Source organism: Massilia sp. SYSU DXS3249 (assembly GCF_053668055.1).
On sequence record NZ_JBSIPX010000017.1, the window covers coordinates 1 to 56,080 of the forward strand.

Genomic DNA, 56,080 nt, shown 5'->3' on the forward strand with positions numbered 1-56,080 from the left:
GGCGGCGGTGGTGGGGGCAAGCGCGTGGCTGGGGCTGCGGGGGGTGGGCCACCCCGCGCAACCTCCCCCGGCCGCGGCCGCGCCGGCGCCCGCCAATCCGGCACCGGCCATGAATTCGGCGCGCGCCGCCATCAACGCCGCGCTCGAGGCGGCACGCGCCGCCTCCGGCCAGCGTGTGGCGCCGAAGCGTCCGGGCGCCGATGCGCCGCCGGCAGCTCCGGCGCCGTCCGCGCCCCCGGCTTCCGGCCCGGCGGCACCCGCACGCCCGATCAACGTCGGCCCCGGCGCGACGCCAGGTCCCGGGGCCCGCATGGCGCCGCCGCCTGCGCCTTCGGCACCGGCCGCCGGCCCGCGCCAGGGCGGCACGCCGCCATGGGAACAGCCCGGCGCCCAGGCCCAGGCACGCCAGCAGCCGCAGTCGCAGTCGCAGTCGAACGCCAACGCGAACAGCATGGCCGATGACGAGCCGCCGTCCTGGGTCACCGATTTTTCCGACGATACCGCCGTCGCCGCCGAAACGAACACCGTCGCCGCACCCGTGAACGTGCCGGCGCCGGCGCGCGCCCCGGCCGCGCCGCCGCACGCCTATGTCGTCACGCCGGTTCCCGGCCTCGACTGGGACGGCAACTGGCCGGCGCTGGCCGCCACGCTGCCGCTGCGCGGCGTGTCGCAGCAGCTCGCCTTGCAGACCGAACTGGTCGATTGCCACGCCGAAGGCGCCGCCGCCGTGTTCCGCCTGCGCGTCCCGGTCGACACCCTGCGCGCCAGCGGCAACAGCGAAAAGCTGCAGGCGGCCCTGCAGGACTGCTTCCCGGGCAAGCGCATCACGGTCGAAACCGAAATCGGCCCGGTCTGGTACACGGCGGGCGCCGAGGCGAAAGCCGCGCGCGAAGAGCGCCAGCGCCAGGCCGAAGCCCTGGTGGCCGGCGACCCCTTTGTGCAGGAAATGGAACGCACCCTGGGCGCCTTCGTCGTGCCCGGCTCGGTGAAGCCGCCTGCCGCCTGAACGAATACCCTTCTAACGAATCAACGGAGAACCGCATCATGATGAAAAACCAGCTCGCAGGCCTGATGAAACAGGCGCAAGCCATGCAGGACAACATGAAGAAGGCGCAGGAGCAGCTGGCCCTGATCGAAGTCGAAGGCCAGTCCGGCGCCGGCATGGTGAAAGTCACGATGACCTGCAAGAACGACGTCAAGCGCGTCCAGATCGACCCGTCGCTGCTGGCCGACGACAAGGACATGCTGGAAGACCTGGTCGCCGCCGCCTTCAACGACGCCGTGCGCAAGGCCGAAGCCACCTCCGCCGAAAAGATGAGCGGCCTGACCGCCGGCATGCCTGGCCTGCCGCCCGGCTTCAAGATGCCGTTCTGATGCCTGCCGTACTGCAGCAGGGCCGCGCCTGATGTCCAAGTCCCTCGACTTCCTGACCGAAGCCCTGCGCCGCCTGCCGGGCATCGGCCCGAAGTCCGCGCAGCGCATGGCCTTCCACCTGCTGCAGCACGACCGCGAGGGCGCAGCGATGCTGTCGCGCGCGCTCTACCAGGCGGTCGACACGGTGCACCACTGCGCCATGTGCAATACCTTCGCCGACACCGAGGTCTGCGAGATGTGCGCCGACGAGGCGCGCGAGCGCAGCCTGCTGTGCATCGTCGAAACCCCGGCCGACCAGATGATGATCGAGCAGACCCTGACCTACAAGGGCCTGTACTTCGTGCTGATGGGGCGGCTCTCGCCGCTGGACGGCATCGGTCCGAAAGACCTCCACCTCGACAAGCTGATCGGCCGCGCGGCCGATGGCGTCGTCAGCGAGGTCGTGCTTGCGACCAATTTCACCAACGAGGGCGAAGCGACCGCCCACTACATCAGCGAAATGCTCAAGGCCCGTGGCCTGAAGGTGAGCCGGCTGGCGCGCGGCGTGCCCGTCGGCGGCGAGCTGGAGTATGTCGACGCCGGCACCATAGCGCGCGCCATGCTCGACCGCCGCAGCGCATAATCGCTTTGACAAGACCCGGTAGTACGGTCCTCGACTAAAACACATCCGCTTTTTGGCTGCCATACCGGCGCGCTGCGGCCTTGCTTGCCGCTTGCAGTGCCTGCACTGCGGCGTGGCGGTTGCCCCGCATCGCATTCCGGCCTGCCTGCCAAAAGTTCCGATTTATTTTTAGCCGGGTACTCCGTCGCGGCGGTTCGCCGTTTGCGTGCGCGCAATCAGTGCGACCGGTCCGCTGCTATCGTGGCCACACTTCAAGCGGACCTGCGAATGCACCTAGTCGACATCACGATGTTCTACGCCGCCGAAGGCAATGGCGTGAGCACCTACCTGAATGCCAAGGCACGCTGGCTGGCGCGGCATAGCCGCGTGCGGCACACCATCCTCAGCCCCAACGTCGACAGCGGCGGCGAGGCACCCGCCCTGGTGCGCGTGCCGGCGTTCGCGCTGCCCGGCATCAACGGCTTTCGCATGCCGATGTCGGTGCGCGCCCCCGCACGCCTGCTGCGCCAGGCGCGCCCGGACCTCATCGAGGTCGGCGACGCCGGCCACAGCGCCTGGGCTGCCCTGCAGCTGCGCCGGCGCCTGGGCGTGCCGGCGATCGCCTTCTACCATTCCGACCTGCCTAGCCTGGTGCGGCCGCGCTTCGGCCAGACGGCCGAGGGCGTCACCTGCAAATACCTGGCCCACCTGTACCGCCAGTTCGACCTCGTGCTGGCGCCGAGCCGGGTGATGGTCGAGCAGCTCCACGAGATCGGCGTGCACGACGCGCGCCACCAGCCGCTCGGCATCGATTCCAGCGTGTTCCACCCCTCGCGCCGGGTCGAAACCCTGCGCGCCCACCTGCGCCTGCCCGAGAACGCGCGGCTGCTGGTGTACGCCGGGCGCTTCACGGCCGAGAAGAAGCTGCCGCTGCTGATCGAGGCGGTGCGCAAACTCGGCCGTCCCTATCACCTGGTGATGGTCGGCGGCGGTCTCGACCTGCCGCGCTATCCGCAGATCACTTACCTGCCGTTCCGGCACAACCAGCGCCAGCTGGCGCGCCTGCTGGCCAGCTGCGACGTGCTGGTGCATCCCGGCGACTGCGAAACCTTCGGCCTGATCGTGCTCGAGGCCATGGCCTGCGGCCGCCCCGTCGTGGCCACGGCCGGCGGCGGCGTGGCCGAGCTGGTCGACGAGCAGACCGGCATCCTCGCCGAACCGAACAGCGTGGACAGCCTGGCCGCCGCCATCGAAGCCATCTACGAGCGCAACCTGGCCCAGCTGGGCGAGCACGCGCGCCGCAGGGCGGCCGATTGCTACGACTGGAACGAAATCCTGCCGCAGGTGATGCGCCGCTATCACGCCGTGCTCGGCACGCGCGAGCAGGACGAGCCGGGGTCCAGGGGGATCTGTGTCACCGACTGAACTTCCTGGCCACGGGCGAGGGCGGCCGCCGATGCTGTGCGTGTCGATCCACGACGTCGCGCCGGCGACCTGGGGCGAGTGCGAACGGCTCGCGCAGGCCCTGCGCAGCGTCGCCGACATTCCCCTGAGCTGGCTGGTGGTGCCGCATTATCACGAGCACGGGCACGATCGCGACGACAGCATCATGCGCGCAGGCCTCGATGCCGCCGTGGCGCGCGGCGACGAACTGGTGCTGCACGGTTACACCCACCTCGATACCGGACGCCAGGCCGGCGGCCTGCGCGAGCGTTTCCTGCGCGGCGTGTACACGCGCAGCGAGGGCGAGTTTTCCGCATTGGGCGCCGACGAGGCGCGGCGCCGCATCGAGCAGGGGCTGGCGTGGTTCCGGGCGCGCGGCTGGCAAGCCAGCGGTTTCGTGGCGCCGGCCTGGCTGCTGGGACCGGGCGCGTGGGAAGCGCTGCCGGCTTTCGGGTTCAGCTACACGACCACCTTCACCCGCTTCCACCTGCTGCGAGCAGGCGGCTCGGTGTTCGCGCCTTCGCTGGTCTACACGGCGCGCAACCGCAGCGGGCGGATGCTGTCGCCGCTGGCCGCCAGCCTCGCCGCGCCCCTGCTGGCGCGGGCACCGCTCATGCGGCTGAGCCTGCATCCGCCGGACGTGCGCTATCCGCGCCTGGTGGCGCACGCGCAGAAGCTGGTCGAACGCATGCTGGCTTCGCACACGGCCGTCACCAAGGCGGCGTGCGCGCAGGTGCTGCAAACGGGAGGCGCGGCGGAGGCGACGCCGCGGCCGGGTGGCAAGCCGTATCGGTCGTAAGCCGGTGAGCTTAATGCTGGTCAATAAAGTGGGTTTGGTGAGCCACGCAGTACAGCTGTGCAAGGGGGCCAAAACGCGTGGAGTCAGGACTCCACCCTACATATGGCGCGATTTGTAGGGTGGAGTCCCGACTCCACGCGGTTGTGCGCGGCGGAACTCGTAAACGGAAACATCACGCGATATTTCCGGCTGTGATCCCGCGAGCCCATGAGCGATGAAGCTCATGAGCCGTGAGCCCACGAAGCTGCAAGCAGCACAAGCCAGTACTCGCTTACCAGCGTCCCCAGTAGCCGCCGCCCCAGTACCTCGGCCCCCAGCCGCCGTAGTAACCCGGATGGTTGCCGTAGCGCTGCACCTCGTCCTTCGTGCTCAGGCTGAGGATGCAGTTTCGCCATTGGTCGGATTGCTGCGCATAGCCGAGCCGGTCGCAGGCCGGGCCATAGACCGCGATCATTTCCGCCATTTCCGCTTGCTTGCGCGCCGCCCGTTCCTGCGGGGTGGCGCAGGCGCCCAGCAAGAGCACCGCCGATAGAACAATCAAGTGACGCATCGCCGACTCCTTCTCGGTTAGCTTTCGTTGGTTTCGAGCTTAGCGCAAGAATCAGAACACTGCTCGATTCGCACCAATCGGACGGGGCCACACGGTCCGCCCGTCCGCCGTGTTGCGCTTTCGCCGGCGTGGCTTTTCTGGCAAGATATTTAGATTCAAAAAGAACAAAAGGGAGAAGAAATATGCAACGACGCCGCTGGCGGTCCTGGATCTTGCGCATCCTGGCGCTGCTCGCGGCACTGGTGCTGCTGGCGCTGCTCGGCGCCTGGCTGACCCTGCGCGCCAGCCTGGCGCAGCTCGACGGCCGGGTCGCAGCAAGCGGACTGGCGGCGCCGGTGACGGTCGCGCGCGACGAGGCCGGGGTGCCGCTGATCCGCGGCGCCAACCGCTTCGACCTCGCTTACGCCACCGGTTTCGTGCATGCGCAGGAGCGCTTCTTCCAGATGGACCTGCTGCGCCGCACGGCCGCGGGCGAGCTGGCCGAGCTGTTCGGCCCGCGCGCGCTGCCGCTCGACCGCGCACGCCGCCTGCACCGCTTCCGCGCCCGCGCCGCGGGGGCACTGGCGGCGCTGTCGCCGCCCGAACGCGCCTTTCTCGAGCGCTATGTCGCCGGCGTCAATGCCGGCCTGGGGCAACTCGGCGCGCGTCCCTTCGAATACCTGCTGACCGGCAGCGCGCCCATCCCCTGGCGCGCCGAGGATACCCTGCTCGTGGTGTGGGCCATGTACATCGACCTGCAGGGGAACCAGGAGCCGCGCGAGCTGGCGCGCGGCTGGCTGCGGGAGCACAGCGACGCCGGGCAGCTGGCCTTCCTGCTGCCCGAGGCCAGCATCTGGGACGCGCCGCTCGACGGCCTGGCCGCACCCGCGCCAGCGCCCATCCCGGCGGCGGCCCCCGGCTGGTGGGGCAAGCCGCGCGCGGCGCCCGTGCAGCTGGCGGCGCTCGATACGGAGAACCTGGTCGGCAGCAACAACTATGCGATTGCCGGCAGCCGCAGCACGACCGGGGCGGCCATCGTCGCCGACGACATGCACCTCGGCCTGCAACTGCCGAACATCTGGTACCGGCTGGCGCTGGCCTATCCCGACGGGCAGGGCGGCGAGCGCCGCCTGGTCGGGGTGACCCTGCCCGGGGCGCCGCCGCTCGTCATCGCGGGCAGCAACGGCAAGGTCGCCTGGGGCTTCACCAATAGCTATGGCGACTACCTCGACCTGGTCGAACTCGGGGTCGACGCTGCGCATCCGGGCCAGGTGCGCACGCCGGGCGGCTGGGAGCGGCCGGCCGAACAGGTCGAAACGATCCTGGTCAAGGGTGGTCTGGCCGAGCGCCTGGCCGTGCGCGAGACCGCCTTCGGGCCGATCCGCACCGTAGGGGGCAAGCACTATGCGCTGCATTGGGTGGCGCATGCGCCCGGTGCCGTCAACCTGGACCACCTGCGCCTGGAAGCCGCGACGACGGTCGACGCAGCCCTGGCGATCGCCGCGAGCGACGGTATCCCGGCCCAGAACTTCGTCGCCGGCGACGCCCAGGGCAACATCGGCTGGACCGTCGCCGGCCGCCTGCCGCGGCGGACCGTGGGCGGCATCGCCACCAGCTTTCCGCTGGCGCCAGGCGGAACGCCGACCTGGAACGGCCTGCTCGATCTCGAGGACTATCCTCGCATCGTCAACCCGGCGAGCGGCCAGCTGGCGACGGCCAACAGTCGCCAGCTGATGGGGCCGGAGGCGGGGCTGCTGGGCGACGGTGGCTTCGACCTCGGCGCGCGCACACGCCAGCTGGACGAGCGCCTGCGCCAGCTGGGCGGCCGCACCGACGTGTCCCGCGCCTTCGCGGCGGCCCTCGACGACCGTGCCCTGTTCATCGCCGGCTGGCGCGAGCGCGCTCTGCGCGTGCTCGACCCGGAGGCGACCGGCGGCCACCCGCGCCGCGCCGCCTTCCGGCGCCTGCTCGAGACCAGCTGGAACGGCCACGCCAGCGTCGATTCGAGCGGCTACCGGCTGGCGCGCAACTTCATGTGGGCGCTGCACGACCTGCTGTTCGCCGGCGCCGCCGAGCCGATGACGGCGCTGGACCCGAAGGCGACCATGGCGGCCGCCAACCCGCGCTGGCCGGCGGTGGTGGCGCGCCTGCTCGACGAGGGCCCGCCCGGCTGGCTGCCGCCGGGCATGCGCGACTGGCGCGCGGTGCAGCTGGCGGCCATCGACCGCGTCATCGCCGACTTCGAGCGGGAAGGGGTGCCGCTGGAGAAGGCCACCTGGGGCGCGCGCAACACGGCGGCCTTCGCGCATCCGATCGCGCTGGCCGTGCCGGCGCTCGCTCCGCTGCTCGGCGTGCCGCCCGACCAACTGGCGGGCGACGCGCACATGCCGCGCGTGGCCGGGCCGAAGTTCGGCCAGTCGGAGCGGATGACGGTGTCGCCGGGGCGCGAGGAAGAAGGGCTCTACAACATGCCGGGCGGGCAGAGCGGCCATCCCTTGTCGCCCTTTTTCCTGAAGGGACATGCGGAGTGGGTGCGCGCGACGCCGGTGCCGCTGCTGCCGGGGGCGGCGCGGACGACGCTGACGCTGGTGCCGGGGCGATGAGCGGGCGCGTGCGAGGCGTGGAGTCGCGAGTACATCTCAGGTTCGCAGACGCGTGGAGTCGGGACTCCACCCTACATACAGCGGCGCGCATCGTTTTCGAGCGCGCCGCGCGCCGGAGTTGGTTGGTTTACTTCGAAGGCAGCGCGGCCTGCACGGTTCCCAGCATCAGCGTGATCGCCTCGGCGCTCGACGGGTGGCCCAGGAAGTAGCCCTGCACCATGTCGCAGCCGTACTGCTCGAGCAGCAGCAGCTGCTCGTCGGTCTCGACGCCTTCGGCCACCACGGCCATCTTGAGGCCGTGGGCCATGGCGATGATGGCGCGCGTGATGGCCGCGTTTTCCGAGTCCTGGGGCAGGCCGGAAATGAAGCTGCGGTCGATTTTGAGCGCACGCACGTCGAAGCGCTTCAGGTAGTTCATCGACGAGTAGCCGGTGCCGAAGTCGTCGATCGACAGGTAGACGCCGATGCCGCGCAGGCGTTCGAGGGTGGCCAGGGTCGCCATCGCATCGTCCATCAGCGTGCCCTCGGTCAGCTCCAGTTCGAGCAGCTTGGGGTCGAGGCCGGTCTCGTCCAGCGCCGAGAGCACGATCTGCGACAGGTTCTCGTCCTTGAACTGCTTGGCCGACAGGTTGACCGCCATGCGCACCGGCCGGCGCGGCAGCGACTGCCACATGCGGGCCTGGTTGCAGGCCGTGCGCAGCACCCATTCGCCGATCGGGACGATCAGGCCGGTCTCCTCGGCCAGCGGAATGAATTCGGTCGGCGAAATGATGCCGCGCTCGGGATGCCGCCAGCGCACCAGGGCCTCGACGCCGACGATCTCGGACGAACGCACTTCGAGCTGCGGCTGGTACAGCAGGTACAGTTCGTCGTTCTGCAAGGCCTTGCGCAGGCCGACCTCGAGCTTCACGTGGCTCATGATCTGCATGGTCAGCGAAGAGCTGTACAGCTTGGCGTTGTTCTTGCCGCAGTTCTTCGCGTGGTACATGGCCGTGTCGGCGTACTTGAGCAGCGAATTGCAGTCGTCGCCGTCTTCCGGGAACAGCGAGATGCCGATGCTGGCGGTGACGAAGATCTCGTGGCCCTCGATCAGGAAGGGGCGGCGCATGGCTTCCTTAACGCGGTGGGCGACATTGAGTGCATGCTCGACCCGTTCCAGGTCGGGGATCAGGATCGTGAACTCGTCGCCGCCCAGGCGCGCCAGCGAGGACGATTCCGATGCGCCCATCGTCGCATCGCCCGGCAGCGCTTCGCTGCGCGACACCAGGTCGCTCGGGCGGATCGTCTCGCGCAGGCGCTCCGAGACGATCTTCAGGAGGTGATCGCCGACGTTGTGGCCGAGGGTGTCGTTGATGCGCTTGAAGGCGTCGAGGTCCATGAACAGCACGGCGAATTTCTTGTTGCCGATCTTCGAGCGCTGCAGTTCCCGCTCCAGGGTCTCGAGGAAGGCCTGGCGGTTCGGGATGCCGGTCAGGCTGTCGCAGTAGGCCAGGCGGCGGATCTGTTCCTCGGTGCGCTTGCGCTCGCTGATGTCGCGCACCAGGCCGAGCACCTCGGAGGGGCCGGTGGCGACCAGGCGCGCTTCGAAATGCTGGGTTTCGCCGAAGCGCACCAGTTCGTATTCGACCGAGCGCACCTGCTCGGTGCGCAGCACCTCCTTGAGCTGGGCCATCACGCGCGCGGCGATCTCCTTCGGCAGCACTTCGGTGATGTGGCGGCCGACGCAGCGCTCGCTGGTGAACGGCACCGCCTCCTCGATGGCGCCGTCGCGGCGCCCCTGGCGCGCCCGGCCCTGCAGGGCGCCGTGCATCCGGCCGCGGCCCGGCTCGTAGTCGAGGTAGAACCCGTCGCAGTTCATGCGGAAGAAAGTGTCCGGGATCGCCGCCAGCACCGCGCGGTTCTGGGCGTCGGCGATGCGCAGGCGGGCGATGGCGTCGCTCGCGCGCAGCACGTACAGCACCCGGTGGCCGAGGATGGGCCAGTTGATCGGCTTGGAGACGAAATCGGTGGCGCCGGCCTCGTAGGCGCTGGTCACGGCTTCGACGTCGTCGCCGCCGGTGACCATCACGATCGGCACCGAGGCGCCGGGGCCCTCGGCGCGGCGGATCGCGCGGCAGGCGGCGAAGCCGTCGAGGTGCGGCATCTCCACGTCCATCAGGATCAGGTCGGGCCGGCGCGCCGCGGCGAGTTCCACGGCCTGGCGTCCGTCCTCGGCTTCGATCCCGTCCAGGCCGACCTGCTGCAGCATCTCCAGCATCAGGAGACGCATGACCGGATCGTCGTCGGCGACCAGCACAATTCCACGGATACCGCGTTGTTGGGAAGGGGAGGCTGGCATCATGTTTCCTTCTCTAGCATGGCATTGAGCGAGTGCTGGACCGCCTGGAATTCCTGTTCCATGTCGGACAGCAGGCCGGCCGCGCCAACGACGCTGGCACTCCGGCCGAGGTGTTCGAGGTCCTTGCACAGGCGCGCGAGCGTGTCGGCGCCGACGTTGGCGCTGGCCGACTTCAGGCTGTGCGCGACGCGGCGCACGGTGTCCGGATCCTGTCCCTCGACCGCCTGGTGCAGGGCCTTCAACTGGCGCGGCGTGTCGCCGACGTAGGCGGCAATCACCTTCTGCACCAGCGCGTCGCCGCCCGCCTGGCTGAGGGCGCGGATCTTCCCGAGCGCGGCGGCGTTGATGACGTCGCGCTGGATCACTTCGCGGGTCTCGGGCGGCAGGGTCGGCGCCGCATCGTCGTGGTGGCGGCTGGCCGAGAGCGGCAGCGCCATCCAGCGCCCGATCACGGCGGCCAGTTCGGCCTGGGTGAAAGGCTTGGACAGGTAGTCGTCCATGCCGGCCGCCAGGCAGGCTTCGCGGTCGCCCTGCAGGGCGTTGGCCGTGATGGCGATCACCGGCAGGGTGCGCGGACGCCCGGCGTCGGTTTCCTCGCGCCGGATCGCGGCGGTGGCGGCAAAGCCGTCCATCACCGGCATCTGGCAATCCATCAGCACCACCTCGAAACCGCCGGCGCGCACCGCCTCCAGCGCCTCGAGCCCGTTGCGCGCGATGTGCGCCTGCAGGCCCAAGCTTTCCAGCATGGCCTTGGCCACTTCGACGTTGACCGGGTTGTCCTCGGCCAGCAGGACGCGCCGCACGCGCGGCTTGCCGCTGCCTTGCCCAACGCCCCGCTCGTCGCGCGCATTGCCGGACGGTGGCGGCGGCAGGAACTGCGCCGCCGGCGCGGTGATGCCGCGCGGCCGGGTGCCGAGGCAGGCGAAGAGGTCGGCCGCGCGCGCCGGCTCGATCAGCTGGTAGGCCACGCCCGCCTCGCGCCGCTGCACCGGATCGGCCGCCAGCCGCTCGGGGCTGAGCAGGATCAGGCGCGTCGGCCGGGTCAGCGGGTCGGCCTTGATCGTGGTGGCCAGCAGCAGGCCGCTCGAGTGGGTCAGTTCCATGTCGATGACGGCGGCGTCGAAGGGCTTGGGCGTGGCGGCCGCCGCGCGCAGGCGGGTGACCGCTTCCTGGGCGCCGGCCGCGCCCTCGCAGGCGACATTCCAGGCCGCCAGGTGGCGCTCCAGGCCGACGCGGCTGGTCTCGTTCTCGTCGACCACCAGCACGCGCAGGCCGGCCAGGCTGTGCTGCGTCTTGTGCTCCGCATCGTCGGGGGCGTCGGGGTCGACCCGGCGCTTGTCGAAACTGACCGTGAACCAGAACACGGAGCCCTGGCGCACGCCGTTGTTGTCGACGCCGATCGCGCCGCCCATCAGTTCCACCAGCTGCTTCGAAATGGCCAGCCCGAGGCCGGTGCCGCCGAACTTGCGGGTGGTCGAATCGTCGGCCTGGGAGAAGGCTTCGAACAGGCGCGAACGCGCCTCGCGCGAAATGCCGATGCCGGTGTCGATCACCTCGAAGCGCAGCATCACGGCCTGGCTGTCCTCGCTGGCCACGCGCACGCGGGCTTCGATCCGGCCCTGCTCGGTGAACTTGATGGCGTTGCCGAGCAAATTGGCCATGATCTGGCGCAGCCGGTTCGGGTCGCCGCAGATGGCGACCGGGATGTCGTTGGCGATGTCGAAGTCGAGGGCGATGCCCTTGTTCTGGGCTTGCGGGGTGTAGACGGTGTGGATGTCTTCGAGCAGGTCCCAGAGGTTGAAGTTGATGTACTCGATGGTGAGCTTGCCGGCCTCGATCTTGGAAAAATCGAGGATGTCGTTGATGATCACCAGCAGGTGCTCGCCCGAGCGCTTCACCAGGCGCGTGTAGTTGCGCTGGACTTCGCTGAGCTGGGTCCCGAGCAGCATCTCGGTCATGCCGAGCACGCCGTTCATCGGGGTGCGGATCTCGTGGCTCATGGTGGCCAGGAAAGCGCTCTTCGCGCGGCTGGCGGCCTCGGCGGCGTTCTTGGCGCGCTCGAGCTGCTCGGTGCGCACCGATACCTGGCGTTCGAGCTCGTCGCGGTGCAGGGTGAGGGCGGCGCCGCGCCCTTCGATCTGGGCCAGCATGTCGTTGAAGCTGTCGATCAGCATGCCCAGTTCGTCGCTGCGCTGGTGGCCGACGCGCAGCGTGTAGTTCTGGCTCTCCGACACCTTCTTCGCGGTCTGGATCAGTTTCGTGACCGGCTCGGCGATGCTGCGCGTGAAACGCCGCGCCAGCACCAGCGCCACCAGCAGCGACACGCACATCGCCGCGCCGGCCACGCCGACGCTGTCGAGGATGTCGCGCCACATCGGCAGCAGGTCCGCTTCGATCACAAGTACGCCGACCTGCGCGCCGACCTGGGACTGGGCGCCCATCACGGGGCGGTACAGGCGCATGCGCGGCGACCACAGGCGGCTGCCGGCAAGGTTGGCCTCGTCCAGCGCCGCCGGTTCGGAGATCGCCAGCGTCGGCTGCGGCTTGCCGCCTTCGTGCGCCGGGGAGCTGTAGGCGGCAAACAGGCGGCCGCGGCTGTCGTAGAGCGCGGCCAGCGAGATGTCGTCCTTGGTCTTGAGCGCGGCCAGCAGGTTGCCGGCCAGGCTGCGGTCGTTGAACACGATGGCGTCGGCGCTGTTGACCGCCACCACGCCCGCCAGCGAGGACAGCTGGCTGCCGGCTTCGTCGCGGTGGTTGAGCACCGAGCTCACGGCAAAGGCGACGAAGACGAACAGCAAGGCCGTGCCCGTCGAGAGCAGCGACATCAACGTCAGTTTGCGGTTCAGGCTGGAGCGTGCTGGATTCGGCATCGAGGCAATGTGCAGGAGCTGCATGGCGATGCGGGCCGGCGCCACCGGGTGCGCACATGCCCTCCTTGCAGAAATGCAAATTCCTGCAAGAAAAAATATTACGTGGGAGGGGAGGAGACGGCCTTGCGATGGCGCAAAGCGGTTGGTGCGAGGAAATTAAGGAAGGACAGCGTTGGTAGGGTGGACGCCTCCGCCGTCCACGCGTTCAACGAACGGCTGACATCGTGATCGGTGTGATCTTGCTGTGTTTGAACGCGTGGACGGCAAAGCCGTCCACCCTACGGTGACCTGGCCGGCGGCGTCACCCGCCGGCCCCGGGATACATCAGCAACACCCCCCGCTACGCCCCGAGCCATAGCGCGCTTCCTGGCGCTCGCGGAAAAACTCCTCGTAGCTCATCGCGGGTTTATCCGGATGCTCGCGCTCCATGTGCGCGAGGTAGGTGTCGTATTCCGGCAGGCCGACCATCAGGCGCATGCTTTGCCCGAGGTACTTGCCGGCCTGCGCGAGGGTGGCGAACATCACTGCACCTGTGGCTTGATGCCGGCGACGAAGGGCGATTCCTTGGTCGTCGGGTTGCCGCTCTTGCGCGCTTCGATCACGGTGCGGATGCCGTAGTACAGCACCGCCAGCACGACCACCATGAAGAAGCCGGCCAGCGCCGCGTCGAGGTAGTCGTTGAAGATGATGCGCTCCATCTCGCCGATCGACTTCGCCGGCGCCAGCACCTGGCCCTGATCGAGCGCCGCCTGGAACTTCTGGGCGTGGGCGACGAAGCCGATCTTCACGTTCTCATGGAAGATCTTCTGCCAGCCGGCGGTCAGCGTGCAGATCAGCAGCCAGATGGTCGGCACGATGGTGACCCAGGCGTATTTGCCGCGCTTCATCTTGAACAGCACGACGGTGCCCAGCATCAGGGCGATACCGGCCAGCATCTGGTTGGCGATGCCGAACAACGGCCACAGGGTGTTGATGCCGCCCAGCGGGTCGACCACGCCCTGGTACAGGAAGTAGCCCCAGGCCGCCACGCACAGGCCGGTGGCCAGCAAGTTGGCCGGCAGCGATTCGGTACGCTTCAGGGCCGGGGCGAAGGCGCCCAGCAGGTCTTGCAGCATGAAGCGGCCGGCGCGGGTGCCGGCGTCCACCGCCGTCAGGATGAAGAGCGCCTCGAACAGGATCGCGAAGTGGTACCAGAAGGCCATCATGGCCGGTCCGCCGACCACGTTCGACAGGATGTTGGCCATGCCGACCGCCAGCGTCGGCGCACCGCCGGCGCGCGAGATGATGGTGTGCTCGCCGACGTCCTTGGCCATCTGCGTCAGCGCGTCAGGCGTGACCACGAAGCCCCAGTTCGATACCGCCGCGGCGGCCGACTCGGCGGTGGTGCCCAGCAGCGCCGCCGGCGCGTTCATCGCGAAATAGATGCCGGGGTCGATGGTCGATGCGGCGACGAGCGCCATGATCGCGACGAAGGACTCCATCAGCATCGCGCCGTAGCCGATGAAGCGGGCGTGGGTCTCGTTCTCGATCATCTTCGGCGTGGTGCCCGAGGAGATCAGCGCGTGGAAGCCCGACACCGCGCCGCAGGCGATGGTGATGAACAGGAAGGGGAACAGGTTGCCGGACCAGACCGGGCCGGTGCCGTCGATGAAGCGGGTCACGGCCGGCATCTGCATTTGCGGCGCGACGATCAGGATGCCGATCGCCAGCGCGACGATGGTGCCGATCTTCAGGAAAGTAGACAGGTAGTCGCGCGGGGCCAGCAGCAGCCAGACGGGAATGACGGAAGCGACGAAGCCGTAGCCGATCAGCATCCAGGTCAGTTGCGGGCCGGTGAAGGTGAACATCGGGCCGAGCGTCGGCGAATCGTGCACCCACTGGCCGCCGATGATGGCCAGCATCAGGAGGATGAAGCCGATGAAGGAGATTTCGCCGATGCGTCCGACGCGGAAGTAGCGCGAGTACACGCCCATGAACAGCGCGATCGGAATCGTCGCCATCACGGTGAAGGAGCCCCATGGCGAGCCGGTCAGCGCCTTGACGACGATCAGCGCCAGCACCGCAAGGATGATGACCATGATCATGAAGGTGCCGAAGAGGGCGATGATGCCCGGGATTTCTCCCATTTCGGACTTGATCAGGTCGCCCAGCGAGCGGCCGTCGCGGCGCATCGACATGAACAGGACAATGAAATCCTGCACCGCCCCGGCGAAGACGACGCCGGCCAGGATCCACATCATGCCCGGCAGGTAACCCATCTGCGCCGCAAGGACCGGTCCCACCAGGGGACCCGCGCCCGCGATCGCCGCGAAGTGGTGGCCGAACAGCACGTACTGGTTCGTGGGTACGTAGTCGAGGCCGTCGTTGTATTTGTAGGCGGGGGTCTGGCGGCCGGCATCGAGGCCCATCACCTTGGTGGCGATGTAGAGGCTGTAGAAGCGGTAGGCGATGAGATAAACGCAGACGGCCGCCGCGACCACCCACACGGCATTGATGGACTCGCCACGGCGCAAGGCGACGTAGGCAAGCGCACCGGCGCCGAGAAGTGATAGCGCCGCCCAGCCGAGTTTGTTTCCGAGGCTTTTCATGGTGACTCCTTAGGTTTTTCTTGAGAGGTGCGGCGCCCTCGCCATCGTGCCCGGCACAGCGATGGCGCGACGGCGGCGTGACGAAAGGCCGACCCGGTTCTTGGACTTATCTTGCACTATTACTTAAAAGGCAAGCGCATGATTCTAACCCGCAAGCGATGCCGTCTTGCCTACGTAGAATCACGTAGCGCCTATGCATCATGTGCATACAAGATGTATCCTTGTGGAAACATTTTCTGTTGCTTTTAGTTAAATCCTCGACTAAGATGGTTCGACTGACCACTTGGAAGAAGCCGATGGCCGTGCCGGACTCGAACCCATTTCCGCCCGTGTGCCTGCACCCTGTCGCCAACCGGCAGAACGGGTGGGTGGCGCTGCTTGTCGAGCCCGCGGCCGGCGCGGAAGATGGTTCGCCCGCGCAGCCGATTACCTCCGACACCCTGGCCACGCTCTTCGGCAGCGCCGACCTGCTGGCAGCCATCGCTCCCCTGGATTGCGTACTGCGCCTGGCCACCCCAGGCATCCTGACCCCGAACCTGCTGGCGCTGCTGCCGCCGAACCGCGTGGTGCTGGCCTTCGACGCCGCCGCGCTGGCGGAGGAGGGCGTACAGCATCGCATCGCCGCCCTGTACGAACGCGGCTACCGCCTCATGCTCGACGGCGCGCTGCCGCCTGGCGCGCTGCGGCCGGCCGCCGCCCGCGCCGTGGCGCTCGACTGCTACGACGGCGCGCCGCCCGCCGGCAGCCTGCTGCCCGCGTTCGGCCCGCACCTGGCGCGCCGGGTCGACAGCGCCGCGCGCCTGGCCGAATGCGGCAAAGCCGGCTTCGACTGGTTCAGCGGCGCCTACTCCTTCGATGCGGCCGGTGCGCAGGGCCAGGACGGGCCCTCGCGCCGCCGCATCCTCGGCCTGCTGGCGCTGCTCGCCCGCGACGCCGATGCGCGCGAACTCGAACTTCTGCTCAGGCAGGATCCGGTGCTGTCCTTCCACCTGCTGCGGCTGGTGAACTCGGCGGCCTTTGCCCTGAACACCCCGATCACCGGCTGCGCCCAGGCCATCGCCGTGCTCGGCCGGCGCCAGCTGCAGCGCTGGCTGCAATTGCTGCTGTATGCGGGCGGCGCCGCCGACGGCCTGCCGAACCTGCTGCTGCCGCTGGCGGCGTTGCGCGCGGCCCAGCTCGAGGTGCTGTGCAAGATGGAGGGCGGCGACCGCGACGCGCAGGACCTGGCTTTCATGACCGGCGCCTTCTCGTTGCTCGACCGCCTGCTCGGCATGCCGATGCGCGAGATCGTCGGCGACCTGCATTTGCCCGATCACGTAGAGGCTGCACTGCTCGAACGCCGCGGCGCGCTGGGCGAGCGCCTGCGCATGGCCGAGCAGGGGGCGGACGCCCGCGCGCTGCGGGCAGCCGGCATCGAGGGCGCGGCCTGGTGGGCCGGCCTGCTGCATGCCCATCACTGGGCGATCCAGGTGGCACGCAATGTCTGAGGGGCTGGTCGTGGAAAATCGCGACTTCGTCGCCTGCAGCGCCGCCCTGAGCGCGGCCGTCATGCGCCTGCGCGGCGAGCTGCTCTCCAACGAACTGGGCCGCATCGCGCGCCTGCTGCTGGACAGCCCCCAAGGACGCTTCCTGGCGGCCGACCCGCTGGCGCCCGCGCCCGAACCCTGCCTGGCCCCGCCCGGCATGCTGGTGCACGAGATCCATCTCGACGGCAGCTACTATGGCTGCTACGAGGTGGGCGGGCGCGCCGGCTACGACGCCCACGACCGGCGCCAGCTGGCCGGCCTGGCCGCGCTCACCGGCACCCTGCTGCAGGTGCACTCGCTGGCGCAGCGCGCGACCCACGCCTATGCCCAGGTCGAGGGCCAGCTGGCGCACCAGTCGCAAATCCTCGACCAGATCCACGAATCGGTGCTGACGCTCGACCTGATGGGTTACATCACGAGCTGGAACGGCGGCGCCGAGCGCCTGTTCGGCTATTCGGCGCTGGAAGCGGTGGGCCGCAACATCCTGTTCCTGTATGCCGACGAGGACGGGGCCGACGACGCGAGCCTGCCCGACCCGTTTGCCGAAGGGGGCGGGCGCATGATGGAGGTCAGGCGCCGCAAGAAGTCGGGCGAAGTCTTCTGGGCCAGCCTGTCGCTCACGCCGCTGCGCGACCTCGACGAGCGCCCGGTCGGGCTGATCGCCTACCTCACCGACATCACGGAGCGCAAGCTGGCCGAGGAGCGCCTGCACCACCTGGCCTACTACAACGAACTGACCGGGCTGCCCAACCGCACCCTGTTCGCGCGCCTGGTCGACCAGGCGCTGATGGTCGCCCAGCGCAACGACGCCGCCGGCTGCGTACTCTTCCTCGACCTGAACCGTTTTAAACTGATCAACGACACCCTCGGCCGCCGCGTCGGCGACGCCTTGCTGCGCCAGGTCGCGGCCCGCCTGCGCGGCACCCTGCGCGAAGAGGACGTGGTGGCCCACCTGGCCGGCGACGAATTCGCGGTCGGCCTGTTCGACATCCGCCAGCATTTCGAGGGCACCACGGTGGCGCGCAAGCTGCAGGCCGCCCTCGACGCGCCTTTCCTGATCGACGGCCACGACCTGCGCATCGGCGCCAGCGTCGGCATCAGCGTCTACCCCCAGGACGGGACGGACGCCGACACGCTGCTGCGCACCGCCGACATCGCCATGGCGCGCGCCAAGGAAGGGGACGCGAACCCGGACCACAGCGTCGCCTTCTACAGCTTCGAGATGAACCAGGGCATGCACGAGCGCATGCGCCTCGAATCGGGCCTGCGCCATGCGCTCGGCAACGGCGAGCTGCTGCTGCACTACCAGCCGAAATTCGAGATCGGCAGCGACAGGATCGTCGGCGCGGAGGCGCTGGTGCGCTGGGCCCATCCCGAGCGCGGCCTGGTGCCACCGAGCGACTTCATCCCGCTGGCCGAAACCACGGGCCTGATCGTGCAGGTCGGTGAGTGGGTGCTGGAGCAGGCCTGCGCCCAGGCCGCCGAATGGCAGCGCGCCGGCCTGCCGCCGCTGCGCCTGGCGGTGAACGTCTCGGCGCGCGAGTTCACGGCCGCGCTGCCGGAACGCGTGGCGGCCACGCTGGCGCGCTACGAACTCGACCCCTGCTGGCTCGAGCTCGAAATCACCGAGAGCACGCTGATGCACGACATCGACCGCGTGATCGGCATCATGGACCGCATCAATGCGCTGGGCGTCGCCCTGTCGCTGGACGACTTCGGCACCGGCTACTCGAGCCTCTCCTACCTGAAGCGCTTCCCGATCCATACGCTGAAGATCGACCGCTCGTTCACCACCGGAATCCCGGTCGACGCCAGCGACTGCGCGATCGCCAGCACCATCATCAGCATCGGCCGCCAGCTCGGCCATCGCGTGATCGCCGAGGGCGTGGAGACGCTCGAGCAGCTGGCTTTCCTGCGCGACTCCGGCTGCGACGAAGTGCAGGGCTACCTGTATGCCGCGCCCCTGCCGGCCGGCCGCTTCGAGCAGGGGCTGAGGGAGAACTGGCTGCTGGTGTAGCGGAGAGCGCGGGATTCACTGCCGTCGGCAGAGTGATTTATGTATAATGCCGTTCTTCACAGGAAGCGTGGCCGAGTGGTTGAAGGCAGCAGTCTTGAAAACTGCCGACGGGGGAACCCGTTCGTGAGTTCGAATCTCACCGCTTCCGCCAGATATGCTGAACAAGAGCCCCACACGTTGGGGCTTTTTTTCGTCTCGTCGTCGTCGACTTGTTAAAAGCCGGTATTCGCCGGCGAGCCAGAAAAAGTTCTTTATTCATGCACGATGAATGCAATTTGGCCCCGTGAATTGATTTCGTTTCGCCGCAATAAAAGCGCCGGGCTATTACAAGGTCCGACTTTCGGAAATTTATAATAAGTTGGAGAAACTTTTATTTTCTAAATGCTTCAATTAATGCATGGCTAATATAGTGCTCGTACGCTATGAGCCAGCAGCAGTGGCGGCTTGCAAGCTAGCTAATGACGCTCATCAACGCATTACGGCTAATCCGCTCGTTAATCAATGCGGCGCAGATAAAAAGTGTTTCATCCATACCACGAAACAATTTGATATAAACTCCGCTTGCCATTTTTATATTTCCGTATTTACACTAGCTCGGCCGTTATCGCGGCTGAAAACGTTTCACAAAAACGTGCATGCGACCAGAGAGATCGCGGCATTTTTATAAATGCTATTACGGAGAATTGAATGACCAAGCAATTTGCAAAGACCTTTGGCAAGTGCGCACTTGCCGCCGCCGCCAGCATCCTGTGCGGCGCAGCAAGCGCTTCGACCGCGGACACGGCCCGTGTCATCGTGTCGTTCGTGCCCGGTGCCAAGGCTGCGGCAATGAAGTCGGTGATCGCCGCCGCCAACGGATCGGTGAAGAAGGAAATCTTCGGCACCAATGCCGTTGCGATCGAAGTGCCGCGCGCTGCCCTGGCGGGTCTGGAGAACAACCCGAACGTCGAATACGTCGAGGAAGACCTGAAGCGCTACCCGATCGCGCTGACGACGCCTTCGACCGGCACGCCCTATGCCTCGGGCCAGGCAGTGCCTTACGGGATCAAGCAGGTCCAGGCCGACCTGCTGAGCGATGCCAACGCCGGCAACCGCAAGATCTGCATCATCGATTCCGGTATCGACTACTACCATGAAGACCTGAACGGCAATGTGCTCACCGGTACCAACGATGCGGGCACCGGCAACTGGTACACCGACGAAAACAGCCACGGCACCCACGTGGCCGGCACCATCGCCGCCATCAACAACAGCGGCGTGGGCGTGGTCGGCGTGAATGCCAACCGCCGCGTCAAGCTGCACATCGTGAAGGTGTTCAGCGCCAGCGGCTGGGCTTATTCCTCGGACCTGGCAAGCGCCGCCAACGTGTGCCGCAGCAACGGCGCGAACATCATCAGCATGTCGCTCGGCGGCTCGGGCTCGAGCACGACCGAATCGAACGCCTTCGCGACCATCGCCAACGCCGGCATCCTGAACATCGCTGCGGCGGGCAACGCCGGCAATACCTCGATGTCCTACCCGGCCGGCTACAGCAGCGTGGTGTCGGTGGGTGCGATCGACGAGTACAAGCAGTGGGCGACCTTCTCGCAATACAACAGCAAGGTCGAACTGGCCGGCCCTGGCGTGTCGGTGTACTCGACCGTGCCGACCAGCAAAGGCAAGTACGGCTACAAGAGCGGCACCTCGATGGCGACGCCGCACGTGGCCGCCGTCGCTGCGCTGGTCTGGAGCTACTACCCAACCTGTACCGCCGCGCAGATCCGCAGCACCCTGGGCAAGAGTGCGCAGGATCTGGGCACCGCCGGCCGCGACACCAAATACGGCTTTGGCCTGGTGCAGGCAAAGGCTGCGCGCGACCGTATCGCGTCGCTGGGCTGCGGTAACTGATCCATACCCCGCTGCCGGAAGGACGCTTCGGCGTCCTTTTTTTTTGTCCGGTCGGGCCGCAAGCCGCAGGTCGGGGCATGGTTCGGGAAGATCCGCTCAACAATTTACGCGAATTAATTGGCCACACTGACGAGCGACGCATTTTTTGACCTGCAACAAGGCGTCAACAGCCCGCGTAAGCCCGCCGTAAGAAATCCGTAAGGAAACAAGCCCATTCTGCGGATGGTCGTGCCAAATATGCATTCAAGGAGGTTGCCCCCAATTCACAAGCTGTGCGTGTGTCGATTCAGTCGTTTATCAGTCGCTTATACATATAACTAGACAGGAGACGTACCATGAAGAAGGTTGACAAGGATCCAAAGCAGTCCGTATCGAACCGCCGTAAATTCCTGGGGACCGCAGCCGCGAGCAGCACGCTGGCCGTCCCGATGATCGCCACCGCACAGACCACCCGGCAGATGCGCTTCCAGAGCACCTGGCCGAGCAAGGACATCTTCCACGAGTACGCGCTCGACTTCGCCAAAAAGGTCAACGACATGACCGGCGGCGAACTGAAGATCGACGTGCTGCCGGCCGGCGCCGTGGTGCCTGCCTTCGGCCTGCTCGACGCCGTCTCGAAGGGCACGCTCGACGGCGGCCATGGCGTGATGGGCTACAACTACGGCAAGCAGAGCGCGATTGCGTTGTGGACCTCGGGCCCGGCCTACGGCATGGACGCCAACATGGTCCTCGCCTGGCACAAGTACGGCGGCGGCAAGGAGCTGCTGGCCGAGCTGTACAACGGCATCGGCGCGAACGTCGTCTCCTTCCTGACCGGGCCGATGCCGACCCAGCCGTTGGGCTGGTTCAAGAAGCCGATCAGCAAGGTCGAAGACCTGAAGGGCACCAAGTTCCGCACCAACGGCCTGGCGATCGACCTGTTCACGGCCATGGGCGCGGCGGTCAACGCGCTGCCTGCCGGCGAGATCGTGCCCGCCATGGACCGCGGCCTGCTCGACGGCGCCGAGTTCAACAACGCCAGCTCCGACCGCCTGCTCGGCTTCCCCGACGTATCGAAGGTCTGCATGCTGCAGAGCTTCCACCAGAGCTCGGAAACCTTCGAGATCTCCTTCAACAAGACCAAGTACAACGCGCTGCCGGCCAAGCTGAAGGCGATCATCGAGAACGCGGTCGAAGCCTCCTCGTCCGACATGGCCTGGAAAGCGGTCGACCGCTACTCGACGGACTACCGCGAGATGCAGGCCAAGCAGGGCGTTAAGTTCTACAAAACGCCGGACTCGGTGCTGCAGGCGCAGCTGGCGGTCTGGGACCAGGTGGTGGCCAAGAAGGGCGCCGACAACCCGCTGTTCAAGAAGGTCGAGGCCTCCATGCGCGCGTTCGCCGAGCGCGCCATGAAGTGGGACATGGACACCAACAACCCGCGCCGCATGGCCTACAACCACTACTTCGGCCGCAAGGCGCCGGCGCCGAAAAAGGCGTAAGCGGGCAGCCGCGGCAGTAGTGCACGAGTAGTCTTGATGCGCCACCCCGCATCCCCGGGGTGGCGCTCCTTCGCGTCCGGGAGCAGTTTCATGCAGAACGTATTGTTTTTTGTCGACCGGGTCAGCAGCTGGGTCGGCCAGGCCTTTTCCTGGCTGATCGTGGTGCTCACCTTCCTCATCAGCTGGGAAGTGTTTGCGCGCTACGCCCTGAACTCGCCCAATCCCTGGGCCTTCGACCTGATGATCATGATGTACGGCGCCGCCTTCATGATGGCCGGCGCCTACACGCTGGCCAAGAACGGCCATGTGCGCGGCGATGTGCTGTACAGCTTCTTTCCGCCGCGCCTGCAGGCCGGCCTCGACCTGCTGCTCTACATCGTCTTCTTCATCCCCGGCGTGGTCGCCCTGGTCTGGGCCGGCTACACCTATGCCGCCGAGTCCTTCGCCATCCGCGAGCACTCGACGCTCACCGCCAACGGGCCGCCGCTGTATCCATTCAAGATGGTCATTCCCTTCGCCGGCATCCTGCTCCTGCTGCAGGGCTTCGTCGAAATCGTGCGTTGCGTGATTTGCCTGCGCAGGGGCGAATGGCCCGCGCGCGAGGCCGACGTCGAGGAAGTCGACGTCGACAAGCTCAAGGCGATGGTGCACGTGGACGACGCAAGCGAGACAACCGGGGCAAGAGGGACGGGATCGAAATGAGAAAAGAAATATGGTTCGGCCTGTCGATCCTGATTGCGATCGTCATCGGCCTGTTTGCACTGATGCCGGCACCCGCCGACATGACCAATGGCCACCTCGGCCTCCTGATGCTCGCGCTGGTGGTGGTCGCCATCATGCTGGGTTTCCCGACGGCGTTCACGCTGATGGGGATGGGTATGATGTTCGCCTGGTTCGCCTTCCACAGCCAAGACCCCAACCAGGCAGTCGCGCTCACGCTCGAGCTGATGGTGCAGCGCGCCTATTCGGTCATGGCCAACGACGTGCTGATCTCGATCCCGCTGTTCATCTTCATGGGCTACCTGGTCGAGCGCGCCAACCTGATCGAGCGCCTGTTCAAGAGCCTGCACCTGGCGATGGCGCGCGTGCCCGGCTCGCTGGCCGTGGCCACCATCGTCACCTGCGCCATCTTCGCCACCGCCACCGGCATCGTCGGCGCCGTGGTCACGCTGATGGGCCTGCTCGCGATGCCGGCCATGCTCAAGGCCGGCTACAGCACCCAGCTGTCGGCCGGCGCCATCACGGCCGGCGGTTGCCTCGGTATCCTGATCCCGCCTTCGGTGCTGCTGATCGTGTACGGCGCCACCGCCGGGGTATCGGTGGTCCAGTTGTACGCGGGGGCCTTGTTCCCCGGGATCATGCTGGCTGGCCTGTATATCGGATATGTGCTGCTGGTGGCCAAGCTGAAGCCGTCCTCCGCGCCGCCGCTGCCGGCCGAGGAGCGCATCGTCGCGCTGCCGCCCTTCGCGCAGGCGATCCCGAATGCCTATAACAAGAGCGCTGTCTCCGGCCTGATGGGGGCGATCAAGGGGCCGCGCGCCGCGCATGTGCCGAGCTCGACCCTGCTGAAGAACCTGTTCGTGGCTCTCCTGCCGGCACTCGTCTTCGCCGCCGCCATGGGCATTGGCTACCGGGTCGTCACCGCGCCTGAAGCGGCCCCGACCGAGCTCGTCGAAATGGGTGCCGAGCAGAGCTTCGACTCGGCCTCGAGCGACGACAGCGGCGGCCTGCAGGAGCCGCCCGCCGACGGCGGCCTGGCCGAGCCGCCGGTGGAAGGCGGGCTCGCCGAGCCCCCGGTCGAAGGGGAGGGTGCGACGCCGCCGGCCGAGCCGACGGGCGAGGGCGCTGCCGCCCTGCCGCCGGTCGCCGCACCTGCGGCGGCGGCGTCCCCCGAGCGCATCGAAGCCGCGGGCAGCATCCCGGCGACCGAGCCGCTCGCCAAGCCGGCCTCGAGCACCTACTGGACAGTGCTAGGCGTGGGAGCGGCCATCCTGCTGGTCTTCTACATCTTCTTCAGCTTCGCGCGCCTCGAGATCTTCAAGATGCTGCTCGGATCGCTGTTCCCGCTGGCGATCATGATCCTCGCTGTGCTCGGCAGCATCGTGTTCGGCCTGGCGACGCCGACCGAGGCGGCGGCGATGGGCGCGCTGGGAGGGCTGATCCTGGCCATCGCCTACCGCAGGTTCAACTTCAACCTGCTGCGCGAATCGGCCCACCTGACCGCGAAGACGACGGCGATGGTGTGCTGGCTGTTCGTCGGTTCGAGCATTTTCTCGGCCGCGTTTGCTCTGCTGGGCGGGCAGGAAATCATCAACGCCTGGGTGCTCGGGATGAACCTGTCCCCGGTGCAGTTCATGATCCTGGCGCAGGTGATCATCTTCCTGCTCGGCTGGCCGCTCGAGTGGACCGAGATCATCGTCATCTTCATGCCGATCTTCGTGCCGCTGCTGGCCCACTTCAACATCGACCCGCTGTTCTTCGGGCTGCTGGTGGCCATGAACCTGCAGACGGCCTTCCTGTCGCCGCCCGTCGCCATGTCGGCCTTCTACCTGAAGGGCGTCTCGCCCCCGCACGTCACCCTGAACCAGATCTTCATGGGCATGCTGCCGTTCATGGGCATCCAGATCCTGGGGATCGTGCTGCTGTACGCCTTCCCGGCGATCGGGCTGTGGCTGCCGCAGGTGCTCTACAAGTAAGCCGTGGCGCCAGATTGACTGGCTCCTTGCAAAGCCCCGTTCGCGGGGCTTTTTTTTGCCTGGAGCATGGTCGCCAGGCGCATCCTGGCGTCCCTGTATTTTTCTGATGCGTGCCGGATGAATCCGACGAAACAGGGCGCCGGATAGAAAGTGCAGATCTCAGAAGATTGCGCAGGAAGTGTGGCGGTAAAGGAACGTTTACGACCGCATCATATGAGCTGGCAGCAGCTTCCGTCGTTAATCGTCAGAGTCTACCTACAAAAAGAGAAGCCAATCCGGTCAGCCGTATGTGCGACATTCGACAGATGAACCCGCTTGGGAGGCGTAAGGTAGAGGCGTAGAGAGGATTACGCCGATGCTCAAGTCGTTTGTCACATTCGCCATATTCGGAGGAAGCGCCATCGCGGCGTGTGCCCAGGACGGGGTCACGACCTACGGCGTGATCGATGCGGGCGTCGTCACCCAGAAGGGCTGCGGCGGTCCGTGCACCACGACCGTCGGCAGTGGCCTGGCCTCGGAATCGCACATCGGCATTCAGGGCAGCGAGCCGATCGGCGCCGGCACGGCGGCCATCTTCGCGCTGGAGACCGGGGTCAACCTCGATACCGGCCGCGCCGACGCCAGCGACCGCGGCGCCCGGCGCCAGGTCTGGGTAGGCCTGGCCGGAGAATTCGGCGCGCTCACGGTCGGCCGCCAGTACAGCCTGCAATACCTGGCCCTGACCGACGTCGCCGACCCGTTCAAGGGCGGCATGGCCGGCAGCGCCAGCAACCTGATCGGGGGCGGGCGCCGCGTCAACAACAGCGTCCAGTATTACAGCGCACTCAGCCGGGGCCTGTCGGCCGGCGTCTCCTACTCGTTCAAGGAGCAGGTCGACACCTCGCCGGCGGGACGCGCCTGGGGCATGACGGTCGGCATCGAACGCGGCCCGCTGACGGTGCGCGCCGCCCACCAGAACCAGAGCGCGGTGCGCGTCCAGTTCAACAGCAAGACCAGCAACGACGCCGTCGCCCGCAATTCGATCCTGGCCGCCAACCTGCGCCTCGGCTGGGGCACGGCCTACGCCGCCTACAGCCTGAGCCGCGGCTGGGCCAGCTCGCCCCTGTTCAACCCTGACAATCCGTATGGGGCGGGCATCGCCCGTACCCCATCGAGCAACAGCCGCGACGTGCTGGTCGGCATGGCGGTGCCGGTCGCGCCGCGCACCACCTTCCTCGCGTCCTACATCACCAAGGACGACCGCGACCTGGCCAACCAGGATGCGAACCAGTTCGCCGTCGGCGCCAGCCACGCCGTGTCGCGCCGCACCGATTTCTACGCGGCCTATTCGCACATCCGCAACCGCAACGGCGCCGGCTATACGGTCGGCAACGCCAGTTCGCGCGGGAACGGCAACTCGGCCCTCAACGTGGGCATGCGCCACTCCTTCTAGAGCACCCGGCAAAAGGCCCATGGCGGCGCCGGACCGCCTCGCCGTACCGGCGTCCTGTCTTCGACGGTGCGCCTCGCCGCGGACCTTTTGCCAGACGCTCCGGAAACCCGTCGATGCAGGCGTGCGCGGCGACGCGAGTTGAACAATTTCTGTAGCCTGAACCTATCCGACAACCATCTTCATGGAGGCATTATGACTGGCGCCAGCACACTTGATCCGGACAACTTCCCGGAACGTTCCGACCGTAGCCTCGGCAAGGGCCACGGCACCGACGCCCTCGGCCCGAGCGACCTGTCCGATACCGGCAGCGACGTGGTCGGCGGCCCCGGCTTCGCGACCAACCTCGACGACGACCAGCTGGTCCACCTGGACCGGGGCACGAACGAGGAAGAGGAAAGCTTTGCCGGCGATACCGCCGGTCCTGACGTGGGCGATGCCGATTTCTCGGGCGACAGCGACGTCGGCGGCACCGGCGAGCGCGCCGCGGCCGGTCGCGACACGGTCGTCAGGGACGGCGTCGACATCGATACCGACCGCATCGAATCGATTCCCGATTTGCCGCTGACGGAAGAGGACACCGACTTCCTGGCGAGCCAGCCGCCGGCGAGCGACACGGAGCGGTAAGAGTTCGAGCGTGGCCGTGCGGCGAGTCATCGCATCGGCTGCGCAACGGTTCCAAACGCGTGGAGTCGGGACTCCACCCTACGAATCACGGTTTGCGTAGGGTGGAGTCCTGACTCCACGCGTTGCTACATATGCAGTACCCGGAACAAGAAAAACGGCGCGATATCGACTGGCATACTCGGCGGCTCTACACAAGCTAACGCCCGGGGAACATGCGTTCCGCCGGGCGTTGCTGTATCTGACCCGCTTGAAGGACGTGCGTCAGACCGTACTGCGCGCCCCACTGCGACGCGACAGGCCCCAGGCTGCAAGCAGGGCGCCGCCGCCGAGCAGGGCGGCCGCCAGCGGCTTCTTGTGCAGGCTGGCCGCCGTGTATACCGAGATTTCTCTGACCGAGCGCCCCGTCATGCCCTGGCGCTCGCGCAAGGTCTGGGTCGTGTCCGGCGCATGCAGGGCGTCACGCCGGCCCGGAAGGTGGTCCTGCTTCGTCTTTTGCTGGCGCCACATGGTCGCGTTCATGAAGTGGTCGAGCATGCGCGGCATGTGGGCGTTGCCCGCGGAGATCATCTTCGAGGCGCCGCCGACGAAAATGTCGCGCTTCGGATACTGGGCACAGTAGAGGATGGCCCTGGCCACGATTTCCGGCGCGTACACCGGTGGCGGCAGCGTCGGTTCCTTGTCCATGTAGTTCTTCGCGTGCACCGCGAACAGGGTGTCGATGGCGGCCGGCTTGACCAGCGTCACCGAAATCGGCGCCTCTTCCTTTTCCAGCTCCATCCGCAGCGACTCGGTGAAGGCCTTCACCGCATGCTTGGAGGCCGAGTACATGCCCTGCAGGGGCGCGGCGCGGTCCGACACTTCGCTGCCGACGTTGATCAGGGCGCCTCCGCCGCGCTGCTTCATGCGCTTGACGGCTTCCAGCGAGCCGTTCACCACGCCCCAGAAGTTGGTCTGGAACAGGCGCTGGTGGTCTTCCATGGAGATGTCCTCCAGGCGGCCGAAGGTGCCGACGCCGGCATTGTTGACCCAGGTGTCGATGCGGCCAAAGCGCTCGAGGGCTGTCTGGCCGATCCGTTCCACGTCGGCCGCATTGCCGACATCGGCCTCCACCGTGGCCACCTGGGCGCCCTGGCGCCGCAGTTCGCTGGCCAGCTGGTCGAGCGCCTGGCCGTTGCGCGCGGCGAGCACGAGTCGTGCGCCCTGTTCGGCGGCCAGGCGGGCGGTGGTCAGGCCGATGCCGCTGCTGGCACCGGTGATGACCATGACCTGTTCGTTGAGATTGCGAAGTTTGACAGACATGACGGCTTCCTTTCCTCTGGTAGTACGGGAAGACCGCCTGCATGAGCGCACCTGACAAAATCTCCGGGAATCTTGTCAGGTGCGCTTAAAGCATGCGGACGGTCACGTTGTTGAACTAGCACAGTCGTGGCCATCCGCCGAATTTCAAGTCATTTTTTGCCGGGCTGGTACACCTGGTCGAAGACGCCGCCGTCCGCAAAGTGGGCTTTTTGGGCCTGGGTCCAGTTGCCGGCCACCGTATCGAGCGTGAACAGCTTGATGTTGGGGAACTGGGTCGCATACTTACGGGCGAATTTTTCGACCGAAGGACGATAGTAATTCTTCGCGATGATGTCCTGGCCTTCGTCGCTGTACAGGTAGTCGAGGTAGGCCTGGGCCACAGCACGGGTGCCGCGCTTGTCGACCACCTTGTCGACCACGGCGACCGGCGGCTCGGCCAGGATGCTCACGCTCGGGGCGACGATCTCGAACTTGCCCGGACCGAGTTCGCGCAGGGCCAGCAGGGCTTCGTTTTCCCAGGCCAGCAGCACGTCGCCGATGCCGCGTTCGACGAAGGTGGTGGTGGCGCCGCGGGCGCCCGAGTCGAGCACCGGCACGTTCCTGTACAGGCGGTTGATGAAGTCGCGCGCGGTCGCTTCCCTGCCGCCCGGCTGGCGCAGGGCGTAGCCCCAGGCCGCGAGGTGATTCCAGCGCGCGCCGCCCGAGGTCTTCGGATTCGGGGTGATGACGGCAACACCCGGCTTGACCAGGTCGCCCCAATCGCGGATGCCTTTCGGATTGCCTTTGCGCACCAGGAACACGATGGTCGAGGTGTAGGGGGCGCTGCGGTTCTTCAGGCGGTCCTGCCAGTTGTGCGCGATAAGGCCGCGTTCACTGATAGCATCGATGTCATAGGCCAGCGCCAGCGTGACGACGTCGGCCGACAGCCCGTCGATCACGGCGCGCGCCTGCTTGCCGGAGCCGCCATGCGACTGGCGCACCGTGACCTTGTCGCCGGTCTTCGCCTTCCAGTGGCGGGCAAAGGCGGCGTCGAAATCCTGGTAGAGCTCCCGCGTCGGGTCGTAGGAGACGTTCAGCAGGGTAGTGTCGGCTGCAAAGGCTGCCGACGGGACCAGCAGTGCCGTGGTTGTTAAGGCGGCTGCCAGCGTATGGGCGATTTTCTTGAACATTCGATTTCTTTCGGATGGTGGAGGAGTTACCGCTAGGGTATTGCTCCGCTCATCCGAAGAAAACGAATGATTTCAGCTATCGATATGAGAATTTCAATGCATGCGCCCGATCAGCAAGAGGAGAGGGCGCAGCATGCAACTGCTGTCAATGAGCCTTGGAAAGGATCAGCAGCCAGCGGCCGAAGAGCAGCACTTCCAGGTGGCCGGCTTCGACGCCGGTGTCGCACTCGATGATCGGATTGATCGGGTAGAAGCGCTTGCGGAAGTCACGGGTGATCAGGATTTCGCGGCGGCCAAAACGCATAAGAAAAGGTGCAGGAGCGTATTCCAGGCCGAAGGCGTTGTTCAGAGTGGTCATTGACGGATCCCTTGTTTGAATTATGTTGGTCAGTGAAAACAGAATAGCACAAATACTGTATAAATCTACAGGTACTGTACAAAACACCAGTAAAAAATTTTAAGTGTAGTTTTTTTGCCATGCATCCCCATCTGGCCCGAATGGACAAACCGCTCGACAAATCCTTGGTCAATCGCCTCCAGCGTTTCGCCGCCGCGCGCTTTTCTCCCGGCGAGGCCTTCGGCCTGCACTTGACGCTGGGCGTGCTGGCGCTGCTGCTGGCCATGGCCGGTTTCGCGCAGATCGCGGGGGCGGTGGTGGACGGCGCGCCGATCACCGAAGTCGACCTGCGGCTGGCTGCCTGGCTGCACACCCATGCCCATGCGAGCGACGCGTTGCGCAGCTTCCTGCTCGTGGTCACCCACCTGCACAGCACGCCCGGCGTGCTCACGCTTACCGCGCTGGCCGCCGCCTGGTTCTACCGGCGCGGCGCGCGCCACTGGATGCTGACCCTGCTTGTCACGGTACCGGGCGGCATGCTGCTGAACGTGGCGATGAAACACACCTTCGAGCGTGCGCGGCCGCATTTCGACGAGCCGATCCTGACCCTGAGCACCTACAGTTTCCCGAGCGGCCACAGCGTTGCGGCGACGCTGCTGTACGGTCTGCTGGCCTGTTATTTCACGCGCCATGCGCGCAGCTGGGGCGCACGCGCCGCCATCGTGCTGGCCGCCTGTGCGATGGTGGCGCTGGTGGCCGGCTCGCGCCTCTACCTCGGGGCGCATTACCTGTCCGACGTGCTGGCGGGGATGGCCGAGGGCTGCGCCTGGCTGGCGATCTGCGTCACCGGCACCGCCACCTTGCGCCGGCGCCAGGCCGCGCGCGAAGGGCGCACGCACGCGCCGCGACCGACTTCCATACCTGGGGAATCCTGATGCGTACAATTATCCACTTGTCCGACCTGCATTTCGGACGCGTCGACCAGGCCCTGCTGGGCCCGTTGCGCGACCTCATCCATTCGATCGCGCCGAATGTCCTTGTCGTTTCCGGCGACCTGACCCAGCGCGCCAAGGAGGAACAGTTCGAGGAGGCGCGCGCCTTCCTCGACACCCTGCCGGGGCCGCAGATCGTGGTGCCGGGCAACCACGACATTTCGCTGTACAACGTCTTCCGCCGCTTCGTCAAACCACTCGACCGCTTCAAGCGCTACATCACCGACGACCTCGATCCGGTCTACGTGGACGAGGAGATCGCGGTGCTGGGCGTGAACACGGCCCGTTCGCTGACCATCAAGGACGGCCGCCTCAACCGCGAGCAGGTGGCGGGCATCAAGGCCCAGCTCGAGGGCGTCGACCCGAAGATCACCCGCATCGTCGTCACCCACCACCCCTTCGACCTGCCGACCAGCTTCGAGGAAAAGAACCTGGTCGACCGGGCGCAGATGGCGATGGAGGTGTTCGCCGAATGCGGCGTGGACGTGCTGCTGGCCGGCCACATGCACGTCAGCCACGCGGCCAGCACCGCCAGCCGCTACCAGATCGACGCCTATGCGGCGCTGGTGGTGCAGGCCGGCACGGCGACCTCGACGCGGGGCAGGGGTGAGGTCAATTCCTTCAATCTGCTGCGGGTCGAGCACGAGCGGGTCGAGATCGACCGCTATGGATGGGATGCGCTGACGAATTCCTTCCGCGTCATCCTTACCGAGAAATTCCTGCGCAGCGGGAATGTGTGGGCGCCGGCGGCGGAGGGGATGCTGGCGGCGGGGATTTGATTGGCTTGCAGGGTGGACGGCAGGGCCGTCCACCCTGCAGTAACCTAAACGATCAAATCCAGTACTCCGTCAACCGCGCCGCCCACTCCTTCACCCGGTCGGCCCACGGCCGGTCACGCCACTGCTCCAGCGTCACCTCTTTCGAATCGCGCAGGTCCTCGTTGAAGGCGCTTTCCATGTCGCGCCCGAAGGCCGGGTCGATCACGACCACGTTCAGCTCGTAGTTGTGGATGAAGCTGCGGCGGTCGATGTTGGCCGAGCCGATGGTTGACCAGGCGCCGTCGATCACCGCCGTCTTGGCGTGCAGCACCGCCACCTGCAGCTGGAAGATGCGCACGCCGCCCGCCAGCAGCGGCTCGTAGAAGGCGCGTCCCGCGTGCATCACGAGGCCGTGGTCGGAAACGCCCGGCAGCACCAGCTTGACGTCGACCCCGCGCTTGGCGGCCGCGACGAGGGCGTCGACGATCTGCTGGTCGGGCACGAAGTAGGCCGAGGTGATATGGACGGACTTCTTCGCTTCGTTGATCGCCACCATCAGCGACTTGTAGATCTCCGAGTGGCTGTTCGGCTCGGTGGCGAGCACGCGCACGAACTTGTCGCCGGCCGGCGCCAGGCGAGGGAAATAGTCGAGCGGCGGCAGTTCGCCGGCTTCCTGGCGCACCCAGTTGTTCACGAATGCCCATTGCAGGGTGGCCACGGCCGGACCTTCGATGCGCACATGGGTGTCGCGCCAGCCGATCTTGTCCTTGTCGACCTTGTCCGGCTTGCTGCGCGAGCGGAACAGCGAGCTGTTGGCGTAGTCGCTGCTGATGTTGATGCCACCCGTGAAGGCCACCTTGCCGTCCACCACCATGATCTTGCGGTGGTCGCGGTTGTTGATCGACCAGTTGCCCTTGGCCTTGGCCGGGTTGATCGGGTTAAAGGCAAGCAGGTTGATGCCGGCCGCGCGCATGCGGTCGAAAAATTCCTGGGGCGTGCCAAGGGTGCCGACGCTGTCGTACATCACGTTCACCGTCACGCCCTGGCGCCGCTTTTCCATCAGCAGCTCGGCGAATTGCAGGCCGATCGGGTCCTGGTCGAAGATATAGGTTTCCAGGTTGATCGAGGTGGTGGCGGCGCGCACCGCGGCCATCATCTCGCGCATGGTCGCCGGGCCGTCGAACAGCAGTTGCACCTGGTTGCCGGCAATGAGCGGCACGCCGGTCGCCTGTTCCTCGAGCACGGCCAGCGCCTTGAGGTCCCTGGTGGCGTTGGCCCAGCGCTTGGACAGCAGGTTCGATGCCTGCGCCTGCGGCAGGGTGCCGCGCGCCGTGGTGACGGTCGGGGCCGCCTTGACGGGGGTGTCCGGCAGGCGCTCGGCTTCGGGCAGGGTGCGGCAGGAGGCGACGGCGCCCAGCAGGGCAAGTGCGGCCAGCAGATATTTCATGCGTTGCTTGTTCATCTTGCTTCCCTCGTATCCATCGTGTCGGCATCGGGGACGCCGATGTCCTTCGGGCCCATGAAAAAGTCGAGCGGCGCATGCAGGAAGCGCCGGCCGAGTGCGCGCAGCAGCAGGATGCTGCGCGTGAACTGGATCTTGCGTGCCCGCAGTGCCACCGACAGCGCCAGGTGGAAGCTGACCAGCAGGTTGACCGCGCCGATCAGCGCCACGCCCAGCACCGCGTTGCCGGCCTCGGCCCATGTTATCTGATAGTCGAGGCCGACGAGCGCGGTGGCGAAATTCGCCGTTGAGAAGGTGACGTGGCGGATGTCCAGCGGCAGGCCGAGCAGGTAGCCGACGGTGCCGGTGGTGCCGAGCAGGATGCCGAAGAAGAAGTTACCCATCAGGCCACCGAGGTTGTCCTCGATGTAGCGCGCCACCCGTGCGCAGCGTTCCCGGCCGAGCAGCCAGCACAGCCAGCGCAACTGGCGCACGCGCTGGCCCATGCGCGTGTAGAGCGCCTTGTTGTCGTAGTAGCCGGAAATGAGCCCCGCCACGAACAGCCAGACGCCGGCGATGGCCGCGTAGAACAGGGCCGGGCTGTGGATGGGATCGATGTCGTGCAGCAGGTGGTGCGCCTTGTCGGGGGTGACCAGGTGGTGCCCGGTCATCTGCTGGTAGGCGAGGGCGATCACGAAGGCGGTCGGGAAGGCCACGGCGACGTTGCCCAGCACGGCGACGATCTGGGTCCGGAAGACCTTGTTGACGAGCTCGGCCATGCTGTCGAAATCGATGCGCTGGCCGTCGCGACTGTGCAGGCCGGCGGCGATGCGCTGGGCCGTCATCGCGGGCTGCTTGGTGGCGATGGTCCAGCGCAGCATGTGCACCAGCATGAAGCCGAGCGAGTAGTTCATGCTGAAGAGGAAGGCCTCGACCAGGGGCGGCGCACGCAGGTAACTCAGCAAAATCTTGAACATCGCCATGAAGCCGACGACGAAGCCGGCGCCGGCGGCGGCCTTGAACATGCCGCGCAGCTGGCCCCGGCTCTCGGCGATGTAGTGCTCGCCGGTGCGGCTGGCGTTTTCGGTGACGTTACGGGCCAGCAAGTCGATATTGTCGCGGAACAGCCCGCGTACCCGGTACTTCGTGTTGTGCGCTTCGACCAGCTCCTGGGCCAGCTCGACGGCGGCGGCGCGGCGCGCCGTCAGCGGGCGCGGCGGCTGGGGCGTATACGCGGCCGCGACCAGCGCGCCGGCCTCCGGCGCCTGCGTACCGGGCACCAGCGAACGGGAGCCGGGCACGGGGGCCGGCGCAGGCAGCGCCAGGGGCTCATCGGAAACATGGGGGGCGTGCGGCCCGGCGCCGGAGCCCTGGTCGCGGCCGTCGTCGCTGAGGTCGACCAGGAACAGCAGCTTGCGCAGGCGGCCGATGCTCTGGGTAATCGCCACCAGCACGTAGGTCAGGGCGACGCTGGTGCCGAAGGAAAGCGAGTTGCGGCGGATCTTGGCGATCACGTCCTCGCACTGGTCGAGCATCACCAGCAGGTGGCGCGCGTCTTCCGGCTGGGTCGAGCTGCCTTCCAGGAAGCGGCCGTATTCGTCGAGGTAGCGGTTGACCTCGATGTTCTGCATCAGGAAGGGCGAATCGAAATCCTCGATCTCGCTGTAGCTGTGCACCAGGCGCGGTTCCAGCCCGAGCGCGCAGACCCGGCAGGAGAGCGTGCGGATCGCGTCCAGCATGCCCAGCAGCGTGACCAGGCGCGCCCGGTCGGGGGCGGCGTCGAGCGGCGGCGGGGCGTCGGCGACCACGTCGAACAGGGCCAGCCATTCGGCGTCCGGCACCGAACGCACCCATTCGTAGTCGTTGTCCGCATACAGCACCTGGTCGAGCGCGTCCGACAGGTAGAGGTCGTCGAGCGCCGGCGGCAGCACGCGGTAGGAGATCCTGCGTTTGAGCTCGGTGAAGAAGCCATCGTTCGAGAGGATGCCGATGTCGCTGTAGAGGCTCGTATGGCGGCGCTTTTCCAGCATGGTAACGATATAGCTGCGCAGCGCCCAGGCCTGTTCGGGATTGCCGCGCAGGAGCTGGGTGAGCGTGCGCACCGCCTCGACTGCGCGTGCGCGATGGCGGCGGCGCGGCCGCAAGCTGTCGACCAGCTCGACCAGCAGGTCGATGCGGTCGCTGTGCGGGTCGATCCGTTCAAGAATGGCAAGCATACAAATTCCGTTTCCCTGGAGCGTACAGTGTACGCGCTGGGGCTGCTGGAACTTGGTACGGCAGCGAACAAAGGATGAGTGATCAGCGGATGGTAGGGTGGACGGGTCTCTCGTCCACGCGTTCAACGAACGATGAAAACCGCAGTGCGGCCTAATATCCGCTGGTTGCACGCGTGGACGGCAAAGCCGTCCACCCTACGAGGTCTCTCAGGTAAACGCCAGCAACAGCCAGGTCAGCAGCGCCCCGACGCTCCAGCTGACGACGCCCAAGGCGACCGCCGTGGCCAGCGCGCCGTTCCATTCGCGCCGCGCGTAGGCGCGCCCGAAGCGGCGCCGCACCAGCTGCCATTGCGGCGCCGCGGCCGCCAGCAGCCACAGGCCCAGCCAGGCGATCGGCAGCCAGTGCGCCAGGGGAAAGTTGCCGTTCACGCGGTGGTCGATGGCGCCGGCGAACAGTTGCAGCGCCAGCATGGCCAGGCTGGCGCGCAGCCAGCGCCGTGCCGCGGTGGCCGCGCGCCGGTCGCCCAGCGCCTGCCAGTTGCACATCAGGAGGTAGGAACCGAACACCGGCGTGAAGACGAGGCTCCAGACGGCGACGGCGGACGGACGCCACAGCGCCGTTGCATCGTTCGCAGCTTCGCGCAGGAGGACATCCGGCGCGGCCGCGGCAGGGGTATCGAGCATGGTGGCCTGAAGAAATGTTGCTAGTGGGAAGCAACATGATCACGCCTTCGCAGCCGCAAAATATTGCGCGCGCTCCAATCGGCGCCGCCACCCGAGCGCTTTTACAACAGGGCCGCCGCGTCAGCCCGCCAGGCCGAGGAGGTGCAGCTGCAGGTATTGCAGCAGCACGACCGTCTTGGCGTCCTCGATCTCGCCGCTGCGCATGCGCGCAAGCGCATCGTCGATGCCGAGCTCGAGCACTTCGATGTCCTCGCCTTCGTCCTGCTTGCCGCCGCCATCGCCGCAACGGTCTTCGGGACGGTATTCGCCCACGAAATAATGCACGCGCTCGGTGATCGTGCCGGGGCTGGCGAAGAGCGTCATCACGGGATGCAGGTCGTTCACCCGGTAGCCCAGCTCCTCGGCGACCTCGGCACGGATGCGCTCGAGCGGATCGGCCCCTTCGAGCATGCCGGCGACGGTCTCGATCATCCAGCCGTGGTGCCCGCCAACCCGCGCGCCGATGCGGAACTGGCGCGTGAGCAGCACGGTGCGGCGCTCGCGGTTGTAGAGCAGGGCGGTGACGCCGCTGTCGCTGGCATACACTTCGCGGTCCTGGCGCTGCATGCCGCCGTCGGCGCGGCGCTGCTCGTAGGCGACCTTCTTGAGGGGGAAATATTCGTCGGACAGGACCTGCTCGTCGACGATGCGGATCGGGTCGTCTTGCATGCGCGGCTCCGGGCTGGGGACGGGGAACGAGCATACACGACAGGCCTGCCGCGCCACGCACGCGAGCGAAGGCAGGGCGCGGCCATGAAAAAAGCCGCCCGGCTTGCGCGGGGCGGCTTTCAGGTCAGGCTAGAGGTTCGATCAGAACTTGTAGCTGGCGGTCAGGCGGAAGGTGCGGCCCATGCCGTTGTGCAGCTGGGTGTTGAAACCGTCGGTGCCGGCGGCCGGATCGTACGGAGCCGCGTTGTCGAACAGGTTACGCACGTTCGCCGCCAGGGTCCAGTTCTTGAAGCCGGTGTAGGCGTAGGACACGTTGGCCGTGGTCCACTCGTTCACCGAGCACTCGTCCGTCCAGTTGCTGAAGCGGTCCAGGCCGCCCAGGCTGTAGGCGCCCTTCGGCTGGCCCTTGCCGTAGTAGCAGTACGGGACCGGGTAGGTCACGTCGTTGTCGGTACGGCGCAGCAGCGAGACCGGGCCCACGTAATCGATCGAGCCGGTCAGCGAGTGCACGCCGCGGGTCCAGTTCGACGACAGCGACCAGCGGTGGCGCGGGATGTCGCCGACCGAGGTGGCCCAGTCGGAGATGCCGCCGCGGGTGCCCACCAGGTTGGCTTCGACTTCGCCCGGACGCTCCGAACGCTTGTAGGTCAGTGCGTAGTTCCAGTCGAACTTGGTCGAGACGCGGCCCTTGTCGCCCAGCGACAGGCGGTGCGTGACTTCGAAGTCCAGGCCCGACACTTCGGTGGCGCCCTGGTTGACGTAGTAGCGGTTGACGGCGGTCAGCGGACCGGTGCCCGCGATCGGGTTGCCCGATGCGTCGGTCAGGAAGGTCGCCGGGTTGGTGCCGCGGATGGCCAGGCCCGGGTACAGGTCCGGGTGGTCGACCACATAGCCCGCCGACAGCAGCGCGGTTTCGTCTTCCTTGCGAATACGGTAGTAGTCGATCAGGATGTCGAGGTTGCGGGTCGGGTTGATGATCGCGCCGAACGAGAAGCTCTTCGAGGTTTCCGGCTTCAGGTCGGGATTGGCGCGCGACATGCTCGAGATGCGGCGCGAGCAGTCCGAGGTATCCGCGCCTGGCAGCGGATTCTTGCCGTCCGGGCAGCGCAGGGTGTCGGTCAGGGTCGAGAACGACTGCACGCCGCCTTCGGCGATCTGCGACAGGGCAGGCGCGCGGAAGCCTTCGGCGTAGCTCGAACGGAAGGTCAGCTTGTCGTTGACGGCCCACTTGGCGCCGACTTTCGGCACGAAGCTCGATTCGGTCGGGTACTTGTCGTAGCGGCCGGCGAAGTCCATCTCGAAGTTCTTCGTGAACGGGGTACGCACTTCGACGAAGGCCGACTTGACCAGGCGCTCGCCTTCGACCAGCGAGTTGGCCAGGCCGAGGATGGTGCCGGTTTGGGTCGCCATGTCCGGGGTCATCGACAGCTTTTCCTGGCGGATTTCGCCGCCGAAGGCCACGCCGATGTCGCCGCCGGCCAGCTTGCCGACCGTGGTCGAGGCTTTCGCGTCGAGCTGGGCCACTTGTGCGTAACCGGTGTTGACGACGTCGCGGGTGGCGCTCGGGTCGGCCGCGGTCTGGGCCAGGGTACGGTTTTCGGTCAGGATGCGGTTGATGGTCGGCAGGTACAGCATGCCGCGCATCGTTTCCGTACGCTCGCTGCGGTTCAGCAGGAGGGCGCTTTCCCAGTCAAAGTTGCCGGTCGTGCCCTTGACGCCGGCCAGCAGGCGGCCTGCTTCGTTGACGTTGCGCGAACCGCCGTTGGTGTTGGTGAAGCGGTAGGCCAGGGCCGCGCGCGAATCCGCCCACGGGTTGTCCGGGTGGCCGGCCGGCAGGATCAGCTGATAGTCGCTCGGCAGGCCGTTGGTGCGGAACACGGTCGTTGGCGCGGTCGAGCTGATGGTCGACGGGTTGCCGGTGTATTCGCGATCGACGCGGGTGTAGCCCAGTTCGGCGAAGGCCGTGATGTCCGGGGTGATCTGGAAGGTCAGCTTGCCGAGCAGGTTGGCGTCCTTGCCCTTGCTCTGCGCTTCGTAGTTGTTCCAGATGTCGTAGTTGCAGAACGTGCGGCCGTTCAGGATCGAGGTGGCCGACAGGTTGTGCTTGACGGTGTCGCCGGTGATCTGCTGCGACGGGTCGCAGCCGAGGCGGTTGACGATGTTGGCGCGGTTGGCGTACGTGGTGGCAAACGCGCCCGGACGCAGTTCGCGGAAGAAGAACGGCTGGTTCGACACATAGCTGCCGTACTCGTTCAGGCGCGAGTTGATGTCGGCGTACATCTCCTGTGCGATGTCCTTGACGTCCTTGGCGCCGGTGCGGCCGCGCTGGGCCAGGTCGAAGCTGAGGAAGGCGTTGTAGCGGTCTTCCGCCAGGTCGCCGCGGCCGAACACGCCGCTGATGTTGTTGCGGTTGAACTCGCCGTCGTCGTTGGCGCTGACGGTGGCCTTCAGTTCCGCGCCCTGGTAGTTGTTCTTGGTGATGAAGTTGATCACGCCGGCGATCGCGTCGGAACCGTACACGGCCGAGGCGCCATCCTTGAAGATTTCGACGCGTTCGAGAGCCGAGACCGGGATGCTGTTCAGGTCATACACGGCCGACTTGCCCTGGTTCGGGTCGGCGTAGGCCGATGCCGTGATGCGGCGGCCGTTCAGCAGGACGAGGGTCGAGGACGAGCCGAGGCCGCGCAGCGAGGCGGTCGAGGCGCCTTTCGAGAAGCTGCCGTCGGTGATGTCGTTCGAGGTACCCGAGCCGAAGGCCGGGATCGAGTGCAGCAGTTCGGCGACGGTGTTGGCACCGGTCGCTTCGATCTGCTTGGCGGTCAGGGTACCGACCGGCGAGGAACCTTCCTTGTCGGCGCGCTTGATGTTCGAGCCGGTCACGTACACCTTCTGGACCGGTGCGGCAGCTTCCTGCTGCGCGAAGACGACGCCCGACGATGCGAGGGTCATGGCGACAGCGATGACGCTGCGCTTTACTACGAATTGCTGCTTAGTCAAAAAAAATCTCCGATACATCTTCTGAAAACACGAACCGCCCCGGCGCGGGACCGTGGGGCCTTGCTGCTGTGACGCTTCGTACTTGTTGCTGTGGACAGAGTGCTCGAACAGCCGAGCGCGCCTGAGGGCGACATAAAAGCATTTCAGATAAACAAAAGTCAAATCGATCTGAACTTTTGTTAGTCGAATACAACAGCTATAAATCGGGGTGATGGACGCATAGACGAAACATGTCTAGTCGACCAGACAGGCGGGCGCCGGGAAGGGAGGAAGGAGAAGCGGGATGGGACAAAAAAACGCCCACGGCGTGCACGCGCGGGAAGCGCATGCAGGACGTGGGCGGGGACGGCGTTTAGCCGCGTGCCGGTTCGGCGACGTAGATCTCGACGCGGCGGTTGCGTGCGCGGCCCGCGTTGTCGGTGTTCGAAGCGATCGGCTCGCGGTCGGCGCGGCCTTCGATGCTGATGCGGCTTGGGTTCACGCCACGGCCGGCCAGGTAGTCACGGGTACGCGCGGCGCGGTCGACCGACAGCGGCTGGTTGATGGCCGCGGTGCCGGTGTTGTCGGTGTGGCCGATGATGACCACGTTGGTGGCCGGGTTCTCGTTCAGCGTCTGGGCGAAGCGCTCCAGCACAGGCTGGAAGTTCGGCTTGATGTCGGCGCGGCCGGTGTCGAAGGAGACGTCGCTCGGGATGTCGAGCTTCAGGCGGTTGTCGGAGGTCTGGCTGACCTGCACGCCGGTGCCGCGGGTGGCCTGTTCCATTGCCTGCTTCTGGGCTTCCATGCGCTTGGACCAGATGTTGCCGATCACGGCGCCGGCGGCGCCGCCGATGACGGCACCCTTGGCCGTGCGGTTGCTGCCGCCGCCGCCGGTGGTGCCGCCGATCAGCGCGCCCAGGGCCGCACCGGCGCCGGCGCCGGTCGCGGTGCCACGCTGGGTAGCGCTCATGTCGGCACAGCCGCTGACGCCGACGGCGAGGATGGTGGCGGCAACGATGGATTTGGTCAGGTTCTTTTTCATATGATTCTCCTAAGAAGAAAATCCGTTTCGTGGGCGCACCCGCAGGGCACGTCCGCGAAACGGATTGGTAAAACAACTACAAAACGTGCATGGTACAACATTCAATCTGGGTTACTGGCTATATGCCTCGGCCGCTGATCAGGCGAACCAGGATCATGATGACGGCGACGACCAGCAGGATGTGGATGAAGCCGCCGATCGTGTACGAGGTGACCAGGCCGAGCAGCCACAGGACGATCAGGACAATGGCGATGGTGTAGAGCATGATGTGTCTCCTCATTCAATGTGCGCGGTATCGCGCCGTGAATGCAGTATCTATCGCCATGCTCAGCAAAACCGTACGTTGGCGTACATTCGGTGCAAAAATGTCAGTACACCCATCAGGCACGCGACCCCGGACGCGCCGTGCGCTCCGGATGCAGTCCCGGCACCCAGCCCATGAAGCCGAGCAGGCCGACGATGCCGATCAGGCAGGTCAGCAGGCCGCCGCTGACGAGGAAGAAGGCGTCGTGCGCCGCCACGTCCTGCGCCGGCTCGGGCGGTAGCGCCGACACCAGTCCAAATCCCGTCACGACCAATCCCCATACGATGATGCCGATCCAAGCAAGGCTATTCATGGTGATCCCCTTTTTGTTGGTTGTCCACCGCCAGCCGTGCCGGCCGGGTGTACTGCCATTGTCGGGCTAGCTCAGCAGTATTTCCGTGCGGTGGCGCACATTGCACTGGGGAAAAAATCAAGCCCGGCAATCCATTGGACCGCCGGGCCTGGTAAGGGGTGAAACCAGAGGGGAAAGCAGGATCAGGCGGCGCGCAGGCGGCCCTTCACGATGCGCACGCGGTCGCCGCTGCGCCATTGCGGCTCGTTGGCCAGGTTGAAGGTGCGCAGGGTGCCGTCGTCGAGGCGGACCCGCACTTCCCAGGTGGTGGTGGCCTTCATGTTGCCCTCGACCTGGTTGCCGACCACGGCGCCGCCGACCGCGCCGGCGACGGTCGCAAGCTGGCGCCCGGTGCCGCCGCCGACCTGGTTGCCGAGCAGGCCGCCGATGACGGCGCCGCCCGCCGCGCCAAGGCCGCTGCCCTGGGCGCGCTGCTTGATCGCGCGTACCGATTCGATGTTGCCGCAGTTGCCGCACCATTTCGGCTCGGCGGGCTCGGCAGCGGCGACCTGCACCGGCTTCGGTTTGACGACCGTACGCGGCTCGGGGCGCGGTGCAGGCTCCGGTTCATAGCGCTCTGCGGCCGACGGGCTGTAGCCTTGCGCGAGCTGCTGTGGCGGATAAGCGGGAGCGGCCGGCATCGCGGGCTGTGCGGGGATGCCTTGTGCCAGCTGGGCCATCTCGGCGCTGGTCGCGCCCGGGGCAGGCTGCTGTCCGGCGGAAGGCAGGCTCGAGGCAAGCGTGGCGCGTTCGGCCTCGGTCAGCTGGCGGTTGGCGTTGCCGCCGATCGAGGACGGGATCCAGCCCATGATGGCCGCCGTGCCGACCAGGCAGAACAGCACGACGGCGAGCGCCGCCAGCAGCAGGAGCGGATGGTGCTGGCGACCCGCCGGAGGAGTAGGAATATTGTTGTTCATGGTGAGTCCTTCACGTGGTTTGGGGGCTGCGCAGGGCCTTGTGCCCTGCTGATTGGCCGACATGAAGATTGTCCCGAGGAACAACAGGGTATTCCGTGCGTCACCGAACATACTTCCCCTATCAGAGCATTTAACCTGATCCAAATTGTTTGCAAATGTATCTGTCGCCCCGTTCCAGCCTTCGCCGGGACGGAAAAATCAACCGAGAGGGTCCGATGAATTTTGCCGCTACTCCCGAGGTCGCCGAGCACAATGCCAACTTGCTGCTGGCCGCGCTCCCGCCGCAGGAGCTGGCCCAGGTGCTGCCGATGCTCGACCCCGTGCATGTCGAGGCAGGGGAGGTGCTGGGCGAGGCGGGCGATCCCATCCGCTACATCTATTTTCCTCACGACTGCCTGATCTCACTGCTGGGCGTGGCGGGCGGGCGCATGACGCTCGAGGTGGGCCTGGTCGGGCGCGAAGGCATGCTCGGCGCGACGGTGGCCCTGGGCCATGAAACAGCCCAGGTGCGCGCCGTGGTGCAGCGTCCGGGCAGCGCGAGCCGCATGGACAGCGCCGCCTTCCGCAGCGAGTTCGCCCGCAACGGCGCGCTCCAGCGCGTGCTCTACCGCTATACCGACAGCCTGCTGGCGCAGGCGATCCAGATCGCCGTGTGCAGCCGCTTCCACGTGCTCGAGGCACGCCTGGCGCGCTCGCTCCTGATCACGCGCGACCGCCTGCAGTCCGACAAGTTCCACCTCACCCACGAGTTCCTCGCCCATGCCCTGGGCGTGCGCCGCGTCGGCGTCACCAAGGCCGCCAGCGCCTTGCAGCAGCAGGGACTCATCATCTACAGCCGCGGCAACATCGAGATCCTCGACGCCGAAGGGCTGGCGGCGGCGGCCTGCACCTGCTACGAGATTGTCAAGGATGCGGGGGCAGGGGCCCTGTCGAGCGCGTTCGTGTAGCTTACCTTGTCGGCATGCCGTGCGGTATGCATCGGTACGACCGCGTGGGCTCGAGAGCCCACCCTACGCCTCTGCAAAAACCGTAAATGAAGTATGCGTTTGTAGGGTGGGCACTTGTGCCCACGCGGTCGTGCAGGTGAGCAGCCCTGGCTCAACATAGCCCCACAAAACGCAACGACCCGCTTGCGCAGTACGCAAGCGGGGCGTGTCGTGTGTTTGCCTGGGTGGTGCTACGTGGTGCTGCTTAGTTGGTCTTGCCGGCCTGGTTGCCGACGACGCCGCCGACGGCTGCGCCGCCAACCACGCCCGCAGCGCTGCCGCCGGTCAGGGCGCCGCCGATGACTGCGCCGGCGCCGGCGCCGACCGCAGTGGCCTTGTCCTGATGCGACATGCTCGAGCAGCCGGCCATGCCGAGTGCCAGGGTTGCCAGGGTAGCGCTCACTGCCAGGTGTTTGATCGTCTTCATATTGCTCTCCTTTGGTGGGGTTTACTTCAGGCGCAGGTCGTTTTTCACCGACTTCACGCCCTTCACTGTGCGGGCAACCGACGCTGCGGTTGCCACGCTGTCCGCCGAGCTCACATACCCGCTCAACTGGACAATGCCTTCGCGGCTGGCGACATCGATGTCAGCCGACTTCAATTCCGGACTGCTGCCGATGGCGGCCTTTACGTTGGTCGCAATCGCCGCATCGTCGACGGCTGGCGGCGGTGCCGGCGGGCTGCTTCCGCAGCCTGCCAGCGTGCCGCCCATCGTCAGGGCCGCCAGCAGTGCCATGGCCGGTTTCCAATGCCTCATGCGCTTTCCTCGATGCAGAGTTGTTGTTCCGTCCATGCCTGCAGACTACGCTTGGCGAAAGGCAGAGTCTGTTCGGCAACACACACTGCGCCCCCTTTGCTCATCAGCGGTCCTGGGCCTTGCCCGGCGGGGGCGCGGTCGGCTTTTGCCTGGCCAGCGCGACCAGGCGGCCGCAGTCGCTGTTCTCGCCCGGCCCCGCATTGATCAGCGGGATCAGCGCCGCCACCGGCGCCGCCGCGGCCGCCAGTACCGCGGCGCCGCCCGCCTTCAGGGCCAGCACGCCCTTGTCGACCGACACGTCGGGCTTGCTGAAGGGGCCGCGCACGTACAGCGGCGCGCGCAGGGTAAACAGGCGCAGCGCCTTGGTGTCGGGCTTGATCGTCAGGTCCATCTGCTCGTTCGCCAGGTTCACCGTGCCGTTCACGCGGATGATCGCCTCCTGGGTGTCGACGACGAAGACCTGCGACTGCATCACGCCGTCGTTCACGTTGAAGTCGGCCGCCAGGCAATTGAGCTGCACGGGCCTGTCGCCGAAGAGCTTGGTGACGATGATGTTGCCGACGTTCAGGCCCGCCATTTCGAGCAGCATCTTGCTGATCGTGCCCTGGTTGACCAGCGCCTTGACTTCGCCGTCGGACGAGCCGAGCAGGGACGCGACCGAGGTGCCGGTGGCCGACAGCTGGGCGTCGCCGTTGATCGTGCCGACCGTGGCCTGCATCTTCTCGATGGTCGGGAACAGCTGCTTGATCTCGATCTTGCGCGCCGTGACCTTGGCGGTGGCCGCGATCGTATTGCCCTTGGCGCCGCTGCCGTCGAGGCGGATGGTCGAACGCAGGGTGCCGCCGGCCACGCCGAAGTCGAGCGGGGCGAGGGTGATCACGCCGTCCTTCATGATGAGGTGGGTCGAGAGCTTGGAGATCGGCAGGGTCTTCTCGCGGATGATGCGCTCGGCCGTGTAGCGCACGTCGGCGTCGATCGCCTTCCAGCGCTCGGTGCGGAATTCCTCGACCGGCAGCACCTTGCCGCCCGGCTGCACCGCCTCGACGCCGCGCGCCTTCTTGCTTTCGTTCGAGTCGCCGCCGATCAGGGGCGCGAGGTCGGAGAACACCAGCTGGCGCGTCGCCACGTTGCCGCTCAGCTTGGGACGCGGCTTGCCGCCTTCGAACACCAGCTTGCCGGAAATGTCGCTCGAGCCGACCTTGCCCTTGAAGCGGTCGTAGGTCCAGCGGCCGTGCTCGCGGTCGAGTTCGCCCTTCAGGTGGCCGGAGGTCGAGAAGGCCGGGGTCTCCGGTAAGGTGATCTTCGTGAAGTTGTACAGCCGCGCCATGCTGCGCCCGGCCAGTTCGAGCTGCAGGTCGACCGCCTTCAGCTTGGCCGGGCTGGTGACCGTGCCTTCGATGGCGATGCGGCTGGGGCCGCTGCGCATGTCGGCCTGGACCGGGTAGGGCGTGTTCTGGTCCTTCAGCGACAGCACCTGGCCGACCTTGCCCCCGCCGGTGACGGGCGCGCCGTTGTAGCTGCCCGTGACCTTGAAGCCGACCCCGTATTTCGGGTCCTTGTCGAGGGTGCGCACCTGGGCCGTGATATCGGCCTTGGTGACGGCGTCGACGACGCGCACCACGCCGTCGGTCAGCACTACCCGTTCGAGGTCGAGCTGCCACTTCGATTCCGTGTCCTTCTTCTTGTAGACCCAGTTGTAGTGGGTGCTGTCGGTGCGCTGCAGCTCGACGTAGGGCGAATCGAAGCGCAGCACGGGAATGCCGATCGTGTGGTGCAGCAGCCCGAGCGGGTTGAGCGAGAACGAGAACTGGCGCACCCGCGCCATGTCCGCCTGCTTCATGTTGGCCGGGTTGCCGACGTGGACGTCGTTGGCGATCAGGTGCGGCCAGGGCAGCCAGTCGCGCAGGTGGCGGTCGGCCGGCGCCATGCGGCGCGCCGGGATTTCCCATTGCACCGCGAGATTGCCGCGGATCGCGAAGGGACGTTCGATGGCTTCGCTGACCTTCGCATTGAGCCAGGGCCTGGCCTTGTTCCAGTCGAAAGTAAGGATAAAAATGATAGCGATGACGGGGATCGCGATCAGGGTAGCGAGGAGGCCGAAGAGGATTTTTTTCTTGTTGCCGCCGCCTTGCTTGTGCGCTCCGCGCTGGGGTGTGGTATCGGGCATGACGATCCTTCGTGGGGTTCGGTCGTGCGGCCAGCTTAGCGCAAAGGCCCCGGTCATCAATGTGCGATGCCGCACGCTGAAAAGGATGAGCGCCGCACGGGCGCTCCCATCCTTGGTCTATGTGCGGCAGCGTACCGAACTGGACCAGTAACAGGTTTATAACTTCAACAACTTCCTAACATCCCAGGAGAAATGACATGAAAGCAATTCGCCCAATGAACGGCCTTGCCCAGGCAGCCGCCGTGGCTGCCGTTCTGGCACTGAGCGCCTGCGCCAGCCAGAAGGCGCCGGCCACGGCCGACGTGGCGGTGTCGCGCAATGCGGTCGCCAATGCGGTGCAGGCCGGTGCGGCCGAGCTGGCGCCGGCCGAGATCACGGCAGCGCGCGCCAAGATGATGCGCGCCAACGAAGCGCTCGCGGCGAAGGATTACAAGCTGGCGCGCGAACTGGCGATGCAGGCCCAGGCGGACGCCCAGCTGGCCCAGAGCAAGGCCGCTTCGGCCAAGGCGACGGCAGCCTCGAACGCGCTCAACGAAGACCTGCGCGTGCTGCGCCAGGAAGTCGAGCGCGCCAACTCGCAGTAAGACGATGCTGCCTGCGGGCTGTCCGCGGGTTGCCAGCTGATTTTCCAGCTTTGCCAGCGGCGCAGCGCCGGTTGCATGCCGACACCATCGGCTCCCGGCCTTGCGCCAGTCGATAGAACACCAACGCGCCGCCATGGCGCCACCGGAGGGCAAGATCATGAAAGTACCATTCTTCAAACCGGCCGTCTTCGCCAGCGCGATCCTGCTGGCCGCCTGCAGCACCACCCCGACCACCACGCCGACGCTGGACCAGGCGCGCGCCGATTTCGTTGCCGCCAATAACAACCCGCAAGTGTCGAGCTATGCGCCGCTGGAATTCAAGCAGGCCAGCGACGCCCTGAACGCCGCCAACACCGCGGCCGCCAAGAAGGAAAGCCTGGAAGACATCGACCGCCTCGCCTATGTGGCCAAGCAGAAGATCGCCACCGCCCAGGAAGTGGCGCGCGCCAAGGCCGCCGAGGCCGAGATCGCCAACGCCGCCAGCGAACGCAATGCCGTGCGTTTGGAGGCGCGTACCGCCGAGGCGGAACGTGCGAAACGCGAGGCAGAGGCAGCCCAGGCCGCGGCCGCCGCCGCCCAGCAGCAGGCCGCCAGCGCCCAGGCGCAGGCCAGCGCCGCCCAGGACCAGGCCCGGATGATGGCCGAACGCACCGCCCAGCTCGAAGCCATGCTGGTCGAACTGCAGGCCAAGAAGACCGAGCGCGGCATGGTCGTCACCATCGGCGACGTGCTGTTCGCCACCGGCAAGGCCGAGCTGACGCCGAACGGAATGTCGACCCTGCGCAAGCTCGCCGACGTGATGGCGCAGAACCCGGAGCGGTCTGTGCTGGTCGAAGGGTTTACGGACAGCACCGGCAGCTCGAGCTACAACCAGGATTTGTCGCAGCGCCGCGCGAACGCCGTCGCGACCGCCCTCGGCAGCATGGGCGTGCCGCGTGACCGCATCGCCATGCGCGCCTACGGCGAAGCCTTCCCTGTCGCACCGAACGACAACGCCGGCAACCGCCAGCTGAACCGCCGCGTCGAGATCGTGCTGTCGAACGACGCCAACCCGATTCCGCCGCGCACGGCAGGGCGCTGATTCATCTTCGATTTTTAAGGAAACATCATGGAACAGAACACAACGTCGTTGGCACATGGCTTCGACGTCGAGGCGATCCGCCGCGCAGCAGCCAACCTCGATGACGGCGCCGTCACCGCGGGCTACCAGGCCGACCGCGAGGCGGTCATCGCGATGCTCAACGATGCGCTCGCCACCGAGCTGCTGTGCGTGCTGCGCTACAAGCGCCACTACTACACCGTGGCCGGCCCGGGTAACGGCGAGCTGAAGGCCGAGTTCCTCGAGCATGCCCAGCAGGAACAGGAACACGCCGACCGCATCGCCGAGCGCATCGTGCAGCTGAACGGCTCGCCGAACTTCAATCCGGCCACGCTCACGGCGCGCTCGCACGCCGAGTACGACGATTCGGAAGATACGCAAGCCATGGTACGCGCCGACCTGATCGCCGAGCGCGTCGCGATCGAATCCTATCGCCAGATGATCCAGGCGATCGGCGACAAGGACCCGACCACGCGCCAGATGCTGGTCGAGATTCTTGCCGTCGAGGAAGAGCACGCCGACGACATGCGCGATTTCCTGGTTCCCTGATTTTTACCTCTTCAATACCACCATAACCAACAACAGGAGTTCATCATGCTAGACACCACCACCCGCGGCAGCGCCCGCTCGATCGACAGCGGCCTCCAGAATGCCGGCGCCGACATGAAGCTGCTGGTCAAGGACGCCCAGGCGATGCTGACTGCCGCCGCTTCGCTGACTGGCGACAAGGCCGACGAACTGCGCACGCGCGGCATGGAACTGCTGGACCGCGCGATGGGCAAGGCCAGCCAGTACCAGGGTCAAGCTGTCGTGAAGAGCAAGGAACTGGCCCAGACTGCCGATGTCTACGTTAAGGACAACCCGTGGCGCACCGTCGCAGCCGCAGCGAGCGTCGGCCTGCTGGTCGGCATCCTTCTTGGTCGTAAATAACGAGCGCCGGAGAACACCATGGAAAAGACCGAAACCGTCGTGCATGGGCCCGGACTCATGGGCGGAATTTCCGGCCTGGCCAAGAACCTGTTCGGCCTGGTCGTGTCCCGCGTGGAGTTGGCGGCGCTCGAGATGTCGCAGGTGCGTAACCACGTGATCGAGCTGCTGGCGCTGTTTGCCGGCGCGGTCCTCGCCGTGTGGTTCGCCATCGCCTACGGCACCGCAACCATCGTGGCGCTGGCCTGGGACTCCTGGGGCTGGAAGATCCTGCTGGTGATGTTCCTGGTGTTCCTGGTGATCACGGTCGTACTCGTGATGCGGGGAATGGCCATGCTCAAGCAGGGCAAGCTTGCCTTCCCTGAAACGATGAACGAACTGCGGGCCGACCGCGACGCGCTGCTCTGAGCGGCGACCACACAGGGGAGCGAACATGGAAAAACATAACCACAAGGACGAGCCTACCGGCCTGGCCGGCCACAAGCACAGCCGCGATCCCGTCACGCGCATGGCAGAGCTCAAGCGCGAGGGCGAGTTCTTCCGTGCCGGCGTCACCTACGCCAAGGCACAGGTAAAGCACGGCGCGCGGCCCGAAGTCATGCTACATTCTGCCTTAGACCATGCGACATGGGCGTTGCGGGCACGGGCTGATGCTTTGCTGAAACCCACGGGCACGAGCGTCTCGGTGCTGATGCCTTATGCGCTGGGTGCATTCAACTTCGTGCGCCAGCGCCGGATGGGCAAGCAGGTCGTTGCCGGTACGGTACTGATGGCGGTCGCAGGCTGGTTCATGAAGCGGCGCCGCATACAGCGCGGCGAGGAGTGATAGTACGACGCTGTGATCGTGAAGGGCAGGGACGTCGTGCTTGCCCGGTGCGGACTGAGTGAAGGCTTAGTGCGGCCTTGGTGCAAGGCCTCATGCTGGCGCTTCGCCGGCACGAGGTCCGGTAGTATCGGGGTGGTCGGTCAGTCGGCCGTCGCCCTGTTGGCGTCAGGGCCTTCCTGCCGGCCCGTGGAGATCGGCAGGGGCCTTGGCCAAGTGTTTCCGATGCGTCAGGCGCGGGTCGCCGGACGAAGTGCAGTACAGAATATGGTGGGGCTTGAGCGGCGTCGCAATCATTGATTGGACGCCGTCTTTTTTTGTGCGGTGTGCGTCGCCGGCCGCGTCTACAGACGATTGCGACTACCAGGCAAGACACACGGACACGCGCTGTCAAGAAAAACGCCGTTCCGATGCGATTCGAAGCGGCGTTTTCACCCTGTCCTGGCCTGCTGGCCGTGCAGCCCAACCCCTCAAGTCCCCGGCCGCGCCGGCGCTTCCGCGCGCAGCAAATTCATTTCCTTTTGCCAGGTATCCTGGGCCGCCTTCAGGCACGCCGGACGCTCCGCCGCCGGTCCCTGGCGGCAAGCATTCTTCGCCTCGTCCAGCGCCGCGCCAATCTCCTTCTGGCGGGTGCGCATGCGCTGCGCGCCGTTGGCGTCTTCCTGGTACCAGCGCACCGGGTCGCCGCTGGCGATTTCGCGCGCCTGCTTGGCCGATGCGGCCGGGGACACCGTCGCGTCGCTGCTGCCGGCTTGCGGCGATTGTGCCGCTTGCGGCGTTTCCGTCCCCGTAGCCTGCGCCATCGCGTTGTGCGCGCCCGCGCAGGCGCCGGCCAGCAGGCAGGCGGCCAGCATCCGTTTCACATCCAGTCGAGCATCCATGTTTTCCTCACTATCAATGCAACAGGCCGGCAAGAGCCGGCCCGTCAGCGATCCGTTCATCTATACCGGATGAAGGATCAGTAGCGGTAGACGCGGCCGTCGACCAGGCGCACGCGGTTACCCACGCGCAGGTCGTAGACGCTGTCCTGGACCACGGTGCGGTATTCGCCGTTGTCCATGCGCACGTTGACCTGGTACATCTCCTGGCCGTTGCCAGCCGCGCGGTTGCGCTCGACGTTATTGCCGATGGCTGCGCCGGCGACGCCGCCCGCCACGGTCGCCGCGGTACGGCCGCTGCCGCTGCCGACCTGGTTGCCCGCCAGTGCGCCCACCAGGCCGCCGACGATCGCGCCGGCGCCGCTGGTGCGGCCATCGCCGGCCTGGGTCACCTGGATCGATTCGATGGTGCCGTAGCCCATCGATGCGGTGTTGCTGTAGCCGCCGGCGTAACCGCCGCTGGCATAGCCGCCGCTGCCATAACCGTTGTTATACGAAGGCGAACTGGCGCAGCCCGAGATCAGGGCGCCGGCCGCGACCACAGCGGCAAGGGTACGAATCGGTTTCATATTGTTCTCCTGGCAAAAGATGTGAGCCAAGAATAGGACCGTGCTCAACGTGAGTCTGTGCGATCACGCACCATCAGTTGCCACTTTGCTATGTGTCCTCAACATCTCGTTGTTGTGTTCGACAGCGAACAGAAACCAGCGCGCGATCGGCGTACAACATCGTTAGCGTGTTGACAATTGGAGAACAAAAGCATGAAGACAAAAATGAAAAATATACATGCGCTGCTGGTCATCGGGGCAGCCCTGCTGTGGTCCTCCCATACCCGCGCCCAGGTCGTCGCCCAGCCCGTGCCGGACGCCAAGACCGCCTACCACACGGCACGCGACGCGGCGGCGAGCGCCTACAAGGCGGCACGCGCCCGTTGCGATACCGTGACCGGCAATCCGCGCGACGTGTGCGTGGCCGAGGCCAAGGCCGAGCGGGTCCGGGTCGAGGAAGAGGCGGGCGCCGCCTACAAGAACACCCTGAAGGCCTATACCCAGGCCCGCATGCGCATCGCCGACGCCATCTATGGGCGCGACAAGGCGCGCTGCGGCGCCGTGACCGGGAACGAGCGCGACGTCTGCCTGAAGCAGGCGAAGGCCACACTGATTGCCGCCCAGGCCGATGCCCGGGCGGATCGCAAGATGATCGAAGCGCGCACCGATGCGCGTGAAGACAAACTAACGGCGGAGTACCGCGTCGCCCTTGAAAAGTGCGACGCGTTTGCCGGCGCGGTGAAAGACCAATGTGTCAACGCCGCAAAAACCGCGTACGGCAAGTGACGTACCGGATCCGCTCATTCGAGCACTATTGAGCATCATTTGACTTTATCGACAACAGAAAGGGATACATCATGAAGATCACCCAACGCATCGCTACCGCAGTGTTCACCGGCGCCCTCGCTTTTGCCATGGTCGGCTGCGCTTCGGATCCACAGCGTGCAAGCGCCGGCGAATACGTCGATGACAGCGTCATCACCGCCAAGGTGAAGACCGCCTTCGCCGCCGACCCGACCGTGAAGGCGACCGAAATCAACGTCGAAACCTTCAAGGGCGACGTCCAGCTGTCGGGCTTCGTGGCCCAGCCAGGCGACGCCCAGCGCGCCGTCGAAATCGCACGCGGCGTCAAGGGTGTAACCTCGGTCAAGAACGACATCCGCGTGAAGTAATCCTTCCCGGGGACCTCGCCGGGCGGCGGTCCGGCAACCATTATCTGGCAAACATATGCGTCTCGCCGCTCCTGGCTCGGCACCCGCCGAGCCACATGAATCCGCCGCCCCCGAGGCAGCGCCGGCCATTGCGGCCGGCGCCGTCGTTCCCGAGCTGCAACCCGGCCCGGGCGACGACCCCACCCTGCATGCCAGCGGCCTGCGCCTGCCGATCCACGTCAACGCACGCGGCCTCTCGCTCGGCATCCTGGCCACCGTGGCCTTCGTCTTCGCCCTCCAGTGGGCGCAAAAATTCTTCGTGCCGCTCCTGCTCGGCATCTTCATCGCTTACACCCTGAGCCCCGTCGTGCGCTGGCTCGAGCGCCTGCACATCAAGCGCGTCATCGGCGCCACGCTCGTCACCGCCATCCTCATCGGAGGACTGGGCGCGACCATGTACCGGCTGCAGGACGAATTCTTCAACATCATCGACGAGCTGCCGACGCTGACCCAGAAGGTCACCAAGCTGCTGGCCAAGACGGCCTCGGGGCAGGGCTCGACCATCGAAAACATGCGCAAGGCGGCCGCCGAGATCGAGCAGGCCACCGCCGGCGTCGGCGGGAACAAGGATGCGCGCCTGATCCAGCGCCGCCCGGCCCTGTCGCAGCCGGCGTCGCCGTCGTTCCGCATCACCGACTGGCTGCTGGCCGGCTCGGTCGGCCTGGCCGCCTTCGTCACCCAGGCAACCATGGTGCTCTTCCTCGTGTTCTTCCTGCTGCTGGCGGGAGACACCTTCAAGCGCAAGCTGGTCAAGCTGACCGGTCCTTCGCTGACGCGCAAGAAGGTGACCGTGCACATCCTCGAGGACATCAACACCTCGATCCAGAACTACATGTTCATGCTGCTGGTGACGAACATCCTGCTCGCGCTCCTGATGTGGGTGGCGCTGCGCGCGATCGGCCTGGAGAACGCGGGCGCCTGGGCCATCTTCGCCGGCATCGCCCACGTCATGCCGTATTTCGGGCCGCTCCTGATCACCACCGCGACCGGGCTGGTGGCCTTCCTGCAGTTCGAGTCGCTGCGCATGGTCATCCTCGTCGCGGGCGCCTCGATGGGCATTGCGACCCTGGTCGGCATGGTGGTCACCACCTGGATGACCGGCAAGATCGCCAAGATGAACCCGGCCGCCGTGTTCGTCAGCCTGCTGTTCTGGGGCTGGCTGTGGGGCATGTGGGGCCTGCTGCTGGGCGTGCCGGTCGTGGTCGTGCTGAAAGTCGTGGCCGAGCGCGTCGAGGGGATGGAAGTCCTGGCGGAGTTGCTGGGCGAATAGTTCGCGGCCGCGGGAAACGGTCGGGTATTCAATGGCAGGTACACGCGTGGACTCGAGAGTCCACCCTACGTGAACGGCCGTTCACCATCGTCTTCAATATACCGCTTACCAACAAACATGCATAAAAAACGGCGCGGACCCCGTCCGGAATCCGCGCCGTTCCATGTCATCGCACGACGATCACGCCATCCGCTTGACGTTCTTCGCGCCGGTCTCATGGTCCGGCTTGTGCCGCAGGCTGCCCAGCTGCAGGGCATACTGCCGTGCGAACTCGGCGCCGAGGAAGAAGATCTGGGCCGAGTAATACACCCAGAGGAGGAGGGCGATCAGCGAACCGGCTGCGCCGAAGCTGCTGGCGGCGCCGCTGTTGCCGATGTACAGGCCAATCGCGAACTTCCCGAGGGTGAACATGGCGGCCGTCCCCAGCGCGCCGATGGCCACGTCGCGCCAGGACAGGTGGAGGCGCGGCAGCAGCTTGTAAATGACGCCGAAGAGGGTGGCGATTACCAGGAAGCTGATGCAGGACGAGATCCAGCCCATGATCACGCTGGCTTCTTTCCACATACCGCCAAGATAGTTCTCAACCACGGCAAGCGCGGCGCTGACGACCAGCGACACCATCAGCAGGAAGCCCAGCACCAGGATCAGCCCGAAGGACAGGACGCGCGTGCGCACCGTGTCCCAGAAGGTGGCGTCCTTTGGCGCCGGCACGCCCCAGATCTCGTCGAGGCTGTCCTTGAGCTCGGCAAAGACTGTGGTCGCGCCCACCAGCAGCAGGACGGTGGCAACGATCGTGGCGATCATGCCCGATTCCTTGTTCCGGGCGCCGGCCAGCACCGACTGGATCGCTTCAGCCCCCTGGGCGCCCACCAGGCCGCGCAACTCGTTGAACAGCTGCCCTTGCGCCGCTTCGGCGCCATAGAAGAAACCGGCGACCGCGATCACCAGCACCAGGACCGGGGCCAGTGAAAACAGGGTGTAGAACGCCAGCGCCGCACCCTTGCTGCCGCAACGGTGCGCAAACCACTCGGTGACCGAGCACTTCAGGATGTGGATGATCTGGCGCGAGTATGGGAACCATTGTTTTTTATCCATACCGATTCTCCGGAAAAAGAAAAGGGGCACGCGGCCCCTTTTGTTGGCTTTACACCAGTGACACGATTACTGCACGCGCTTTTCGATGGTGATCTGCTCGACTTCCACGCGGCGGTTCGGTTCCAGGCAGGCGATCAGGGCTGCACGGTTCTTCTCGTTGCAGGTGACGACCGGGTTGGCTTCGCCCTTGCCGTAGGCCTTCAGGCGGTTTTCCGCGATGCCCTTGCCGATCAGGTAGTCACGCACGGCGTTGGCGCGGCGCTCCGACAGCTTCAGGTTGTACTTTTCCGAACCCAGGCGGTCGGTGTAGCCGGTGATGTCCACGTCGGTGATGCTCGGATCGGCCTGCAGGGCAGCAGCGATCTCGTCGAGCTTCGGTGCCGGCATGATCAGCGTCGCCTTGTCGAATTCGAACATCTTGGTCGCTTCCAGAGTGATCTTCTCGAAGCGCGCCGGCGGCGGAGCGACTGGTGCCGGTGCTGGTGCCGGTGCCGGTGCTTCGGCGACCGGTGCCGGTGCTGGCTCCATGACCGGTGCCGGTGCTGCCGGCGGTGGGCTGAACGCGTAGTTCAGGCCGACGGTGACGTACTTGTTGTTGCTCTGCTTGAAGCCATACAGCTCTTCATGGCGCAGGAAGCCGCGCACCGAACGGATGTCGGCCTGCATGGACATCTGCGGGGTGAAGCTGTACTGGAAACCGACGCCGGCGGTGGCGTATGGGGAGTTCTTGTTCAGGTAGGCGATGCCGCGGGCCGGGTTCTCGACACGGTCACGCTCGACGCCGAAGCCGAAGAGGACGAATGGACGGAAGCGTTCGCGCGACAGCATCAGCAATGCATCGGCGCCCAGCAGGGTCTGGCGGTAAGTCGCAGGGAATTCCTCGGTGCGGGCATGGGTCGCGCCGATCTGGACGTCCCAGTACGGGTGAACAGCTTTACCGAACTTCAGACCAACGCCCCAGTCGCGCTTGTCGACGCCGAAGTCGGCATCCGGCTTCATGCCAACGACGCTCGGCTGGACATACCAGGAAGGATTGATTTCTTGGGCCAGCGAGGAGCCGGCAGCGCAGAGCATGGCGACGGCCAGGGCGATTTTCTTCGTATTGTTCACAGGTAACTCCCATAAAGTGAAAGGGTGGGTGACATCGTTGCCTTGACAGTGATGTTGGAGTGAAGAATACGAGCCGGGGTTCCGGAGGGTCGGTGCGCTAGCGCACCTAGGTTTACTGCTGAGTGACAAAATTGCAACAGTATCGTCTCGCCAACACATTCCCTCTATATAGAGCGATAAAAAAATGGCATGCTAGCCCAGCTGTATTTATGCAAAAAGAATACAAGCGAAGTGTTGTGTTAATGAGACAAGTCAGGTTTTTTGACGAAAACGGCTGCGTTTTCTCAAAACAAGAGACTGAAAGAAATGCCTAGAGGAATTTTGTTAATGTGGGCTGGCGCACAGACCGGCAGGTCTGATGCAAGCGATGATGCGTTCAGTTAAGCGGAACCCGAGGTGTTGTCGGCAGGTCAGACAACATACAGCGACCCGGATCACCAGTCTCTCTTTCATTTGGAGTTACCAACATGCATGCAACGACTCATCACAACGCGGTGCAAGGCGACATTGGCGCAGTGCACACTTCCAGCAACTCAGCGCTGATCGAACGCGTCCCGCCACAACCAACCGAGCGTGCGCCGATCTCCCTCGCGCCGATCGAACGTGTGCGGTCGACTTCTGC

Annotated in this window: 50 protein-coding genes, 1 tRNA gene and 1 pseudogene (1 of these 52 cut by a window edge); 28 read left to right on the forward strand and 24 right to left on the reverse strand. The window is 66.1% G+C overall.

The annotated features are described in order from the left end of the window. The 5 genes and pseudogenes from ACWCIA_RS18090 to ACWCIA_RS18110 all read left to right on the forward strand — a co-directional run. Positions 1–1,006: pseudogene (locus ACWCIA_RS18090) on the forward strand (DNA polymerase III subunit gamma/tau); the annotation flags it as partial. A gap of 38 nt (positions 1,007–1,044) precedes the next feature. Beyond that, complete coding sequence (locus ACWCIA_RS18095; protein ID WP_379747549.1) at positions 1,045–1,374, forward strand: YbaB/EbfC family nucleoid-associated protein; 330 nt, start codon at positions 1,045–1,047, stop codon at positions 1,372–1,374. A gap of 31 nt (positions 1,375–1,405) precedes the next feature. Beyond that, positions 1,406–1,996 (forward strand): recombination mediator RecR, encoded by a 591-nt coding sequence (gene recR / locus ACWCIA_RS18100; protein ID WP_454165487.1) that lies wholly within the window; start codon positions 1,406–1,408, stop codon positions 1,994–1,996. Positions 1,997–2,263: 267 nt separating this feature from the next. Continuing rightward, a complete protein-coding gene (locus ACWCIA_RS18105) occupies positions 2,264–3,400 on the forward strand; it encodes a glycosyltransferase family 4 protein (protein WP_454165489.1) in 1,137 nt (378 codons plus the stop codon). Positions 3,401–3,431: 31 nt separating this feature from the next. After that, positions 3,432–4,217, forward strand: coding sequence for a DUF2334 domain-containing protein (locus tag ACWCIA_RS18110; RefSeq protein ID WP_454165681.1), 786 nt, complete (start codon positions 3,432–3,434; stop codon positions 4,215–4,217). 271 nt (positions 4,218–4,488) lie between these two features. Here ACWCIA_RS18110 and ACWCIA_RS18115 read toward each other — a convergent pair whose 3' ends face one another. After that, positions 4,489–4,767 (reverse strand): hypothetical protein, encoded by a 279-nt coding sequence (locus ACWCIA_RS18115; RefSeq protein WP_454165491.1) that lies wholly within the window; start codon positions 4,765–4,767, stop codon positions 4,489–4,491. Between the two features lie 182 nt (positions 4,768–4,949). Here ACWCIA_RS18115 and ACWCIA_RS18120 point away from each other — a divergent pair, with 182 nt between their 5' ends. Beyond that, a complete protein-coding gene (locus ACWCIA_RS18120; RefSeq protein ID WP_454165493.1) occupies positions 4,950–7,349 on the forward strand; it encodes a penicillin acylase family protein in 2,400 nt (799 codons plus the stop codon). Positions 7,350–7,476: 127 nt separating this feature from the next. Here the strand turns inward: ACWCIA_RS18120 and ACWCIA_RS18125 are convergent, their stop codons facing one another. From ACWCIA_RS18125 to ACWCIA_RS18140, 4 genes are all read right to left on the reverse strand, one after another. Beyond that, positions 7,477–9,690 (reverse strand): putative bifunctional diguanylate cyclase/phosphodiesterase, encoded by a 2,214-nt coding sequence (locus ACWCIA_RS18125; RefSeq protein ID WP_454165495.1) that lies wholly within the window; start codon positions 9,688–9,690, stop codon positions 7,477–7,479. Then, positions 9,687–12,581 (reverse strand): response regulator, encoded by a 2,895-nt coding sequence (locus ACWCIA_RS18130; RefSeq protein WP_454165497.1) that lies wholly within the window; start codon positions 12,579–12,581, stop codon positions 9,687–9,689. Before ACWCIA_RS18130 ends, ACWCIA_RS18125 begins: the two co-directional genes overlap by 4 nt. 300 nt (positions 12,582–12,881) lie before the next feature. Continuing rightward, on the reverse strand, positions 12,882–13,079 hold the full coding sequence (locus ACWCIA_RS18135) for a YbdD/YjiX family protein (protein WP_454165498.1): 198 nt from the start codon (positions 13,077–13,079) through the stop codon (positions 12,882–12,884). Then, positions 13,079–15,145: a carbon starvation CstA family protein gene (locus ACWCIA_RS18140; RefSeq protein ID WP_454165500.1), complete on the reverse strand. Its 2,067-nt coding sequence runs from the start codon at positions 15,143–15,145 to the stop codon at positions 13,079–13,081. Before ACWCIA_RS18140 ends, ACWCIA_RS18135 begins: the two co-directional genes overlap by 1 nt. A 266-nt stretch (positions 15,146–15,411) precedes the next feature. Here ACWCIA_RS18140 and ACWCIA_RS18145 point away from each other — a divergent pair, with 266 nt between their 5' ends. From ACWCIA_RS18145 to ACWCIA_RS18185, 9 genes are all read left to right on the forward strand, one after another. After that, positions 15,412–16,632, forward strand: a complete 1,221-nt coding sequence (locus ACWCIA_RS18145) for an HDOD domain-containing protein (protein ID WP_454165502.1) — start codon at positions 15,412–15,414, stop codon at positions 16,630–16,632. 61 nt (positions 16,633–16,693) lie between these two features. Continuing rightward, positions 16,694–18,688: a putative bifunctional diguanylate cyclase/phosphodiesterase gene (locus ACWCIA_RS18150; protein ID WP_454165683.1), complete on the forward strand. Its 1,995-nt coding sequence runs from the start codon at positions 16,694–16,696 to the stop codon at positions 18,686–18,688. Positions 18,689–18,749: 61 nt separating this feature from the next. Continuing rightward, positions 18,750–18,839 (forward strand) — tRNA-Ser (locus tag ACWCIA_RS18155). A 536-nt stretch (positions 18,840–19,375) separates the two neighbouring features. Next, the gene (locus ACWCIA_RS18160; protein ID WP_454165504.1) at positions 19,376–20,575 is read left to right on the forward strand and encodes a S8 family peptidase; all 1,200 of its coding nucleotides are present in this window, start codon (positions 19,376–19,378) and stop codon (positions 20,573–20,575) included. Between the two features lie 335 nt (positions 20,576–20,910). Next, positions 20,911–22,056, forward strand: coding sequence for a TRAP transporter substrate-binding protein (locus tag ACWCIA_RS18165; RefSeq protein WP_454165505.1), 1,146 nt, complete (start codon positions 20,911–20,913; stop codon positions 22,054–22,056). Between the two features lie 90 nt (positions 22,057–22,146). Further along, on the forward strand, positions 22,147–22,758 hold the full coding sequence (locus ACWCIA_RS18170) for a TRAP transporter small permease subunit (protein ID WP_454165507.1): 612 nt from the start codon (positions 22,147–22,149) through the stop codon (positions 22,756–22,758). Continuing rightward, positions 22,755–24,752, forward strand: a complete 1,998-nt coding sequence (locus ACWCIA_RS18175; protein WP_454165509.1) for a TRAP transporter large permease — start codon at positions 22,755–22,757, stop codon at positions 24,750–24,752. Before ACWCIA_RS18170 ends, ACWCIA_RS18175 begins: the two co-directional genes overlap by 4 nt. A gap of 355 nt (positions 24,753–25,107) precedes the next feature. Further along, entirely contained in the window at positions 25,108–26,184 is a 1,077-nt protein-coding gene (locus ACWCIA_RS18180; RefSeq protein ID WP_454165511.1) for a porin, read from the forward strand. 192 nt (positions 26,185–26,376) lie between these two features. Beyond that, positions 26,377–26,808: a hypothetical protein gene (locus ACWCIA_RS18185; protein WP_454165513.1), complete on the forward strand. Its 432-nt coding sequence runs from the start codon at positions 26,377–26,379 to the stop codon at positions 26,806–26,808. A gap of 261 nt (positions 26,809–27,069) precedes the next feature. Here the strand turns inward: ACWCIA_RS18185 and ACWCIA_RS18190 are convergent, their stop codons facing one another. The 3 genes from ACWCIA_RS18190 to ACWCIA_RS18200 form a co-directional block, all read right to left on the reverse strand. Continuing rightward, a complete protein-coding gene (locus tag ACWCIA_RS18190; protein ID WP_454165515.1) occupies positions 27,070–28,107 on the reverse strand; it encodes an SDR family oxidoreductase in 1,038 nt (345 codons plus the stop codon). 149 nt (positions 28,108–28,256) lie between these two features. Then, on the reverse strand, positions 28,257–29,276 hold the full coding sequence (locus ACWCIA_RS18195; RefSeq protein WP_454165517.1) for a sulfate ABC transporter substrate-binding protein: 1,020 nt from the start codon (positions 29,274–29,276) through the stop codon (positions 28,257–28,259). A 145-nt stretch (positions 29,277–29,421) separates the two neighbouring features. Further along, the gene (locus ACWCIA_RS18200; protein WP_379747505.1) at positions 29,422–29,634 is read right to left on the reverse strand and encodes a hypothetical protein; all 213 of its coding nucleotides are present in this window, start codon (positions 29,632–29,634) and stop codon (positions 29,422–29,424) included. Between the two features lie 164 nt (positions 29,635–29,798). Between ACWCIA_RS18200 and ACWCIA_RS18205 the strand changes: the two genes are divergently transcribed. Further along, on the forward strand, positions 29,799–30,548 hold the full coding sequence (locus tag ACWCIA_RS18205) for a phosphatase PAP2 family protein (protein WP_454165519.1): 750 nt from the start codon (positions 29,799–29,801) through the stop codon (positions 30,546–30,548). Continuing rightward, the gene (locus tag ACWCIA_RS18210; protein ID WP_454165521.1) at positions 30,548–31,384 is read left to right on the forward strand and encodes a metallophosphoesterase family protein; all 837 of its coding nucleotides are present in this window, start codon (positions 30,548–30,550) and stop codon (positions 31,382–31,384) included. Before ACWCIA_RS18205 ends, ACWCIA_RS18210 begins: the two co-directional genes overlap by 1 nt. Positions 31,385–31,436: 52 nt before the next feature. Here the strand turns inward: ACWCIA_RS18210 and cls are convergent, their stop codons facing one another. From cls to ACWCIA_RS18255, 9 genes are all read right to left on the reverse strand, one after another. Further along, positions 31,437–32,825: a cardiolipin synthase gene (gene cls / locus ACWCIA_RS18215; RefSeq protein ID WP_454165523.1), complete on the reverse strand. Its 1,389-nt coding sequence runs from the start codon at positions 32,823–32,825 to the stop codon at positions 31,437–31,439. Then, complete coding sequence (locus tag ACWCIA_RS18220; RefSeq protein WP_454165525.1) at positions 32,822–35,020, reverse strand: site-specific recombinase; 2,199 nt, start codon at positions 35,018–35,020, stop codon at positions 32,822–32,824. The genes cls and ACWCIA_RS18220 overlap by 4 nt, the downstream gene beginning before the upstream one ends. Before the next feature lie 207 nt (positions 35,021–35,227). Next, positions 35,228–35,704, reverse strand: a complete 477-nt coding sequence (locus ACWCIA_RS18225) for a hypothetical protein (protein WP_454165527.1) — start codon at positions 35,702–35,704, stop codon at positions 35,228–35,230. Between the two features lie 120 nt (positions 35,705–35,824). Continuing rightward, on the reverse strand, positions 35,825–36,412 hold the full coding sequence (locus ACWCIA_RS18230; RefSeq protein WP_454165529.1) for an NUDIX domain-containing protein: 588 nt from the start codon (positions 36,410–36,412) through the stop codon (positions 35,825–35,827). 141 nt (positions 36,413–36,553) lie between these two features. Next, entirely contained in the window at positions 36,554–39,409 is a 2,856-nt protein-coding gene (locus ACWCIA_RS18235) for a TonB-dependent receptor (RefSeq protein WP_454165531.1), read from the reverse strand. Between the two features lie 352 nt (positions 39,410–39,761). Then, a complete protein-coding gene (locus ACWCIA_RS18240; protein ID WP_454165532.1) occupies positions 39,762–40,430 on the reverse strand; it encodes an OmpA family protein in 669 nt (222 codons plus the stop codon). A 118-nt stretch (positions 40,431–40,548) separates the two neighbouring features. Further along, complete coding sequence (locus ACWCIA_RS18245; RefSeq protein WP_136223041.1) at positions 40,549–40,695, reverse strand: lmo0937 family membrane protein; 147 nt, start codon at positions 40,693–40,695, stop codon at positions 40,549–40,551. A 115-nt stretch (positions 40,696–40,810) separates the two neighbouring features. Further along, positions 40,811–41,047: a hypothetical protein gene (locus tag ACWCIA_RS18250; protein WP_454165534.1), complete on the reverse strand. Its 237-nt coding sequence runs from the start codon at positions 41,045–41,047 to the stop codon at positions 40,811–40,813. Between the two features lie 182 nt (positions 41,048–41,229). Next, complete coding sequence (locus ACWCIA_RS18255) at positions 41,230–42,003, reverse strand: glycine zipper 2TM domain-containing protein (protein ID WP_454165536.1); 774 nt, start codon at positions 42,001–42,003, stop codon at positions 41,230–41,232. Positions 42,004–42,218: 215 nt separating this feature from the next. Between ACWCIA_RS18255 and ACWCIA_RS18260 the strand changes: the two genes are divergently transcribed. Next, positions 42,219–42,950, forward strand: coding sequence for a Crp/Fnr family transcriptional regulator (locus ACWCIA_RS18260; RefSeq protein ID WP_454165538.1), 732 nt, complete (start codon positions 42,219–42,221; stop codon positions 42,948–42,950). A 244-nt stretch (positions 42,951–43,194) separates the two neighbouring features. On the opposite strand, the gene ACWCIA_RS18265 is transcribed toward ACWCIA_RS18260, so the two are convergent. From ACWCIA_RS18265 to ACWCIA_RS18275, 3 genes are all read right to left on the reverse strand, one after another. Continuing rightward, the gene (locus tag ACWCIA_RS18265; protein WP_454165540.1) at positions 43,195–43,416 is read right to left on the reverse strand and encodes a prenyltransferase; all 222 of its coding nucleotides are present in this window, start codon (positions 43,414–43,416) and stop codon (positions 43,195–43,197) included. 21 nt (positions 43,417–43,437) lie between these two features. Beyond that, positions 43,438–43,746 carry a BON domain-containing protein gene (locus ACWCIA_RS18270; protein ID WP_454165542.1) on the reverse strand — a complete coding sequence of 103 codons (309 nt, stop codon included), beginning with the start codon at positions 43,744–43,746 and terminating at the stop codon, positions 43,438–43,440. Between the two features lie 103 nt (positions 43,747–43,849). Further along, positions 43,850–45,913, reverse strand: coding sequence for an AsmA family protein (locus tag ACWCIA_RS18275; protein ID WP_454165543.1), 2,064 nt, complete (start codon positions 45,911–45,913; stop codon positions 43,850–43,852). Positions 45,914–46,110: 197 nt separating this feature from the next. Between ACWCIA_RS18275 and ACWCIA_RS18280 the strand changes: the two genes are divergently transcribed. The 6 genes from ACWCIA_RS18280 (at position 46,111) to ACWCIA_RS18305 (ending at position 49,349) form a co-directional block, all read left to right on the forward strand. Then, positions 46,111–46,497, forward strand: a complete 387-nt coding sequence (locus ACWCIA_RS18280) for a DUF4398 domain-containing protein (RefSeq protein WP_454165545.1) — start codon at positions 46,111–46,113, stop codon at positions 46,495–46,497. 157 nt (positions 46,498–46,654) lie between these two features. Beyond that, a complete protein-coding gene (locus ACWCIA_RS18285) occupies positions 46,655–47,578 on the forward strand; it encodes an OmpA family protein (protein WP_454165547.1) in 924 nt (307 codons plus the stop codon). 27 nt (positions 47,579–47,605) lie between these two features. Next, positions 47,606–48,145: a ferritin-like domain-containing protein gene (locus ACWCIA_RS18290; RefSeq protein WP_454165548.1), complete on the forward strand. Its 540-nt coding sequence runs from the start codon at positions 47,606–47,608 to the stop codon at positions 48,143–48,145. 45 nt (positions 48,146–48,190) lie between these two features. Then, positions 48,191–48,526 carry a DUF883 family protein gene (locus ACWCIA_RS18295; RefSeq protein WP_454165550.1) on the forward strand — a complete coding sequence of 112 codons (336 nt, stop codon included), beginning with the start codon at positions 48,191–48,193 and terminating at the stop codon, positions 48,524–48,526. An 18-nt stretch (positions 48,527–48,544) separates the two neighbouring features. Beyond that, positions 48,545–48,931 carry a phage holin family protein gene (locus tag ACWCIA_RS18300; RefSeq protein ID WP_454165552.1) on the forward strand — a complete coding sequence of 129 codons (387 nt, stop codon included), beginning with the start codon at positions 48,545–48,547 and terminating at the stop codon, positions 48,929–48,931. Between the two features lie 25 nt (positions 48,932–48,956). After that, positions 48,957–49,349, forward strand: coding sequence for a hypothetical protein (locus tag ACWCIA_RS18305; protein WP_454165554.1), 393 nt, complete (start codon positions 48,957–48,959; stop codon positions 49,347–49,349). A 467-nt stretch (positions 49,350–49,816) separates the two neighbouring features. Here the strand turns inward: ACWCIA_RS18305 and ACWCIA_RS18310 are convergent, their stop codons facing one another. Both ACWCIA_RS18310 and ACWCIA_RS18315 read right to left on the reverse strand, forming a co-directional pair. Continuing rightward, positions 49,817–50,227, reverse strand: coding sequence for a hypothetical protein (locus ACWCIA_RS18310; protein WP_454165556.1), 411 nt, complete (start codon positions 50,225–50,227; stop codon positions 49,817–49,819). Positions 50,228–50,304: 77 nt separating this feature from the next. Then, the gene (locus ACWCIA_RS18315; protein WP_454165557.1) at positions 50,305–50,793 is read right to left on the reverse strand and encodes a glycine zipper 2TM domain-containing protein; all 489 of its coding nucleotides are present in this window, start codon (positions 50,791–50,793) and stop codon (positions 50,305–50,307) included. Positions 50,794–50,997: 204 nt separating this feature from the next. Here ACWCIA_RS18315 and ACWCIA_RS18320 point away from each other — a divergent pair, with 204 nt between their 5' ends. The 3 genes from ACWCIA_RS18320 (at position 50,998) to ACWCIA_RS18330 (ending at position 53,253) form a co-directional block, all read left to right on the forward strand. Continuing rightward, positions 50,998–51,558: a hypothetical protein gene (locus ACWCIA_RS18320; protein WP_454165559.1), complete on the forward strand. Its 561-nt coding sequence runs from the start codon at positions 50,998–51,000 to the stop codon at positions 51,556–51,558. Between the two features lie 71 nt (positions 51,559–51,629). After that, the gene (locus ACWCIA_RS18325) at positions 51,630–51,944 is read left to right on the forward strand and encodes a BON domain-containing protein (RefSeq protein ID WP_454165560.1); all 315 of its coding nucleotides are present in this window, start codon (positions 51,630–51,632) and stop codon (positions 51,942–51,944) included. Between the two features lie 55 nt (positions 51,945–51,999). Continuing rightward, positions 52,000–53,253, forward strand: coding sequence for an AI-2E family transporter (locus ACWCIA_RS18330; RefSeq protein ID WP_454165562.1), 1,254 nt, complete (start codon positions 52,000–52,002; stop codon positions 53,251–53,253). Between the two features lie 180 nt (positions 53,254–53,433). Here ACWCIA_RS18330 and ACWCIA_RS18335 read toward each other — a convergent pair whose 3' ends face one another. Both ACWCIA_RS18335 and ACWCIA_RS18340 read right to left on the reverse strand, forming a co-directional pair. Then, a complete protein-coding gene (locus ACWCIA_RS18335) occupies positions 53,434–54,348 on the reverse strand; it encodes a YihY/virulence factor BrkB family protein (RefSeq protein ID WP_454165564.1) in 915 nt (304 codons plus the stop codon). Positions 54,349–54,414: 66 nt separating this feature from the next. Then, on the reverse strand, positions 54,415–55,458 hold the full coding sequence (locus tag ACWCIA_RS18340; protein ID WP_454165565.1) for an OmpA family protein: 1,044 nt from the start codon (positions 55,456–55,458) through the stop codon (positions 54,415–54,417). 467 nt (positions 55,459–55,925) lie between these two features. Between ACWCIA_RS18340 and ACWCIA_RS18345 the strand changes: the two genes are divergently transcribed. Then, a protein-coding gene (locus ACWCIA_RS18345) for a winged helix-turn-helix domain-containing protein (protein ID WP_454165567.1) crosses the window boundary here: on the forward strand, positions 55,926–56,080 show its 5' end (the start). 451 nt of this gene lie beyond the right edge of the window; only the first 155 of its 606 coding nucleotides appear in the window; it begins with the start codon at positions 55,926–55,928; its stop codon lies beyond the right edge, outside the window.

Coding starts and splice junctions, on each gene's coding strand:
- ACWCIA_RS18280 (WP_454165545.1), top strand. CDS start 46,111: ATGAAAGCAATTCGCCCAATGAACGGCCTTGCCCAGGCAGCCGCCGTG.
- ACWCIA_RS18240 (WP_454165532.1), bottom strand. CDS start 40,430: ATGAAAAAGAACCTGACCAAATCCATCGTTGCCGCCACCATCCTCGCC.
- ACWCIA_RS18230 (WP_454165529.1), bottom strand. CDS start 36,412: ATGCAAGACGACCCGATCCGCATCGTCGACGAGCAGGTCCTGTCCGAC.
- ACWCIA_RS18285 (WP_454165547.1), top strand. CDS start 46,655: ATGAAAGTACCATTCTTCAAACCGGCCGTCTTCGCCAGCGCGATCCTG.
- ACWCIA_RS18105 (WP_454165489.1), top strand. CDS start 2,264: ATGCACCTAGTCGACATCACGATGTTCTACGCCGCCGAAGGCAATGGC.
- ACWCIA_RS18210 (WP_454165521.1), top strand. CDS start 30,548: ATGCGTACAATTATCCACTTGTCCGACCTGCATTTCGGACGCGTCGAC.
- ACWCIA_RS18095 (WP_379747549.1), top strand. CDS start 1,045: ATGATGAAAAACCAGCTCGCAGGCCTGATGAAACAGGCGCAAGCCATG.
- ACWCIA_RS18290 (WP_454165548.1), top strand. CDS start 47,606: ATGGAACAGAACACAACGTCGTTGGCACATGGCTTCGACGTCGAGGCG.
- ACWCIA_RS18175 (WP_454165509.1), top strand. CDS start 22,755: ATGAGAAAAGAAATATGGTTCGGCCTGTCGATCCTGATTGCGATCGTC.
- ACWCIA_RS18250 (WP_454165534.1), bottom strand. CDS start 41,047: ATGAATAGCCTTGCTTGGATCGGCATCATCGTATGGGGATTGGTCGTG.
- ACWCIA_RS18295 (WP_454165550.1), top strand. CDS start 48,191: ATGCTAGACACCACCACCCGCGGCAGCGCCCGCTCGATCGACAGCGGC.
- ACWCIA_RS18125 (WP_454165495.1), bottom strand. CDS start 9,690: ATGATGCCAGCCTCCCCTTCCCAACAACGCGGTATCCGTGGAATTGTG.
- ACWCIA_RS18305 (WP_454165554.1), top strand. CDS start 48,957: ATGGAAAAACATAACCACAAGGACGAGCCTACCGGCCTGGCCGGCCAC.
- recR (WP_454165487.1), top strand. CDS start 1,406: ATGTCCAAGTCCCTCGACTTCCTGACCGAAGCCCTGCGCCGCCTGCCG.
- ACWCIA_RS18220 (WP_454165525.1), bottom strand. CDS start 35,020: ATGCTTGCCATTCTTGAACGGATCGACCCGCACAGCGACCGCATCGAC.
- ACWCIA_RS18320 (WP_454165559.1), top strand. CDS start 50,998: ATGAAAAATATACATGCGCTGCTGGTCATCGGGGCAGCCCTGCTGTGG.
- ACWCIA_RS18120 (WP_454165493.1), top strand. CDS start 4,950: ATGCAACGACGCCGCTGGCGGTCCTGGATCTTGCGCATCCTGGCGCTG.
- ACWCIA_RS18265 (WP_454165540.1), bottom strand. CDS start 43,416: ATGAAGACGATCAAACACCTGGCAGTGAGCGCTACCCTGGCAACCCTG.
- ACWCIA_RS18330 (WP_454165562.1), top strand. CDS start 52,000: ATGCGTCTCGCCGCTCCTGGCTCGGCACCCGCCGAGCCACATGAATCC.
- ACWCIA_RS18310 (WP_454165556.1), bottom strand. CDS start 50,227: ATGGATGCTCGACTGGATGTGAAACGGATGCTGGCCGCCTGCCTGCTG.
- ACWCIA_RS18165 (WP_454165505.1), top strand. CDS start 20,911: ATGAAGAAGGTTGACAAGGATCCAAAGCAGTCCGTATCGAACCGCCGT.
- ACWCIA_RS18255 (WP_454165536.1), bottom strand. CDS start 42,003: ATGAACAACAATATTCCTACTCCTCCGGCGGGTCGCCAGCACCATCCG.
- ACWCIA_RS18260 (WP_454165538.1), top strand. CDS start 42,219: ATGAATTTTGCCGCTACTCCCGAGGTCGCCGAGCACAATGCCAACTTG.
- ACWCIA_RS18190 (WP_454165515.1), bottom strand. CDS start 28,107: ATGTCTGTCAAACTTCGCAATCTCAACGAACAGGTCATGGTCATCACC.
- ACWCIA_RS18270 (WP_454165542.1), bottom strand. CDS start 43,746: ATGAGGCATTGGAAACCGGCCATGGCACTGCTGGCGGCCCTGACGATG.
- ACWCIA_RS18325 (WP_454165560.1), top strand. CDS start 51,630: ATGAAGATCACCCAACGCATCGCTACCGCAGTGTTCACCGGCGCCCTC.
- ACWCIA_RS18275 (WP_454165543.1), bottom strand. CDS start 45,913: ATGCCCGATACCACACCCCAGCGCGGAGCGCACAAGCAAGGCGGCGGC.
- ACWCIA_RS18115 (WP_454165491.1), bottom strand. CDS start 4,767: ATGCGTCACTTGATTGTTCTATCGGCGGTGCTCTTGCTGGGCGCCTGC.
- ACWCIA_RS18225 (WP_454165527.1), bottom strand. CDS start 35,704: ATGCTCGATACCCCTGCCGCGGCCGCGCCGGATGTCCTCCTGCGCGAA.
- ACWCIA_RS18130 (WP_454165497.1), bottom strand. CDS start 12,581: ATGCAGCTCCTGCACATTGCCTCGATGCCGAATCCAGCACGCTCCAGC.
- ACWCIA_RS18245 (WP_136223041.1), bottom strand. CDS start 40,695: ATGCTCTACACCATCGCCATTGTCCTGATCGTCCTGTGGCTGCTCGGC.
- cls (WP_454165523.1), bottom strand. CDS start 32,825: ATGAACAAGCAACGCATGAAATATCTGCTGGCCGCACTTGCCCTGCTG.
- ACWCIA_RS18180 (WP_454165511.1), top strand. CDS start 25,108: ATGCTCAAGTCGTTTGTCACATTCGCCATATTCGGAGGAAGCGCCATC.
- ACWCIA_RS18110 (WP_454165681.1), top strand. CDS start 3,432: ATGCTGTGCGTGTCGATCCACGACGTCGCGCCGGCGACCTGGGGCGAG.
- ACWCIA_RS18315 (WP_454165557.1), bottom strand. CDS start 50,793: ATGAAACCGATTCGTACCCTTGCCGCTGTGGTCGCGGCCGGCGCCCTG.
- ACWCIA_RS18150 (WP_454165683.1), top strand. CDS start 16,694: ATGCGCCTGCGCGGCGAGCTGCTCTCCAACGAACTGGGCCGCATCGCG.
- ACWCIA_RS18140 (WP_454165500.1), bottom strand. CDS start 15,145: ATGAAAAGCCTCGGAAACAAACTCGGCTGGGCGGCGCTATCACTTCTC.
- ACWCIA_RS18335 (WP_454165564.1), bottom strand. CDS start 54,348: ATGGATAAAAAACAATGGTTCCCATACTCGCGCCAGATCATCCACATC.
- ACWCIA_RS18135 (WP_454165498.1), bottom strand. CDS start 13,079: ATGTTCGCCACCCTCGCGCAGGCCGGCAAGTACCTCGGGCAAAGCATG.
- ACWCIA_RS18160 (WP_454165504.1), top strand. CDS start 19,376: ATGACCAAGCAATTTGCAAAGACCTTTGGCAAGTGCGCACTTGCCGCC.
- ACWCIA_RS18185 (WP_454165513.1), top strand. CDS start 26,377: ATGACTGGCGCCAGCACACTTGATCCGGACAACTTCCCGGAACGTTCC.
- ACWCIA_RS18200 (WP_379747505.1), bottom strand. CDS start 29,634: ATGACCACTCTGAACAACGCCTTCGGCCTGGAATACGCTCCTGCACCT.
- ACWCIA_RS18170 (WP_454165507.1), top strand. CDS start 22,147: ATGCAGAACGTATTGTTTTTTGTCGACCGGGTCAGCAGCTGGGTCGGC.
- ACWCIA_RS18145 (WP_454165502.1), top strand. CDS start 15,412: ATGGTTCGACTGACCACTTGGAAGAAGCCGATGGCCGTGCCGGACTCG.
- ACWCIA_RS18300 (WP_454165552.1), top strand. CDS start 48,545: ATGGAAAAGACCGAAACCGTCGTGCATGGGCCCGGACTCATGGGCGGA.
- ACWCIA_RS18195 (WP_454165517.1), bottom strand. CDS start 29,276: ATGTTCAAGAAAATCGCCCATACGCTGGCAGCCGCCTTAACAACCACG.